This window comes from Hymenobacter edaphi, assembly GCF_003258365.1.
Taxonomy (GTDB): domain Bacteria; phylum Bacteroidota; class Bacteroidia; order Cytophagales; family Hymenobacteraceae; genus Solirubrum; species Solirubrum edaphi.
Map to the genome: position 1 here is coordinate 115,343 of NZ_QHKM01000009.1, position 54,080 is coordinate 169,422.

General features: G+C 65.6%; 55 protein-coding genes and 1 pseudogene (1 of these 56 cut by a window edge). 35 read left to right on the top strand and 21 right to left on the bottom strand.

Annotated features, from left to right (window positions below):
* Together egtB and egtD are read left to right on the top strand one after the other, a co-directional pair.
* On the top strand, positions 1 to 260 hold the end of the coding sequence (gene egtB, locus DLM85_RS21145) for an ergothioneine biosynthesis protein EgtB (protein WP_111480172.1). Its footprint begins 1,069 nt before the window's first position; 260 of the gene's 1,329 nt are visible here — the last part of the coding sequence; its start codon lies beyond the left edge, outside the window; it ends in the stop codon at positions 258 to 260.
* Positions 261 to 335: 75 nt separating this feature from the next.
* Positions 336 to 1,379, top strand: coding sequence for an L-histidine N(alpha)-methyltransferase (gene egtD / locus DLM85_RS21150; protein ID WP_111480173.1), 1,044 nt, complete (start codon positions 336 to 338; stop codon positions 1,377 to 1,379).
* An 84-nt stretch (positions 1,380 to 1,463) separates the two neighbouring features.
* On the opposite strand, the gene DLM85_RS21155 is transcribed toward egtD, so the two are convergent.
* Positions 1,464 to 2,063, bottom strand: coding sequence for a hypothetical protein (locus DLM85_RS21155; protein ID WP_111480174.1), 600 nt, complete (start codon positions 2,061 to 2,063; stop codon positions 1,464 to 1,466).
* Between the two features lie 454 nt (positions 2,064 to 2,517).
* Between DLM85_RS21155 and DLM85_RS21160 the strand changes: the two genes are divergently transcribed.
* The 3 genes from DLM85_RS21160 (at position 2,518) to DLM85_RS21170 (ending at position 5,201) form a co-directional block, all read left to right on the top strand.
* Complete coding sequence (locus tag DLM85_RS21160) at positions 2,518 to 3,891, top strand: MATE family efflux transporter (protein ID WP_111480175.1); 1,374 nt, start codon at positions 2,518 to 2,520, stop codon at positions 3,889 to 3,891.
* Between the two features lie 50 nt (positions 3,892 to 3,941).
* On the top strand, positions 3,942 to 4,565 hold the full coding sequence (locus tag DLM85_RS21165) for a DUF922 domain-containing protein (protein ID WP_133257185.1): 624 nt from the start codon (positions 3,942 to 3,944) through the stop codon (positions 4,563 to 4,565).
* 285 nt (positions 4,566 to 4,850) lie between these two features.
* Positions 4,851 to 5,201 (top strand): tRNA-binding protein, encoded by a 351-nt coding sequence (locus DLM85_RS21170; protein ID WP_111480177.1) that lies wholly within the window; start codon positions 4,851 to 4,853, stop codon positions 5,199 to 5,201.
* A 73-nt stretch (positions 5,202 to 5,274) separates the two neighbouring features.
* Here DLM85_RS21170 and DLM85_RS21175 read toward each other — a convergent pair whose 3' ends face one another.
* Positions 5,275 to 5,637 (bottom strand): DUF4296 domain-containing protein, encoded by a 363-nt coding sequence (locus DLM85_RS21175; protein WP_111480178.1) that lies wholly within the window; start codon positions 5,635 to 5,637, stop codon positions 5,275 to 5,277.
* Between the two features lie 50 nt (positions 5,638 to 5,687).
* Here DLM85_RS21175 and DLM85_RS21180 point away from each other — a divergent pair, with 50 nt between their 5' ends.
* Positions 5,688 to 6,608: a DUF58 domain-containing protein gene (locus DLM85_RS21180; RefSeq protein WP_111480179.1), complete on the top strand. Its 921-nt coding sequence runs from the start codon at positions 5,688 to 5,690 to the stop codon at positions 6,606 to 6,608.
* Positions 6,605 to 7,585: a hypothetical protein gene (locus DLM85_RS21185; protein ID WP_133257186.1), complete on the top strand. Its 981-nt coding sequence runs from the start codon at positions 6,605 to 6,607 to the stop codon at positions 7,583 to 7,585. Before DLM85_RS21180 ends, DLM85_RS21185 begins: the two co-directional genes overlap by 4 nt.
* A gap of 68 nt (positions 7,586 to 7,653) precedes the next feature.
* Here DLM85_RS21185 and DLM85_RS21190 read toward each other — a convergent pair whose 3' ends face one another.
* A complete protein-coding gene (locus DLM85_RS21190) occupies positions 7,654 to 8,073 on the bottom strand; it encodes an NTF2 fold immunity protein (protein WP_165822238.1) in 420 nt (139 codons plus the stop codon).
* Between the two features lie 435 nt (positions 8,074 to 8,508).
* On the opposite strand from DLM85_RS21190, the gene DLM85_RS21195 reads away from it, so the two are divergent.
* From DLM85_RS21195 to DLM85_RS21205, 3 genes are all read left to right on the top strand, one after another.
* Positions 8,509 to 9,558 carry a VWA domain-containing protein gene (locus DLM85_RS21195; RefSeq protein WP_165822239.1) on the top strand — a complete coding sequence of 350 codons (1,050 nt, stop codon included), beginning with the start codon at positions 8,509 to 8,511 and terminating at the stop codon, positions 9,556 to 9,558.
* A gap of 190 nt (positions 9,559 to 9,748) precedes the next feature.
* Complete coding sequence (locus DLM85_RS21200) at positions 9,749 to 10,447, top strand: YggS family pyridoxal phosphate-dependent enzyme (protein WP_111480182.1); 699 nt, start codon at positions 9,749 to 9,751, stop codon at positions 10,445 to 10,447.
* Positions 10,448 to 10,555: 108 nt separating this feature from the next.
* Positions 10,556 to 10,957, top strand: a complete 402-nt coding sequence (locus DLM85_RS21205; protein ID WP_111480183.1) for a DUF423 domain-containing protein — start codon at positions 10,556 to 10,558, stop codon at positions 10,955 to 10,957.
* Between the two features lie 91 nt (positions 10,958 to 11,048).
* Here the strand turns inward: DLM85_RS21205 and DLM85_RS21210 are convergent, their stop codons facing one another.
* The 5 genes from DLM85_RS21210 to DLM85_RS21225 all read right to left on the bottom strand — a co-directional run bounded on the left by DLM85_RS21210 (position 11,049) and on the right by DLM85_RS21225 (position 14,588).
* Positions 11,049 to 11,558 (bottom strand): DUF1573 domain-containing protein, encoded by a 510-nt coding sequence (locus tag DLM85_RS21210; protein ID WP_111480184.1) that lies wholly within the window; start codon positions 11,556 to 11,558, stop codon positions 11,049 to 11,051.
* Between the two features lie 97 nt (positions 11,559 to 11,655).
* Positions 11,656 to 11,928, bottom strand: coding sequence for a hypothetical protein (locus DLM85_RS25165; protein ID WP_133257187.1), 273 nt, complete (start codon positions 11,926 to 11,928; stop codon positions 11,656 to 11,658).
* A gap of 59 nt (positions 11,929 to 11,987) precedes the next feature.
* Positions 11,988 to 13,433, bottom strand: a complete 1,446-nt coding sequence (locus tag DLM85_RS21215; RefSeq protein ID WP_111480185.1) for an ATP-dependent DNA helicase — start codon at positions 13,431 to 13,433, stop codon at positions 11,988 to 11,990.
* A gap of 35 nt (positions 13,434 to 13,468) precedes the next feature.
* The gene (locus DLM85_RS21220) at positions 13,469 to 14,023 is read right to left on the bottom strand and encodes a hypothetical protein (protein ID WP_111480186.1); all 555 of its coding nucleotides are present in this window, start codon (positions 14,021 to 14,023) and stop codon (positions 13,469 to 13,471) included.
* Positions 14,024 to 14,135: 112 nt separating this feature from the next.
* Positions 14,136 to 14,588 (bottom strand): PaaI family thioesterase, encoded by a 453-nt coding sequence (locus DLM85_RS21225; protein WP_111480187.1) that lies wholly within the window; start codon positions 14,586 to 14,588, stop codon positions 14,136 to 14,138.
* A gap of 323 nt (positions 14,589 to 14,911) precedes the next feature.
* On the opposite strand from DLM85_RS21225, the gene DLM85_RS21230 reads away from it, so the two are divergent.
* From DLM85_RS21230 to coaD, 4 genes are all read left to right on the top strand, one after another.
* A complete protein-coding gene (locus DLM85_RS21230; RefSeq protein WP_111480188.1) occupies positions 14,912 to 15,529 on the top strand; it encodes a DUF4126 domain-containing protein in 618 nt (205 codons plus the stop codon).
* A gap of 45 nt (positions 15,530 to 15,574) precedes the next feature.
* On the top strand, positions 15,575 to 16,075 hold the full coding sequence (locus DLM85_RS21235; protein ID WP_111480189.1) for an NUDIX domain-containing protein: 501 nt from the start codon (positions 15,575 to 15,577) through the stop codon (positions 16,073 to 16,075).
* A gap of 88 nt (positions 16,076 to 16,163) precedes the next feature.
* Positions 16,164 to 17,051: a DUF3822 family protein gene (locus DLM85_RS21240; RefSeq protein WP_111480190.1), complete on the top strand. Its 888-nt coding sequence runs from the start codon at positions 16,164 to 16,166 to the stop codon at positions 17,049 to 17,051.
* A 113-nt stretch (positions 17,052 to 17,164) separates the two neighbouring features.
* Positions 17,165 to 17,629, top strand: coding sequence for a pantetheine-phosphate adenylyltransferase (gene coaD / locus DLM85_RS21245; protein ID WP_111480191.1), 465 nt, complete (start codon positions 17,165 to 17,167; stop codon positions 17,627 to 17,629).
* Between the two features lie 79 nt (positions 17,630 to 17,708).
* On the opposite strand, the gene DLM85_RS21250 is transcribed toward coaD, so the two are convergent.
* A complete protein-coding gene (locus tag DLM85_RS21250; protein ID WP_133257188.1) occupies positions 17,709 to 18,182 on the bottom strand; it encodes a hypothetical protein in 474 nt (157 codons plus the stop codon).
* Positions 18,183 to 18,233: 51 nt separating this feature from the next.
* Positions 18,234 to 18,932, bottom strand: a complete 699-nt coding sequence (locus DLM85_RS21255; protein WP_111480193.1) for an NUDIX hydrolase — start codon at positions 18,930 to 18,932, stop codon at positions 18,234 to 18,236.
* Between the two features lie 248 nt (positions 18,933 to 19,180).
* Here DLM85_RS21255 and DLM85_RS21260 point away from each other — a divergent pair, with 248 nt between their 5' ends.
* A complete protein-coding gene (locus DLM85_RS21260) occupies positions 19,181 to 19,675 on the top strand; it encodes a metallophosphoesterase family protein (RefSeq protein WP_111480194.1) in 495 nt (164 codons plus the stop codon).
* A 173-nt stretch (positions 19,676 to 19,848) separates the two neighbouring features.
* On the opposite strand, the gene DLM85_RS25610 is transcribed toward DLM85_RS21260, so the two are convergent.
* Positions 19,849 to 20,007, bottom strand: coding sequence for a hypothetical protein (locus DLM85_RS25610; RefSeq protein WP_162910472.1), 159 nt, complete (start codon positions 20,005 to 20,007; stop codon positions 19,849 to 19,851).
* A gap of 162 nt (positions 20,008 to 20,169) precedes the next feature.
* Between DLM85_RS25610 and DLM85_RS21265 the strand changes: the two genes are divergently transcribed.
* Genes DLM85_RS21265 through DLM85_RS21275 form a run of 3 tightly spaced genes read left to right on the top strand, consistent with a single transcriptional unit; the run spans position 20,170 to position 22,355 of the window.
* Positions 20,170 to 21,189: a threonine aldolase family protein gene (locus DLM85_RS21265; protein WP_111480195.1), complete on the top strand. Its 1,020-nt coding sequence runs from the start codon at positions 20,170 to 20,172 to the stop codon at positions 21,187 to 21,189.
* Between the two features lie 12 nt (positions 21,190 to 21,201).
* On the top strand, positions 21,202 to 21,714 hold the full coding sequence (locus DLM85_RS21270) for a GNAT family N-acetyltransferase (protein ID WP_111480196.1): 513 nt from the start codon (positions 21,202 to 21,204) through the stop codon (positions 21,712 to 21,714).
* Positions 21,711 to 22,355 (top strand): DNA-3-methyladenine glycosylase family protein, encoded by a 645-nt coding sequence (locus DLM85_RS21275; protein WP_111480197.1) that lies wholly within the window; start codon positions 21,711 to 21,713, stop codon positions 22,353 to 22,355. The genes DLM85_RS21270 and DLM85_RS21275 overlap by 4 nt, the downstream gene beginning before the upstream one ends.
* A gap of 249 nt (positions 22,356 to 22,604) precedes the next feature.
* On the opposite strand, the gene DLM85_RS21285 is transcribed toward DLM85_RS21275, so the two are convergent.
* Positions 22,605 to 22,805, bottom strand: a complete 201-nt coding sequence (locus DLM85_RS21285) for a hypothetical protein (RefSeq protein WP_111480199.1) — start codon at positions 22,803 to 22,805, stop codon at positions 22,605 to 22,607.
* 24 nt (positions 22,806 to 22,829) lie between these two features.
* Positions 22,830 to 23,756, bottom strand: coding sequence for a DUF58 domain-containing protein (locus DLM85_RS21290; protein ID WP_111480200.1), 927 nt, complete (start codon positions 23,754 to 23,756; stop codon positions 22,830 to 22,832).
* Positions 23,757 to 24,019: 263 nt separating this feature from the next.
* On the opposite strand from DLM85_RS21290, the gene DLM85_RS21295 reads away from it, so the two are divergent.
* From DLM85_RS21295 to DLM85_RS21320, 5 genes are all read left to right on the top strand, one after another.
* The gene (locus DLM85_RS21295; protein ID WP_111480201.1) at positions 24,020 to 24,400 is read left to right on the top strand and encodes a DUF3276 family protein; all 381 of its coding nucleotides are present in this window, start codon (positions 24,020 to 24,022) and stop codon (positions 24,398 to 24,400) included.
* Between the two features lie 101 nt (positions 24,401 to 24,501).
* Positions 24,502 to 25,065: a YdcF family protein gene (locus DLM85_RS21300; RefSeq protein WP_111480202.1), complete on the top strand. Its 564-nt coding sequence runs from the start codon at positions 24,502 to 24,504 to the stop codon at positions 25,063 to 25,065.
* A 426-nt stretch (positions 25,066 to 25,491) separates the two neighbouring features.
* A complete protein-coding gene (ychF, locus tag DLM85_RS21310; protein WP_111480204.1) occupies positions 25,492 to 26,592 on the top strand; it encodes a redox-regulated ATPase YchF in 1,101 nt (366 codons plus the stop codon).
* 106 nt (positions 26,593 to 26,698) lie between these two features.
* On the top strand, positions 26,699 to 26,908 hold the full coding sequence (locus DLM85_RS21315; RefSeq protein ID WP_111480205.1) for a zinc ribbon domain-containing protein YjdM: 210 nt from the start codon (positions 26,699 to 26,701) through the stop codon (positions 26,906 to 26,908).
* A gap of 80 nt (positions 26,909 to 26,988) precedes the next feature.
* Complete coding sequence (locus tag DLM85_RS21320; protein ID WP_111480206.1) at positions 26,989 to 27,537, top strand: hypothetical protein; 549 nt, start codon at positions 26,989 to 26,991, stop codon at positions 27,535 to 27,537.
* Positions 27,538 to 27,572: 35 nt separating this feature from the next.
* Here the strand turns inward: DLM85_RS21320 and DLM85_RS21325 are convergent, their stop codons facing one another.
* The 3 genes from DLM85_RS21325 to DLM85_RS21335 form a co-directional block, all read right to left on the bottom strand.
* Positions 27,573 to 28,031: a hypothetical protein gene (locus tag DLM85_RS21325; RefSeq protein WP_111480207.1), complete on the bottom strand. Its 459-nt coding sequence runs from the start codon at positions 28,029 to 28,031 to the stop codon at positions 27,573 to 27,575.
* A gap of 134 nt (positions 28,032 to 28,165) precedes the next feature.
* Positions 28,166 to 29,599, bottom strand: coding sequence for a M48 family metalloprotease (locus DLM85_RS21330; protein ID WP_111480230.1), 1,434 nt, complete (start codon positions 29,597 to 29,599; stop codon positions 28,166 to 28,168).
* Positions 29,600 to 29,757: 158 nt separating this feature from the next.
* Positions 29,758 to 31,068, bottom strand: a complete 1,311-nt coding sequence (locus DLM85_RS21335; protein WP_111480208.1) for a cation:proton antiporter — start codon at positions 31,066 to 31,068, stop codon at positions 29,758 to 29,760.
* 536 nt (positions 31,069 to 31,604) lie between these two features.
* On the opposite strand from DLM85_RS21335, the gene DLM85_RS21340 reads away from it, so the two are divergent.
* The 3 genes from DLM85_RS21340 to DLM85_RS21350 all read left to right on the top strand — a co-directional run bounded on the left by DLM85_RS21340 (position 31,605) and on the right by DLM85_RS21350 (position 38,491).
* On the top strand, positions 31,605 to 36,728 hold the full coding sequence (locus tag DLM85_RS21340) for a carbohydrate-binding protein (protein WP_111480209.1): 5,124 nt from the start codon (positions 31,605 to 31,607) through the stop codon (positions 36,726 to 36,728).
* Positions 36,729 to 37,083: 355 nt separating this feature from the next.
* On the top strand, positions 37,084 to 37,629 hold the full coding sequence (locus tag DLM85_RS21345) for a hypothetical protein (protein WP_133257189.1): 546 nt from the start codon (positions 37,084 to 37,086) through the stop codon (positions 37,627 to 37,629).
* Between the two features lie 70 nt (positions 37,630 to 37,699).
* A complete protein-coding gene (locus DLM85_RS21350) occupies positions 37,700 to 38,491 on the top strand; it encodes a hypothetical protein (protein WP_111480211.1) in 792 nt (263 codons plus the stop codon).
* 65 nt (positions 38,492 to 38,556) lie between these two features.
* Here the strand turns inward: DLM85_RS21350 and DLM85_RS21355 are convergent, their stop codons facing one another.
* Complete coding sequence (locus tag DLM85_RS21355) at positions 38,557 to 39,933, bottom strand: type IX secretion system plug protein (RefSeq protein ID WP_165822240.1); 1,377 nt, start codon at positions 39,931 to 39,933, stop codon at positions 38,557 to 38,559.
* Positions 39,934 to 40,224: 291 nt separating this feature from the next.
* On the opposite strand from DLM85_RS21355, the gene DLM85_RS21360 reads away from it, so the two are divergent.
* From DLM85_RS21360 to DLM85_RS21370, 3 genes are all read left to right on the top strand, one after another.
* Positions 40,225 to 42,411 (top strand): alkaline phosphatase PhoX, encoded by a 2,187-nt coding sequence (locus tag DLM85_RS21360; RefSeq protein ID WP_111480213.1) that lies wholly within the window; start codon positions 40,225 to 40,227, stop codon positions 42,409 to 42,411.
* A gap of 29 nt (positions 42,412 to 42,440) precedes the next feature.
* Positions 42,441 to 43,394, top strand: coding sequence for a leucine-rich repeat domain-containing protein (locus tag DLM85_RS21365; RefSeq protein WP_111480214.1), 954 nt, complete (start codon positions 42,441 to 42,443; stop codon positions 43,392 to 43,394).
* A 94-nt stretch (positions 43,395 to 43,488) separates the two neighbouring features.
* Positions 43,489 to 45,279 carry a cytochrome-c peroxidase gene (locus DLM85_RS21370; protein ID WP_111480215.1) on the top strand — a complete coding sequence of 597 codons (1,791 nt, stop codon included), beginning with the start codon at positions 43,489 to 43,491 and terminating at the stop codon, positions 45,277 to 45,279.
* Between the two features lie 90 nt (positions 45,280 to 45,369).
* On the opposite strand, the gene DLM85_RS21375 is transcribed toward DLM85_RS21370, so the two are convergent.
* Positions 45,370 to 45,627, bottom strand: coding sequence for a hypothetical protein (locus DLM85_RS21375; RefSeq protein ID WP_111480216.1), 258 nt, complete (start codon positions 45,625 to 45,627; stop codon positions 45,370 to 45,372).
* A gap of 381 nt (positions 45,628 to 46,008) precedes the next feature.
* Positions 46,009 to 47,946 (bottom strand): ABC-F family ATP-binding cassette domain-containing protein, encoded by a 1,938-nt coding sequence (locus DLM85_RS21380; RefSeq protein WP_111480217.1) that lies wholly within the window; start codon positions 47,944 to 47,946, stop codon positions 46,009 to 46,011.
* A 109-nt stretch (positions 47,947 to 48,055) separates the two neighbouring features.
* On the opposite strand from DLM85_RS21380, the gene DLM85_RS21385 reads away from it, so the two are divergent.
* From DLM85_RS21385 to DLM85_RS21400, 4 genes are all read left to right on the top strand, one after another.
* Positions 48,056 to 48,703, top strand: coding sequence for a DUF4279 domain-containing protein (locus DLM85_RS21385; protein ID WP_165822241.1), 648 nt, complete (start codon positions 48,056 to 48,058; stop codon positions 48,701 to 48,703).
* 108 nt (positions 48,704 to 48,811) lie between these two features.
* Entirely contained in the window at positions 48,812 to 49,465 is a 654-nt protein-coding gene (locus DLM85_RS25170; RefSeq protein WP_133257190.1) for a hypothetical protein, read from the top strand.
* A gap of 10 nt (positions 49,466 to 49,475) precedes the next feature.
* Positions 49,476 to 49,907, top strand: coding sequence for a hypothetical protein (locus DLM85_RS21395; protein ID WP_111480220.1), 432 nt, complete (start codon positions 49,476 to 49,478; stop codon positions 49,905 to 49,907).
* Between the two features lie 26 nt (positions 49,908 to 49,933).
* Positions 49,934 to 50,314, top strand: coding sequence for a hypothetical protein (locus tag DLM85_RS21400; protein WP_111480221.1), 381 nt, complete (start codon positions 49,934 to 49,936; stop codon positions 50,312 to 50,314).
* A gap of 329 nt (positions 50,315 to 50,643) precedes the next feature.
* Here the strand turns inward: DLM85_RS21400 and DLM85_RS21405 are convergent, their stop codons facing one another.
* Positions 50,644 to 51,669: an aldo/keto reductase gene (locus DLM85_RS21405; RefSeq protein WP_111480222.1), complete on the bottom strand. Its 1,026-nt coding sequence runs from the start codon at positions 51,667 to 51,669 to the stop codon at positions 50,644 to 50,646.
* A gap of 452 nt (positions 51,670 to 52,121) precedes the next feature.
* On the opposite strand from DLM85_RS21405, the gene DLM85_RS21410 reads away from it, so the two are divergent.
* Both DLM85_RS21410 and DLM85_RS21415 read left to right on the top strand, forming a co-directional pair.
* Positions 52,122 to 52,541, top strand: coding sequence for a hypothetical protein (locus DLM85_RS21410; protein WP_111480223.1), 420 nt, complete (start codon positions 52,122 to 52,124; stop codon positions 52,539 to 52,541).
* Positions 52,542 to 52,586: 45 nt separating this feature from the next.
* Positions 52,587 to 53,783 (top strand): serine hydrolase domain-containing protein, encoded by a 1,197-nt coding sequence (locus DLM85_RS21415; protein ID WP_111480224.1) that lies wholly within the window; start codon positions 52,587 to 52,589, stop codon positions 53,781 to 53,783.
* 169 nt (positions 53,784 to 53,952) lie between these two features.
* Here the strand turns inward: DLM85_RS21415 and araD are convergent.
* Positions 53,953 to 54,080: pseudogene (araD, locus tag DLM85_RS26110) on the bottom strand (L-ribulose-5-phosphate 4-epimerase); the annotation flags it as partial.

A 54,080-nucleotide genomic window follows, 5' to 3' on the forward strand; every position in this document is an offset into this window, starting at 1 on the left:
CCGCCGACGCCGACCCGGCCCGCTGCCACCAGCTGCTCGGCGACTGTTGGGAGTGGACGTACTCGGCCTACCACCCCTACCCCGGCTACCGCAAGGCCGCCGGCGCCCTGGGCGAGTACAACGGCAAGTTTATGATCAACCAGCTGGTGCTGCGCGGCGGCTCCTGCGCTACGCCCGAAAGCCACATTCGCCTCAGCTACCGCAACTTCTTCCACGCCGACAAGCGCTGGCAGTACACCGGCATCCGCCTGGCACGGTAACGCGTTTTTCGTTTTTTGTTGTCCGTTTTTCGGAGCCGGCCTCTCCCGCTGGCTTCGACATTCTTTTCCTGCCTTATGGCCCTTTCCCTCCCCGACCAAACCATTACCTCGCAGCCCGCATTACCTTCCGAATCCAACGATTCGGAACCGAACAACGCACAACGAACAACGAACAACGAACTAGCCGCCCACGTGCTGGCGGGCCTCACGCGGCAGCCCCGCGCCCTCTCGTCGATGTACTTCTACGACGCGGTGGGCAGCGAGCTGTTTCAGCAGATCATGGCCCTGCCGGAGTACTACCCCACCCGCACCGAGTTTGGCCTGCTCACCCGGCACCGCGCCGCCATTGCGGCGGCTCTCACCTCCGCCGACGGGCAGCCCCTGCACCTGCTGGAGCTGGGCGCCGGCGACGGGCTCAAAACCAAAATCCTGCTGCGCGAGCTGCTGGCCGCCGGCACCGATTTCACCTACGCCCCCGTCGATATTTCGCCCACGGCTTTGGAAGGCCTGGCCGCCAGCCTGCGCACCGAGCTGCCCGCCCTGCGCGTGCAGCCCTTGGTGGCCGAGTACACCGCCGCACTGGCGGGCCTGCGCGGGCAGCCCGGGCGCAAGGCCGTCCTCTTCCTGGGCTCCAACATCGGCAACTTCCCGCCCGAGGCCCGCCAGCAGTTCCTCGGGGCCCTGGCCGCCCAGCTCGGGCCCGACGACCGGCTGCTCTTCGGCTTCGACCTGCGCAAGGACCCGCGGCAGATCCGGGCGGCCTACGACGACGGGCAGGGCGTGACGGCGGCCTTCAACCTGAACCTGCTCACCCGCCTCAACCGCGAGCTGCAGGCCGACTTCGACCTCGCGGCCTGGGAGCATTTCGCCGACTACGACCCGCAGACCGGGGCCATGCGTTCCTTCCTCGTCAGCCGCCGGGCCCAGCAGGTGCATATCGGCGCCCTCGGCCGCAGCTTCGACGTTGAGGCCTGGGAAGCCATTCACACCGAAAACTCCTACAAGTTCAGCCTGCCGCAGATCGAGCAGCTGGCTGCCGCCGCCGGGCTGCGCGTGCTCACCGCCTTCGAGGACGAGCAGCAGTGGTTTGCCGACGTGCTGCTGGCGCCCCAGCCCTAAGCGCACGGGCGCCGGCCGCGTAGCTCGTACGCGGCCGGCGCCCGTGGCCGGCCGAGTCCGCCGTTTCCCACTGGCGGCTCGCTGCTAATACCGCCCGACGGTGGACGAAATCGTGTTGTAATGCTGGCACAGCAGGGCGTAGCCGGCCATGTTCAGGTCGCCCGAGCCGGGCTCCACGTATTTCAGGCTTCCGTCCGTATTCTGCTCGGTCCACAGCTGGCTGATGCTCGTCAGATACCCCCTGATCTGGTTGAATTTGCGGGTATCGGCGTTTATCACGACTTCGTAATAGGTATCCAGCACCACGGCCGCCCCGCCGCCCCGGCCCACCAGCGAGGGGTAAAACGAGAAGACATCGGGGGTATGCTGCAGCGTCCGCACGTCGAAGGTGAAGGTGGTGGCTTGCAGGAACGCGGCATCCGGCCGGCTTAGCCCGCCGCCCACCTGGTCCAGCACCGCGGTAGCCTTCAGCGTGCCGTCGATAACAAACGTATTCACCCGTAGCGTGGCCGTAAACGGCAGCGCGTTGTAGGTCCCCGCTACGCGGACCTCAATCCCACGTTCCTTGCTCACGCCGTCCTGAACAGAAGTGAGGCTCTGCTCGGGCAGCACTGTTGCCTTGTCACACCCGGTGGCAAAAAACAAACTCCCAATGACCAGCATGATGTACGATATTTTTTTCATGACTGCGAGGGGTTTAGAAGTGAATTCACCAAAACAAATTCTAATTTTTTATCAATATCATTTCAGAACAACAGCATCTATTTTATCAAATATGCCACCCAATTAAATAATTTATATTATTGATATACAGGACTTTATACGAATAAATATTTAGTATAGTATCTATATCAAAGGCAACATTCCGCGCATTATCCAGTCCCTATTCCCGGAAATAATTATTCCACCCGGTAATCCTCCTAGCTACTCATTGCTAACGCCCGCCGCACCAGGGTTTTCAGGGGCTTGCCGGCTTCCTGCTGCGTTGCTATCATCCGGGCTGGCTGCAATGCGCTGCCCTCGCAGCGCTGGCACCAGACTTTGCGGGTACGACGGGGCAGTACCGGCGTTCTGGGGAGCATCCCGAGGCGGCCGGGGCAGTTCCGTTACCTTTGCGCCCCCTTTTTTCGTTCCGCTTATGGCCCTGGCCGACCTCCGCCCGCACTTTCGTCCCACCATCCTGCTGGCCTACCCGGTGGTGCTCAGCCAGCTCGGCCACGTGATGGTCAACGTCGTGGACAGCGTGGTGGTGGGCCACACCGGCACGGTGCCGCTGGCGGCCGTGTCGCTGGGCGTGAGCGTGGTGACGGTGCTCATGGTGCTGGGCCTGGGCCTCTCGATGGGCATCACCCCGCTGGTGGCCGCCGCCGACGGGCAGCGCGACGTGCCCCGCATCGGGCAGCTGCTGGCGGGCGGGGTGCTGCAGTGCGCCGCCGCGGGCCTGCTGCTGACGGCCGCGGGCTGGGCCCTGGTGCCGCTGCTGCGCTACCTGAACCAGCCGCCGGCCGTGGTGGCCCTGGCCGCGCCCTGGATTCGGGTGATGCTGCTCTCGCTGATTCCGCTGATGGTATTTCAGGGCTTTCGGCAGTTTGCCGAGGGGCTGGGCCTCACGCGGCAGGCCATGCAGCTCTCCATTCTGGCCAACGTGGTCAACGCCGTGCTCTGCTACGCCCTCGTGTACGGCAAGCTGGGCGCCCCGCACCTGGGCATGATGGGCGCCGCCTGGGCCACCCTCACTGCCCGCACGCTGATGGCCCTGCTGATGGCGGGCTACGTGCTGCGCGCCCCGCGCCTGCAGCCCTACCGCGACACCATCGGCCGCTGGCGCTTCGATGCGCCCACCCAGCGCCGCCTGCTCGACTTGGGCCTGCCCATCGGTGCGCAGATGGTGTTCGAGGTCGGGGCCTTCAGCGTGTCGGCCATCATGGCCGGCTGGCTGGGCGCCACCGTGCAGGCCGCCCACCAGATTGCCATCAACGTGGCCTCCGTCACCTACATGGCGGCCAGCGGCATCAGCACGGCCGCCACCATCCGGGTGGGCCGGCAGCGCGGGCTCGGCGACGCGGCGGGCGCCCGGCGGGCGGGCTTTGCGGCCTACGTGCTCACGTTCGGTTTTATGGCCGGCATGGGGCTGCTGCTGGTGCTCGGCCGGCATTTCATTCCGCAGCTCTACAACACCGACCCGGCCGTGGTGGCCCAGGCGGCCACGCTGCTGCTCATTGCGGCCCTGTTTCAAGTATCCGACGGGCTGCAGGTGGTGGGGCTCGGAGCCCTGCGCGGGCTCGAAGACGTAAAAATCCCGTCCTTGGTGGCGCTGCTGGCCTACTGGGTGCTGGCCCTGCCCCTGAGCTACGCGCTGGGCTTCGGCCTGGGCTGGGGGGCGGGCGGCGTCTGGTTGGGGCTGCTGGCGGGCCTATCGGCCGTGGCGGTGGTGCTGCTGCGGCGGTTTGAGCGCGAAACCCACCGCCCGGGCCTGCCGGGGCCCGAGCAATTGAACGAAACCGCCGGGTAGCGGCGTTGCATCGGCAGGCTACGTAGTTTCGCTTTTTCTGGTTGCGCTTTATGCTCGATTTTCTGCTCCTGCCCCTGTTCCTGCACGTGTTGCCCCTGGGCGCCCCGGAGGCCCCGCGCCCGGCCGCTGCCGTCGTTCGACAAACTCCTGCCCCCGCCAAGGAGCTGCTGACCTGGTCGGCCAGCCGGCCGCTGACCTGGGCCGACTTCAAAGGGCGCCCTAATACCGGCGACCCGCTGCACGCGCTGACCACGGCCAACATCGGGGCGCAAATCGGCTGCCAGGACTACGTGTTTTCGGCCAACGTGCAGGCCACCTTCACGCCCACCGAATCGTGGGTGAAGTCGCCGCACACCGAATCGGCGGCTCTGCTGCACCACGAGCAGGTGCATTTCGACCTGACGGAGGTGCACGCCCGGCAGTTGCGCCAGAAGCTGAAGACGCTCAAGTTCGACTGCGAGCATCTGCAGCCGGCCTTCAACAACGTGATGAAGGTGGCCATTGCCAACTGGCAGCGCGAACAGCAGCGCTACGACGTGGACACCAACCACGGGCTGAACCTGATCAAGCAGAAAACCTGGGACGACCAGGTGTTGCAGCGCCTCACCGCCCTGCAGGCCTACGCCGCTCCGGCACCCGCCGCGGCCGGCACGGCTTCGTCGTCGGGGCAATAGAGTCGCCCGTCATCCTCTTCTGGCGTACGCACAGCGAAGCGCCGGGCGACGAAGTCAAGCACCTTTCTTGCCGCCCGCCCCAACCGACAAGCGCAGCTACCCACGCCCCATCGTCCGGGCTGGGGGCTGCGCTTCGGCGTTACTATTGCCCCTGTAAAACGTCCGTACTTCGTACGACGCGGCGGGTGGCGGATTGGAGGCCGGTCCTTGCCCACGCCGACCGGCGGTTCGCTGCGCCCCAGGGTAACCGATGGTACTGGAGGCGCCGGCGCGTACCTTGCGCCCATGCCTGAACCCACTGCCTCCATCACCTGGGCCGACTTTGAGCGCGTAGACCTGCGCGTGGGCACCATCGTCGACGCCCAGCCTTTTCCCGAAGCCCGCAAACCGGCTATCCGCCTCGTCATCGACCTGGGCCCCGAGCTGGGGCTGAAAAAATCCAGCGCCCAGCTGACGGCCCTCTACACGCCCGACACCCTGCTGGGCCGGCAGGTGCTGTGCGTGGTCAATTTTCCGCCCCGCCAGATCGGGCCCATGCGCTCCGAAGTGCTGGTCACGGGCGCCGCCGACGCCGAAGGCCGCATCGTGCTGGCCTCGTTTGCCGGCCCGTTGCCCAACGGCAGCCGGCTGATCTAGCGCGCACGGCCGGGGCCCGGCATCGTCGACCGCCGAGCATTCCGCCGTCGGCGCCCGACTTCGCCGCAGGGCTTTAGGGCGTGGGCGGCAGCTTGGCCTGGCGCATGCTGATGCTGTCGACCACGGTGGCGTAGATTTCCTCCAGGTCTTTGCCGTGGGTGGCGTAGTAGCGCATGCTCTCCCGGAAGGCCGCCTCATCGGTGTCGTGGCGCCAGTACACGCCTTTAACCTGCTCGCGAAACAGCGCCCGGGCCGAATCGTGGGGCAGGCGCGAGGCCTCCACGCGGGCTTCGGTCACGTGCATATCCACCAGCAGGCTCACCAGCTGCGCACGGGGCAGCAGCTTGGCGGGCGGCACTTGTTCTTCGGGCCGCTCGCACTGACTCAGCAGCACGGGCGCCAGGGCCAGCAGGGCGATACGCAGCAGGTTCTTCACCCCGCAAAAATAGCACTTGCCGGCCGTACCGTTATTTTAGCCGCCCCGCCATGTCCACTTCCGCCCCCGATACCTCCCTGCAGGCCATTCTGCGCCGTCTGCGCCAGCTCGAAATCCGCATCCGCAAGGTGGTGGACGCCCAGCTGCAGGGCGACTTCCACTCCGTGTTCAAGGGCACCGGGCTGGAATTCGACGACGTGCGCCAGTACCAGTACGGCGACGAAGTGCGGGCCATCGACTGGGCCGTATCGGCCAAGGGCCACGGCACTTTCGTCAAGACCTACAAGGAGGAGCGGGAGCAGTCGGTGGTGCTGCTGCTCGACGTGAGCCGCTCCCAGCAGGTGGGCGCCGCGGGCCGCCGCAAGCTCGACGTAGCCCGCGAAATCTGCGGCATCCTAGCCCTGTCGGCCGCCCGGCAGGACGCGCAGCTCGGCGTGCTGGCTTTTTCCGATCAGAAGGAGCTGTTCCTGCCCGCCGGCAAGGGCATCCGCCACGCTTACGCGCTCATCAAGGCCATTTTCGGCCTGCAGCCGCAGAGCCCGGGCACCAACGTGGCCGCCGGCATCCGGCAGGCGCTGGGGTTGCTCAAGCGGCGCAGCCTGGTGCTGCTGCTCTCCGACTTCATCGACACCGACTACGAGCGGGAGCTGACCATGCTGGCCCGCAAGCACGACCTGATCGTGGTGCAGCTGCTCGACCGGCGCGAGCAGGAGTTTCCGCCCCTGGGCATCGTGCCGCTGCGCGACCAGGAAACCGGCCGCACCGTGTGGGTGAACACGTCCTCCAAGGCCTGGCGCGACCGGTACCGCGCCACCTACGAGCTGAACCGGGAGCAAATCGGCCAGATCTGCCGCCGCCACCGCACCTCCTTTCTCAGCATTGCCACCGACGTGGATTACCTGCCGCAGCTGGTGAGTTTGTTCCGCCTGCGCCAGCGCCGCGGCCCCACCCCCCAAGCCCCCGCCGCGTGAGCCAGCTGCCCCTTCGTTTGCGGTGGCTGGGGCTGCTGGCCGCGCTCTGGCTGCGCAGCCCGGCCCAGGCCGGCACGGAGCAAGCCCCCGCGCCGACTGCTCAGGGAACTGCCACGCCCGATTCGGTACCGGTGGGCCGCTTCGTGACGCCCACCGTGCGCGTGGGTGAGCTGGTGGAGTACGAGCTGACCTTCCGCCACGCGCCGGGCCTGAACGTCATCTTCCCCGATTCCACGGCCGCGTTCAAGCCCTTCGAGTACGTGCGCCGCCGCTACTGGCCCACCCGCACCCGCCAGGGCCTCAGCCTCGACCGCTGCCGCTACGTGCTGCGCACCTTCGCCCTCGATTCGGTGCAGCAGTTGCGCCTGCCCGTCACGGTGCTGCGCGGCCGCGACTCGGTGCTGGTGTACGGCACCCCGGCCAGCGTGCGGCTGGTGCGCACTGCCCCCGCACTGCCGGCCGAGGCCGAGCTGCCCCCGCTGCGCCAGGATACCGCCCTGCTGCCGCTGGAAGCGCGCTTCAACTACCCCTACTGGCTGGCCGCCGCCGCCGCCGTGCTCGTGCTGGCCGCCGTGGTCTGGTGGACGTTCGGGCGCAACCTGCGCCAGCGCTACCGCCGCTACCGCACTGCCCGCAACCACGTCTACTTCCTCGCCCAGTACGCCCGCCACCTGGAGCGCTTCCAGCTCAGCCGCTCCCTGGCCAACATGGAGCGCGCCATCACGCTCTGGAAAAACTACCTGGCCCGCCTCGAAGACAATTCCCTGAACACGCTCACCACCAAGGAAATCGTGGCCCTCTACGGCGGCGACGCCGACGTGGCCACCGCCCTTCGCCTGGCCGACCGCGTCATCTACGGCAACCAGCTGCCCGACGAAGCCGCCGAGCAAACCGACCACGCCCTCGACGCCCTGCGCCGCTTCGCCGACCGCCGCTACGCCCTGATGCGCACTGCCCAACGCCGCCCGGTGAGCTAGTGCTGGGAATACGGGTATTTCTTTGGGCAGGAACGGCTACGCGGTTCGTCTCGGCGAAGGCGCAGCACCTATTCATAGTGCGTAAGATGTACTATTCGGCCGCTTTTGGCGGTAAAAGCTATTTCGAAAGTTCCGCCCACTACGTCACCTCCGGCTGGTAACGTTCCCTGAATAAACCAGAACCCATCCAGTAGATACCCTTCGTAGGGGCGCTGCGAAAGGATATTCTCCCTGCCGTATTGCTCGAATAGCACCGGCTCGGCAGCAGCAATAGCTTCGTCCGCCGTTGCTATCTGTCTCGCAGCACTTGCAGGATAGATCTTTTCAATGCGCAAGCCCTGCTGCAGCCGTTTCCGGGCCTCTTGCTCGCCGATTCCCAGGCCTACCGTCGGCACATTTTTTTGCCTTACCATGATGGCTCCGTAAGCCGGCTCGGCAGCCTGCGTGCTAGCTGGCGCTGCTTGACAGGCCGTCAGCAAAACAACCATCAAAAAATAGTGTATTCGGTAAGACGTCATTGCTTAGTCATTCAGCTTCGCTGAGGCTATTCCCGGCTGGTCTAATCACTCACTCGCCCGCAAAAATCCTATTATCAGCAAGCCGCGTTTTACTTTGTTTAGCCACCAAATATACCTTGGCTGCCTCAGCAGCGCCTGTACCCTCATCTACCAATCTTATTGATGCCTACTTATCCTCTTCAGCCGATTACCAGGCCGCTCTTTCCCTTTTCCGAGCCTGTTCTGACGCAACCTAAAAGCTTCTCGCCCTTTTCGCAGCCCTTTCTGCCGCGCCCGAAATCGTTCCTACCGCGCCCGAAACGGTTCCTAAACGCTACCTGATTCGTCCATTTCCGCGGCTCATAACCAGCAGCAGCGGCGCTACCTATTCAAGCTGCCGCGATGTTGCCGTACCTTTCAGGCCGCATGAACCAATTCTGGCAGCAGTTCCTGGCCCCACTCTTCGATGGGCTCCGCTACAGCACGCTGGCGGGCTACACCTGGGCCCATCCGCGGCTGCTGTTGCTGCTGCCGGCCGTGGTGCTGCTGTTTTTGCTGCGCGAGGGCCTGGCCCAGCGCCGCCGCGCCAAGCTGGGCGTGGCCTTCGTGCGGGGGCAGGCCCGCGCCCACTGGAGCGCCCTGCTGCGCTTCGTGCCCGATGTGGTGCTGGCCCTGAGCCTGATGCTGGGCGTACTGGCCCTGGCCCGCCCCCAGCGCACCGACGAGCGGGTGGAGCAGTCGGGCCGCGGCATCGACATCGTGCTGGCCGTCGACGTGTCGGCCTCCATGGAACTGCAGGACCTGCAGCCCAACCGCCTCGAAGCCGCCAAGCGCGTGGCTCAGGCCTTCGTGCAGGGCCGCCGCGGCGACCGGATCGGCCTCGTCGCCTTTGCCGGCGACGCGTACTCCGTGCTGCCCCTCACCACCGACTACGAGCTGCTGCTGGAGGAGCTGAAGAACCTGCGCCTGGGCCTGATTCCGACCGACGGCACGGCCATCGGCACGGCGCTGGGCGTGGCCACCAACCGCCTGCGCACCGCTCCGGGCCGCTCCCGCGTGTGCATTCTGCTCTCCGACGGCGAAAACACCGCCGGCGCCCTCGACCCGCTTACCGCCGCCCAGCTGGCCCACAGCTTCGGCCTGAAGCTCTACACCATCGGCCTGGGCCGCGACGGGCGCGTGCCCTACGGCCAGGACGAGCTGGGCCGCCCGCGCTACGTGGAAACCCGCCTCGACGAGACGACCATGCGCCAGATTGCCAGCGCCGGCGAAGGCCAGTTTTTCCGCGCCACCGACAACTCCGCCCTGCGCAGCATCTTTGCCCGCATCAACCGCCTGGAGCAGTCCGAAATCAAGCTGACGCGCTACCGCAACACCCACGACTACTACCGCTACTACCTCTACTGGTGTGTCGGCCTCTGGCTGCTCTGGCTGGCGCTGAAAAACACCTTCCTGACGAATGCGCTGGAGGACTGACCACGGATTCTCGCAGATTATGGGCGGATTGTACGGCTTTCGGGGACGATTTAAAAAGTAGTGGCGCCCTGATTTCAGGGGCTGCCCCCCGCTACTTTTAAGCCGCTTTTGCCCCGGCGCCGTAGTTTTGCCGACGCGCTGCCCGGACAAACCGAGCCGCCGGCACTTTCCTCCATCGTTCCCGAAATCCGTGCAATCCGAACAATCCGTCGAATCCGTGGTCCGTCACTTCCAGCAGGAGCTGAGCGGTACCAGCTGCCGGCTGGTGGCCGTATCGAAAACTCACCCTGTGGAACTGATCCGGGAGGCCTACGACGCGGGGCAGCGCCTGTTCGGCGAAAACCGCGTGCAGGAGCTGACCGCCAAGCAGCCCGCCCTGCCGGCCGACATCGAGTGGCACCTCATCGGGCACCTGCAAACCAACAAGGTGAAGTACGTGGCCCCCTTCGTGCACACCATTCAGAGCATCGACAGCCTGAAGCTGCTGCTGGAAATCGAGCGGCAGGCGGCCCGCGCCGGGCGCGTCATTCAGGGCCTGCTGCAGTTTCACATTGCCGACGAGGAAACCAAGTTTGGCCTCTCCCTGCCCGAAGCCGAGGCCCTGCTGCAGGACGCGGCCGTGCAGCAACTGCAGCACGTGCGCCTGGCCGGCGTGATGGGCATTGCCACCAACACCGACGAGGAGCCGCAGCTGCGGCAGGAGTTCAGCACGCTGCGCGGCTACTTTGAGCAGCTCAAGGCCCGCTACTTCGCCGACGACGCGGGCTTCCGCGAAATTTCCATGGGCATGAGCAGCGACTACCGCCTGGCCATCGAGGAGGGCAGCACGCTTATCCGCGTGGGCAGCGCCATCTTCGGCCGCCGCGCCTATCCCGCTCCGACGACCTGACGTCCACTCGATGGCTTGAGCCCGCAGCAGCCGCTGAGATTTGCGCAGAAGGCGCTGAGCCAGGGATTGGCCAATTCACCATTTCACAATCTCACCATTTCACCGCACATGACCGCCCGACTCATTTTGCTGGCCGCCAGCCTGTTTGGCACCCTGGGCGTGGCCCTCGGCGCCTTCGGGGCCCACGGCTACAAGCGCTACCTCGAAGCTGCCATGAGCGCGGCTGATGCCGCCACCCGCCTCGGCACCTACGAAACGGCCGTGCGCTACCAGTTTTATCACGCGCTGGCCCTGCTGGCCGTGGCGGTATTGCGGCTGCTGCGCCCCGAGCTGCCCTGGCTGGGCACGGTGGCCTGGCTGTTCGTGGGCGGCATCGTGCTCTTCAGCGGCTCGCTCTACCTGCTCAGCTTCACTGGCATCCGCTGGTTCGGGCCCATCACGCCCATCGGCGGAGTACTCTTCCTGGCCGGCTGGGGCCTGCTGTTTGTGGCCGCCCTGCGCCTGCCCTAAGGACGCCGCCCGGCCGCCAGCGCAAAACGGGCCCGGCCAGCTGCTGCTGACCGGGCCCGTTTTGCGTTGTTATCAGCGCCGCAGCGCCTGCTTAGGACTTCTTGCCTTTGGCTTTCACCTTCACGTCGCTGTCCTTGGCTTTCACCTTCACGTCGGCAGCGGCGTCAGCGGCCGGGGCGGCAGCCGGGTCGAGCACCTCGCCCACCAGCGACACCATGCTGCTGCCAGCAGCGGCGTTCGACTCGATGGTCAGCACCTTGTTCTGCATGCCCAGCTTGCCGGCCGAGTTGAATTTGGCCGTTACCGTCCCCGATTTGCCGGGGGCAATGGGGTCCTTGCTCCAGTCCGGGGTGGTGCAGCCGCAGCTCACGCCGATGTTGGAAATGACCAGCGGGGCAGTGCCGGTGTTCTTGAACTTGAACACGTGCTCCACTACGTCACCCTGCTTGATCTTGCCGAAGTCGTACTTCGACTCGGCGAAGGTGATGGCCGGGCCGTTCGCTTTTTCTTTGGCGTTGGCGGGCTGCACGGCGGCAGATTGGGCCTGAGCGGCAAAACCGGCCAGCGTGAGCGACAGCGCCAGTACAAGTGCTTTTTTCATGATTGCGGATGAAGTGTGAGAGGTGGTTAGCAAATTTAAGCGTTTCGCGCCGCCGGCCAAGAATCGGGCCAAGTGCGTGAAGACCGGATGAACCAAGCTACCAAATTCGCACGAGTTTTCGGGTGCGGGCCTTGGGGCCGTAGCGCCGCGGGTCGGGGCAATTTTCGTAGGCCTGCCGATCCTGCCGGGAAAGCGGCAGGGGCGTAACCGCCGCGGGCGCGGGTTGGTTTCGCCACACCGAGGGCTGCGTGGCCCGCGCCGGGGCCCCGGGCACGCTCGGGCGGAGCGCCCGCGCAGGCCGGGCCTGAGCCCGCAGGGCGGCTGGCAGCGTCAGCAACAGGCTCAGCAGAACAAGGTGCGGCAGGGGCATCAGCAGGACGATTAGGCAGGGTACGGGGGTTCAGCGCCTCAACAGCGCGGCGGGCGGAATCATTCCGCCTCGCCGTCGACCAGCTTGGCGTTGAAATTCAGCAGGAACAGCTTCTCGGAGGCGCGGGTGACGGCCGTGTACAGCCAGCGGGTGAATTCGGCGTTGATCATGTCCTCCTTCAGAAAGCCGTGGTCGACGAACACGGCCGGCCACTGGCCGCCCTGGGCCTTGTGGCAGGTAAGGGCGTAGGCGAATTTCACCTGCAGCGCGTTCAGGTAGGGGTCGGCGCGCAGGGCGGCCATCTTCTCGCGCTTGGTGGTCAGGTGCTCGTAATCGGCCGCCACGGCGTTGTAGAGGGCCTTGTTGCGGTCGGCAGGGAAGGCCGGGCTTTCGGTGTGCAGGGTATCGAGCAGCAGCCGGGCCTCCAGCTCCGGCTCGTCGGGGTAGTCCACGAGGCGCAGGCGGGCATCGGCGAAGCGGCAGCCGAACTCCTCGATGCGGCGCACGATTTTGGTGACTTCCACGAAGTCGCCATTGGCCAGGAAGCCGGCTTCCGATTCGGCGGGCAGCCAGGTGTAGTTGTTGCGCACCACCATCAGGTAGTCGCCCGCCTCGATTTCGTCCTCGGCGTCGAACAGGGTGCGCCGGATCATCTGGTTGTACTGGTTGGCGTTCTTGTTGGAGCGGCAGATGATGGTGGTATTTTCGTGGCCGAAGTGCTTGTAGGCCCAGCGCAAGCCGTCTTCGAGCTTGTCGCCGCCCATCTTGTAGAGGTCGGGGTAGCCCTTGGTCACGAAGTTGATGCGCGGGGTGGCGTCGGGCGAGCCGGGCGTGGCGTCCTGGGCGTGGCGCAGCTCCTCGCGCAGCTGGGTGGCGTTCATCAGAATACCCGAGGCCTCGGCCTGGCGCATCACCTGGCGCAGCTCGGCGTCCTGCACGTAGCAGCGGTACGAGCTGGCCAGCACGCCCGCATCCAGCGCGGGGCTCAGGCTCTGGCCCACGGGCGGCAGCTGGGCCGTGTCGCCGATGAGCAGCAGGCGGTTGGTGGTTTTCTCGAACACGTAGCCCAGCAAATCGTCGAGCAGGGCGCTTTCGCCGAACGACTTCTCGTTGGAAATCATCGAGGCCTCGTCGACGATGAAGAGCGTCTCGCCCGAGCGGTTGGGCTGGCGGGTGAAGGCCATGCTGTCGGAGCCGCCCGACTTGCGGTAGATGCGCTTGTGAATGGTGCTGGCGGGCACGCCCGCGTACTGGGCCATTACCTTGGCGGCGCGGCCGGTGGGGGCCATCAGCACGTACTTGCGGCCCATCTTGTCGAGCCACTTCACCAGGGCGCTGACGACGGTGGTTTTGCCGGTGCCGGCGTAGCCGCGCAAGAGAAACACCTTACGCCCGGGCAGCTGGTCTTTCAGAAAGCCGTCGAGCTGCCCGAAGAGGGTGGACTGGTCTTCGGTGGGGTCGAAGGGGAAGTAATGGCGGACGGAGGGTATGCGGGTGGTGAGCATTCAGCGAGGTTCCGCTTCGGGAAATGAGCAGGCTATCAATCGAACCGGGCCGGGTCGATAGCCGCCGTGATTTGTTGTAGCAACGTTTTTTCGCTCCGCGAAAGTCCCAGCCTGGCAGCTCTTTCGGTTGATTTCTGCTTGAACGCAGCAATGGCCTGCGCCCGATTTTCACTGGTAATAAACCTGCTGCTCAGCGCGTCGATCAGCGCGTTTTGCAGGCAGCTTCGCGGATGCTGCTGCAAATAACCGACAAACAGCGGCAGTTTCGCTTCCCACAACGTGTCGCAGGCAATGCCCACTTCCTCCGACTCTTCGCCGTCGCTCCGGCAGGCTACGGCATCGAGCGCGGCCAGCGAATCCAGGGCAGCCGATTCAATGATGCTCCGAGCCAGTCGGCCGGGGCGGCTCGTACGCATCAGTTCCGCTTTTATTTCCGGGTCGAGGTGAGGGTCGTTCGGATCAAGGATGTTGGCGGCCGAACCGGGTCGGGCTGCCGTCACCGGATCCGGCGCCGCCCGCTGCTCAGCCGGCTGATCGGCTGCCCCGCAGCTGCACAACACGGCCAGCAATAAGCTGATTTTGATTCGCATAGCCGAAAGCTAGTCAGAAGAAGGCACCCGGCAAGATCGGGTCATTTTCGCTGATTACCGCCCCGCGTGGGCGCCTTAAACGGGCGGCGCGCTGCTGGCTCGGCCCTGCGCCTTAGCTAACGGGCTCCACCACCGCCATGGTCGCCGACGCCTTGGCAATCAGCAGCCCTTCGGCCGGGTTCGGGCCGCCAAACGCCCGCACCTCGGCCTCGCAGAAGTGCAGGCGGCGGCCGGCTTTCAGCACCCAGCCGGTGGCTACGAGCTTGTCGCCGCGGCCGGGGTGCAGGTAGCTCACGCGCAAGTCGGCCGTGACCATGCCGTGGTCGTCGGGCAGCAGGGTGGTGCCGGCAAAACCGGCGGCCAGGTCGCAGAGGGTGGCCACGAGGCCGCCGTGGGCGAAGCCGCGCTGCTGCTGGTGCTGCTGGCCCAGGTCGAGGGTGGCTTCCACGCGGCCGGGCTCGATGCGCGTCAGGTCGGCGCCGATGAGGTGCATGAAGTGCTGGCGCTCCAGCTTGCGGCGGATGCGCGTGGTGAGGTCGGGGACGGTTTCGAGAACTTCGGACATGGGCCGCAAAGGTAACGTGCCGCTGGCGCTACGCCCTTCGCAGTTAGGCTCACGGCATGGGCCGAAGGGTATTTTTGACTGGTCGCAGGGTGCTGCACAACACGCATGAGGTGTTGTGCATTGGACGGGAGGTGTTTTCGATTGGTCGGAGGGCGGAGGGTGTTTCGCGTCAGTCGAGCGGCGTTTTCGATTGGCCAGGGGTGTTTTGCCTTGCGTGGGAGGTATTGCGGCACCGTCAGAGGGTGGGGTGGCGCGGCGGGGCGGCCGTTGCGCCGTTGTTGGCCGTATCGTGTAGCTTGGCCCTGGTTCTACTGCTCTTGCCGATGACTCCCACCGACTACCTCCTTTCCGGCGCCCTGGGCCTGGCGCTGGCCGCGTGCAGCGGCTTTCGGGTGTTTGTGCCGCTGCTGGCGGCCAGCGTTGCCTACCGCACCGGCTACCTGGCCCCGTCGCCGGGCTTTGCGTGGCTGGGCAGCTGGGCGGCGCTGGGCGTGCTGGGCGTGGCCACGGTGGTCGAAATGCTCGGCTACTACTTCCCCGTGGTCGACAACTTTCTCGACACGCTCACCACGCCCGCGTCGTTTATTGCCGGTACTCTGCTGATGACCTCGGCCCTGCCCGAGCTGAACCCGGTGCTGCGCTGGGGCCTGGGCGTGCTGGTGGGCGGCGGGGCGGCGGGCGTAGTGCAGTCGGGCACGGCGCTGCTGCGGGCGGGCAGCACGGCGGCCACCGGCGGGCTGGCCAATCCGCTTTTCGCCACCCTCGAAAACGTGCTGGCCGTGGTGGGCGCAGTGCTGGGCCTGCTGCTGCCGCTGCTGATGGCGGCCCTGGCCGTGGGGCTTATCGTATTCGTGCTGAGCCGGCTGCGGCGCTGGCGGCAGCGGCGGCGGCAGGCCGCGGCCGGACTTTCAAGCGGCCCGGCACGACCAAATCGGGCGTAGCGGCGTACACTTGCACCCTCGACCGCTCCCCTCCTACCCACACCTATGCCTGCTACTTCTCCCCCCGATTCCCTGCTGCACGCTTACGCCGAGCGCGCCCGCGTGCGCGTCTGCGGCCTGCTCGTGCACCAGGGCGCGCTGCTGCTCACCGCCCACCGCGGCCTGCTGCCCGACGAGCAGCCGTTCTGGTCGCCGCCCGGCGGGGGCTGGCACTTCGGCGAGACGCTGCGCGAGGGCGTGGCCCGCGAGTTCCGGGAAGAAACCGCGCTGGAAGTGAAAGTAGGTCGCTTTCTGCACCTGCACGAATACCACGGCAACCAGCTGCAAGCCGTGGAGCTGTTCTTCGAAGTCACCGCGCTGGACCCCGCGGCCCTGCCCCGCCTCGGCCACGACCCGGAGCATGCCCCCGACCGGCAGCTGCTCACCGAGGTGGCCTGGCGCACGCCCCAGGAGCTGGTGCGCCTGCCGCCGCAGCAGGTGCACCCCATCCTGCGCGACCTGATCAGCACCGACGACGCCTACATTCCGCAGCTGCGCCTGCGCTGAGCGGGCCGGCCCGCGGTGCCGCACTTGCGCCCGGCCCTGCGTACCTTTAAGCTCCGAATCTGCCTCTCCCCCGACCGACGTACCGCCCGTGCCCCTCTCCGCCGAATCTGCCCTGGCTGCCCCGCCCACGGCGCTGCAGCGCCTGCGCGACGACACTTTCGACCCGGCCGAGCTGGCCGGCTACAACCTCTACCTCAGCGCCGGCCCCCACGGCCTGCGCGTGGGCGTGGCCGATGTGCGCCGCAACCGCTTCATTGCCCTCGAAGACTACGCCGCCCAGCCCGCCACCTCCCTGGCCGGGCAGCTGCAGGCCCTGGCCGCCCAGCACGACCTAGTGGGCCAGACCGGCTGGAACCGCGTGCGCCTGGCCGTGCAGAACCGCCATTTCACCCTGCTGCCCGCGCCCCTGTTTCGCGCGGGCGACGAGGACCGGTACCTGCAGCTCCACCACCCGCTCGACGCCCAGCACGAAGTGGTGCGCCACTACCGTCACCCCAACCAGGAGGTGGTCAGCATCTTCGCCGCCGAAAAGGCCCTGGCCGAGTGGTTTGAGCGCCTCTACCCCCAGCAGAAGCTGCTGCACCAGACCAGCGCCCTGCTCGAAGGCGTGGTGCACCAGAGCGAGCGGCAGGGCCCGCCCCGCCTGTTTTTGAGCGTGGGCCCGCTGGAGCTGACCATCGTGGTGGTGCGCGACAAGCGGCCGGAGTTCTGCAACGTCTTCACCTTCAGCACCGCCGAGGATTTTATTTACTACGTCATCCTGGTGATGCAGGAGCTGACGCTCAACCCCGACGAGGACCCGGTGGTCGTCTACGGCGACCTGACCCACGACTCGGAGCTGTTCAGCATCCTGCGCAAGTACATCCGCCACGTGCGCTTCGGCAACCGCCCCTACGACCTGGGCTACAGCTACCGCCTCAACGACGTATTCGAGTACCGCTACTTCGAGCTTTACAGCCTCCATTTGTGCGAATAGGTGAACTAGTGAGCTGGTGAACTGGTGAGTGTCGTTCTGGCTGCGCCAACTGCGCAGCCCCGGCCTCCCAAACATCAACTCACCACCTCACCACTTCACCATTTCACCACTCCATGAGAGTTGCCCTCTTCCCCGGCTCCTTCGACCCGTTCACCAACGGCCACCTCGACGTGGTGCGGCGCGGCACGGCCCTGTTCGACCACATCATCATTGCCCTGGGCAACAACAGCTCGAAGCAGCGCTACCTGCCCGTGGAGCAGATGATAGGCATGATCGAGGAGGTATTTCGCGACGAGCCGCGGGTGTCGGTGGAGGCCTACAAGGGGCTGACGGCCGACTTCGCCCGGGAGCGAAACGCGCGCTTTCTGCTGCGCGGGCTGCGCAACACCACCGATTTCGAGTACGAAAACACCATTGCCCAGGCCAACCGCCACGTCAACCCCGAGCTGGAAACGGTGTTCCTGATTACCTCTCCGCCCCTGGCGGCCATCAGCAGCACCATCATCCGCGAAATCCACCGCTTCGGCGGCAACGTGGACGACTTTGTGCCTTTTAAGCTAGCCGCCCCGCAGGGCTAGCGGCCGCTCAAAAGCCAGCAACCGGGGCTTCTAACGGGTCGAAAGACCTATTAGAAGCCCCGGTTGCTTGTCTGCGGGCTCACCGTGCTACCACCCGCACGCCCATGATTCGGGACGGTGCGCTGGGGTCGGTGACGGGCAGCACCAAGTAGTTGTCGGCGACGAAGTCCAGGTTGCCGCGGCGCAGCAGTTCGTCTTCGTTGCTGCCCACCAGCACCAGGTCCTGCACTTCGCGGGTACGGGCATTGAAGGTCACCACGATGGTAGTGCCGTCCTTTTCAAAGGTATTGATCCAGCCTTCACCCTTGGTGGCGCGCAGCTGCTCGGCCGTGGGCTCCAGGCCCACGGGCTGCTGCCGGGTTTCGCGCGGTGGCCCGAGGCGCTGCCGCACCTGGTCGATGTTGCGGCCCACCAGTGCAGCCACGTTCAGGCGCCGGGAATTGCCTTGCCCAGTGCGGCCCGGGGCCGGACTTTCCACTACGGGAGTGCTGCGGGTACAGGCGGCCCCGCTGCACAGCAGCACCAGCATCAGTAGCAGACAGGCTCGACTCACGCGCATATTCTGGTGAACTGCGGCGCCCGGACGGCGCCCCGGCGGGCGGAGTTAGGAACGGACGGACTCGGGAGCGGCCTGCCCGGCCACTTCGCTCAGGTAGTGACGCACTACCAGCGCAATGGAGGCGTAGGACTCTTCGAGGGCCTTGAGGGCCTCCTGGGGCTGCATCCAGCGCACTTCCTCGATGTACTCCTCGGCCTGGGGCTTCATCAGGGAGTCGTCGAGGCACTGCATGATGTACCAGTTGGTTTTCTTCAGGATTTTGTTGCCGTTGTAGGCGTAGGAGTGCCAGGTGCTGGGCAGCTTGTCGCCGAGGGCCAGCTTCACGTTGGTTTCCTCTTCCACCTCGCGCAGGGCGCCCTCCATCGGGTCTTCGTCCTTTTTCAGCTTGCCTTTGGGCAAATCCCACTTACCGAGGCGGTAAATCATCAGGATCATGCCGTCCTTCACCACCAGGCCGCCGGCGGCTTTGGCAATGCGGAACTGGTCCTTCAGGTGCAGAATCAGGGCCTTTTTCTTTTTGGCCATCAGGGTCAGTGAGGTCAGCTTCTTCAGCTTTTTCACTTCCATCAGGCGCAACATGCGGTCGATGAAGGCGGGCGTCACGTCGCGCACCAGCACGTCGCCGATCAGGTCCTTGGAGATGAATTCATCTTCCGGGCCCAGAATCAGGTCGTAGCGGTGCTTGTAGACCTTGTCAGAGGTCTTTTTGATGATAATCGGGATGTCGTTGATGAAAACGTTCATCGCGGCAAGTCAGATGGGGAGAGGATGCAGGAAATCGTCCGGCAAGCTGCAAAACACAGCATTAATTTCGGCATACGAAAGACGTGGGCCCCAGCACTACCGACCGGGCGGCCCGGGTGCAGCGGGCCGTCTGAGCCGCATACGGCTGCGGGCTGGAAAGGTAACATGCTGCCGGAAATTAGCCCAACAAGTCGGCGGCAGCCCGCCCCGGGGCCGTACCTTGCGGCCCCACCAGCCCCGCCCTGCTCATGCTCATCGGCCTGCTTTCCGATACCCACAGCCACTACGATGCCCGCATCGGTCATCACCTGCAGGGCTGCGACGAAATCTGGCACGCCGGCGACGTAGGCGACGAAAAAGTACTGGACGAGCTGCTGGCCCTGGCGCCGCTGCGGGCCGTGTCGGGCAACATCGACGACCGCACCGTGCGCCTGCGCTGCCCCGAAACGCTGGTCTTCGAGGTGGAAGGGCTGAAGGTGCTCATCCACCACATCGGCGGCTACCCCGGGCGCTACGCCCCCGGCGCCCGCCCCCTGCTGCAGCGCGAGCGGCCGGGGCTCTTCATCTGCGGCCACTCGCACATTCTGCGCGTGATGCCCGACCGGCAGCTGGGCCTGCTGCACCTGAACCCCGGCGCCGCCGGCCGCCACGGCTTCCACAAGGTGCGCACCCTGCTCAAGTTCCGCATCGAGGCCGGCCGGGTGCAGGATTTGCAGGCCGTGGAGCTGGGGCCGCGGGTATAAAGCCAGGCGTTCAGGGCAAAAGGCCGTCATTCTTCGGCGACGGGTCAGGCTGACGGCCTTGTTCATTAGACAAAAAAGCGCCTTGCGTGGCCACGCAAGGCGCTTTTCGGTATCTACCAGCCGACCGGCCGGGAAGTCACGCGGGCTTCCGGCAGGAAGCCGCGGCGAAAAAACTAGGCGGCAGCCTCGTTCTTTTTGAAGCTGGCTTTCAGCTCTTCGATGTCCACGTTCTTCAGAACGGGGGTGCGGAGCAGGTCCTTAATTTCTTGCACCTTGTTGTTGGCGCGGGCAATGTTCTTGCGGTGCTTACGCTTGAGACGGGTAGCGGTCATGACGCGGTCGGTTTGAGTCTATTCTGCAGAATGAGGGGGCAAAGGTAAGTAAAATTCCGACAGATTGGATAATGCCGGGTGAATCCCTTGGCTAGTCCTGCGCTGGCTCTGCTATTTTTGCCCGCTGCCGCCTCACCCTGCTTATTTGCTTCTGCCCTCCCGATGATTGATCTGCGCTCCGACACCGTAACCCGGCCCACCGCCGCCATGCTCGACGCCATGTTTCGCGCCCCCGTCGGCGACGACGTGTACGAGGAAGACCCCACCGTGCGGGAGCTGGAGCACGAGGCCGCCCGCCGCTTTGGGCTGGAAGCCGGGCTGTTCTGCCCCTCCGGCACCATGACCAACCAGATTGCCATCAAGGGCCACACCGAGCCGCTGTCGGAGGTGGTGTGCGAGCACACGTCGCACATCTACCTCTGGGAGGTCGGCGGCATTGCCTTTCACTCGGGCGCCTCGGTGGCCCTGCTGCCCGGCGAGCGGGGCCGGCTGACGGCCGCGCAGGTGGCCGGGGCCATCCGGGCCGAAAACGTGCACTACCCCACTACCAGCCTCATCAGCCTCGAAAACACCCACAACCGCGGCGGCGGCAGCTGCTACGAGTGGGCGGCGCTGACCGACATTGCCGAGCTGGCCCGGCGCCAGGGCATTCCGCTGCACCTCGACGGGGCCCGCATCTTCAACGCCCTGGTGGCCACCGGCCAGCAAAGCCAGGAGTACGGCCGCCTGTTCGACACCATTTCGGTGTGCCTGAGCAAGGGCCTGGGCACGCCCGTGGGCTCGGTGCTGCTGGGCTCGGCGGCGTTTATCCGCAAGTGCAAGCGCATCCGCAAGGTGATGGGCGGAGGGTGGCGGCAGGCCGGCTACCTGGCTGCCGCGGGCCTCTACGCGCTAGAGCACCACGTGGAGCGCCTGGCCGACGACCACCGCCGCGCCCGGCAGCTGGCCGAGGCCCTGCAGGCCGCGCCCTACGTCGACTTTGTGCTACCCGCCGAGACGAACCTGGTCATTTTCCGGCTGCGCGACGGGCTGACGGAGGATGCCTTCCTGGCCCACCTGGCCACCCACGGCATCAAGGCCTCGGCCTTCGGCCCGCAGATGGTACGTTTCGTAACCCACCTCGACGTGGACGACGCGGCCATCGGCCAGGTGCTGGCGGCGCTGCAGACGGTGTCCCAGTAGACATTCCGGCCCATGACTTCGCTCGCCCTGCGCATCCGCCCGTACGCCGCCGCCGACGAGGAAGCCGTCGTGCAGCTGTTTCGCAGCAACCTCGCGCCCTACTTCGTGCCCGCCGAGGAAGCCGACCTGCGGGCTTTTCTGCGCGGGGAAGTTGGTACCGACGGCCTTCCCTACTTCGTGGCCGAGCTGCCCGGCGGGCCGGGGCTGGTGGCGGCCGGCGGCTACGCACTGAACGACCCGCACGCGGTGCTGACCTGGGGCATGGTGGAGCGCCGACTGCACGGCCAAGGGCTAGGACGAACATTTACCGAATTCCGCATTCGGGCGTGTCAGCTTGCTTATCCCGGCCGCGGCATCGAAATCAGGACCTCGCAGCACACCGAAGGCTTTTACGCCCGCCTGGGCTTCGGCACCCTGACCACCGAGCCGGACAAGTGGGCGCCCGGCCTGCACGAGGTGCACATGCTGCTGCCGGCGGCCGCTGGTGCCGCGGAATCGGCGGCGGCCGGTAAGTTTGCGCCATGACCGCCCCCGCCGACTACACCTACGACCACGACGAAGCCCGCCGCCACCTCAGCCAGGCCGACCCCGTGCTGGCCCGCATCATTGCCGGGAGCCGCCCGGTGCGCGCTTCCGCCCACGAGGATTTGTACCTGGCGCTGCTGAAGGCCGTGGTCAGCCAGCAGATTTCGACCAGGGCCGCCGCGGCCATCTGGCGTAAGCTGGAGGGCCTCTTCAAGCCCGACGGCTACCCCGAGCCCAACGTGCTGGTGCTCCTCACCGACGAGGAGCTGCGCGCCGCGGGCATCTCGAAGCAGAAAGCCGGCTACCTGCGCGCCATTGCCGAGTTCAACCTGGCTGGGCAGCTCGACCACGCCCACCTTGCGCAGCTGCCCGAGGACGCCTTCACCCAGCACCTGACCCAGATCAAGGGCGTGGGCCGCTGGACGGCCCAGATGCTGCAGATGTTTGCCCTCGACCAGCCCGACGTGTTTGCCGAGGGCGACCTGGGCGTGCAGAACGCCATGCGCCGCCACTACGGCCTGCAGGAAACCGGCCGCGCCCTGCTCCGGCGCATGACCGAGCTGGCCGAGCCCTGGCGCCCCTACCGCTCCCTGGCCTGCAAGTACCTCTGGCAGTCGTTGGATAACACGCCGGAATCCTAGCGGTACGCGGGAGATACCTGCGCTAATTGCGTGGCTAGCTCCCAGGCAACGGGACGCTGCTTCGGCTGCAACCAGCTGGCACCTGCCGCCAGCCATTGTTGCCGGTACGTGCGGGTTGATTCAGGGGTAAAATCCTCGTAGCCAAACTCCACGCCGCAACATTCACAGATGCCGTAGTCGGGTGTGCGCTCATCCTCACCCCACGGCGAATAATCATACGCCAGTCCGCACACCCGGCAATACCACATATTAGCTACGCCTGGCCCGCTCCTCTTCTTTCTTGGTGTCGCGGTACACCACCACCATGGCTACGAAAATCGACACGAAGGGCAGCACCATGCCGATGAGGAACCAGCGCCAGAACGAGCGTTCCTGGGCAATGTAGGTGGTGAGCAGGGCGCTCAGAACCGTCAGCACGGAGCAGACGATGAGCAGAACGAGGTTTTCCATAAGCAACGAGGCGCCAAAGGTAACTTAGCGCACCTTGCCGCGCTTCACCAAGTAGGCGTGCAGCACCTTGTCGAAGGGTTCCTGGATGTCGACGGGCACGAAATCAATCCTGTACTGCCCGCAGCGCAGGGCCAGGTCCTGGGTGTACTGCTGCATGGCGGCGCGGTACTGCTCGCGCACCTGCGAAGGGTTGAGCTTGATGCGCTGCCCGGTTTCCACGTCCTCGAACACGTAGGGCCGCTCGGCGAAGTCAAAGTCCGTCTCGGTGGCGCGGTCCATCACGTGGAACAGCAGCACCTCGTGGTGCTGGTGCTTCAGGTGCTGCAGGGCGGCCAGGGTGTCGGTCTGGTCCTGCTGGCTGCGGCCGAGCATGTCGGAGAAGATGATGACCAGGCTGCGTTTGGGAATCTGCTGGGCAATCTGGTGAATGACGCCGGCCACGTCGGTGCCGCCGTGCTCGGTGGTGGGCGCGGTGCGCTCCATCAGCTGCTGCATCTGCAAGAGCAGGGTGTGGCGGTGGGTGCTGGTGGAGCGCACCGGCGTCTGCGCCTCAATCTTATCCGAAAACGTGACCAGGCCCACGGCGTCGCGCTGCTTCTGCAACAGGGTGGTAATGGCGGCGGCGCACAGGATGGAAAAGTGCAGCTTGTCGTGGCTGGGGCGCGGGTAGTACATGCTCGGACTCACGTCGAGCAGCAGGTGGCAGCGCAGGTTGGTTTCCTCCTCGTAGCGCTTCACGAAGAGCTTGTCGGTGCGGGCCAGCACCTTCCAGTCGAGGTGGCGCGTGCTTTCGCCGGGGTTGTAGAGGCGGTGCTCCGAGAATTCCACCGAGAAGCCGTGGTAGGGCGACTGGTGCAGGCCGGTGATGAAGCCGTCGACCAGCTGCCGGGCCAGAAATTCCAGGTTTTCGAAGGAGCGGACGGCGGCCAGATCGAGCGGTTGGGGAGGCATAAGCGGCAAAGGGAAAGCCCGGACGGGCAAGGACTGCGAAGGTAACGCGCGGGTTGCGCCGCTGGTGCCCGCCCCGCGCCCCGCAGCCGGCCGGCGGCCCCGGCGGCGGGGCGCCGAATGCGTTCCTAAGTTGAACAAAGCCAATTTATTGCCGCCAATATTTTTATATCCATCAGTAAAAGACTAGTTTTAGCCGGGGATTTTTCAATCATCCCGAAATCTTTCAACCTCCCTCCCTTTTCTTCATCTTACAGCTGGACCCCGTGGAAGACCGCTACGAACAGGACGAGATTTATTCCCAGCGCATCAAAGCCGGCAAACGCACGTACTTCTTCGACGTGAAGGCCACGCGCGGACAGGATTACTACCTGACCATCACCGAAAGCAAGCGCCGCCTCCGCGACGACGACACCTTCTCCTACGAGAAGCACAAGATTTTCCTGTACAAGGAGGACTTCCTGAAGTTCGCCGACGCCCTGCAGGACGCCATCGACTACGTGCGCCAGGAGCTGCTCTCGCCCGAGGAAGTGGCCGATCTGGACCGTCCCCGCCCCGAGTTCAACGAGGTAGACCGCACCCCGCGCCCCGACTTCAACGACCCCAACCGCTACGAAGGCCCCGACTATACGCCCGAAGCTTACTAAACCCGTTTCGCTTACTGGTTTTGCCCGACGCGCTACCGCAGCGGCCTTTCGGCCGCGGCAGTAGCGCGTTGTTGCATACCCATTGCCGAGCTACCTTCCCCATGAAGCTGCTGTTTCGCCTCGTACTGGCCGCGTTGCTGCTCTGGGCCGCGTGGCATTGCGCCTGGACGGCGCGCCGTGGCCTGCGCGACACCGCCCGGCCCGCCGACGCCCTGCTGATCCTGGGCAACACCGTCGAGCCCGACGGGCAGCCCTCCGACCGCCTGCGCGCCCGCCTCGACAAGGGCCTGGCCTTGTACCGCCGCGGCCTCGCGCCCAAAATCGTGGTGAGCGGGGGGCTGGGCCGCGAAGGCCACTACGAGGGCCTGGCCATGGGCTGCTACCTCGTGGCGCAGGGCGTGCCCCGGCCCGCCGTCATCATCGATGATCTGGGCACCACCACGCGGGCTTCGGCGCAGAATTTTGCCGCCATTGCCCGGCGGCGGCATTTCCGGTCGGTCATTGCCGTGTCGCAGGCGTACCACCTGCCCCGCACCGTGCTGCTGCTCCACCAGGCCGGCAGCTTCCAGGTGTACCAGGCACCCGCCGACTATTACGAGCTGCGCGACGTGTACAGCCTGCTGCGCGAGTTTCCGGCGTATTACGTGGCCTGGGCGCGGCAATGATTTTCGAACTCAATCTGAGTTAGATGACAGACTGCGAATTATCAACCCTGGCTAACTCTTCGGCTGAACTGGCGGCGGAGGAGCTACTGCTCATCTTTCAGCAAGTAGGGGCTCGTGGCGACGTGATGCTATACAAGCACGATGGGGCACGGTCCGAAAACCGTTTCACTATCATGGCTCTTATTTCCGGCTACGAAGGTGTCTGTCGCCGCGACGGTGACTCCCTCAGCGTTTGCGTGCAGGATTGTCTGCGGCAGTATCTGGCGGCCAAAGCTCGTTTGGGGAATTGATGCGGCAGCAGCTGCCGCGACCTGGATTCAACAGATAGCCAGCTACTGGTGTTTCCCGCCCGAAGGCTTCGTACCTTTGCGCCCGAATTGGCCCGCGCGGTCAGTTCACCATTTCACTCTATCACCATTTCACTGCATGGGTCTTCGCTGCGGTATCGTCGGGCTGCCTAACGTGGGCAAGTCCACCCTGTTCAACGCGTTGTCGAACGCCAAGGCCGAATCGGCCAACTACCCCTTCTGCACCATCGAGCCGAACGTGGGCGTGGTGACCGTGCCCGACCCGCGCCTGAAGGTGCTGGAGGAAATCGTGAAGCCCCAGCGCGTGGTGCCCACCATCGTGGAGTTCGTGGACATTGCCGGCTTGGTAAAGGGCGCGTCGAAGGGCGAAGGCCTGGGCAACAAGTTTCTGGCCAACATCCGCGAGGTGGACGCCATCATCCACGTGGTGCGCTGCTTCGACGACCCCAACATCGTGCACGTGGCCGGCGGCGTCGACCCGGCGTTCGATAAGGACGTGATTGACACGGAATTGCAGCTCAAGGACCTGGAAAGCATCGACAAGAAGCTGGCCAAGTCGGAGCGCTCGGCCAAGAGCGGCGACGCGGCGGCCAAGAAGGAAGTGACGGCCCTGACGCGCTTTAAGGCTCACCTGGAAGCCGGCCACAACGCCCGTTCGCTCGACGCCAACGAGGAGGAGTTGGCGGCGGTGGAAGACCTGCAGCTGCTCACCATCAAGCCCGTGATTTACGCGGCTAACGTAGACGAGGCCAGCATTCCGCAGGGCGGCAACGCCTTCGTGGAGGCCCTGCGCCAGCACGTCGCCAGCGAAAACGCCCAGATTGTAGTGATTTCGGCCGCCATCGAGTCGCAGATTGCCGAGATGGACGACCCCGAGGAAAAGGAAATGTTCCTGGGCGAGTACGGCCTCACCGAGTCGGGCCTCGACAAGCTGATCCGCGCCTCCTACGACATTCTGAACCTGATTACCTACTTCACCGCCGGCGTGCAGGAAGTCCGCGCCTGGACGGTGCACCGCGGCGACAAAGCGCCCGCGGCGGCCGGCGTTATCCACTCCGACTTCGAGAAGGGCTTTATCCGGGCCGAGGTCATCAAGCTGCCCGACTACGAGCAGTACCGCTCGGAAGCCAAGATCAAGGAAGCCGGCAAGATGGCCGTGGAAGGCAAGGAATACGTGGTGCAGGACGGCGACATCATGCACTTCCGCTTCAACGTCTAGACCACGGATTCTCGCGGATTAAGAACGGATTTGGCTACGCCTTCCTTCGGTTCACGGATTTTGTGGACGGTTCGTCTGCGCTGAATTATCCCTTTGCCCCTGACTTATGGACGTAAAAGACAGCAACGGCACCCTGCTCGCGGAAGGCGACGCGGTGACGCTCATCAAGGACCTGAAGGTGAAAGGCTCCTCGCAGGTACTCAAGCGCGGCACCGTGGTGAAGAACATTCGCCTGACCAACAGCCCGGCCGAAATAGAAGGCCGCGCAGGCGGCACCACGATGGTGCTTAAGACGGAATTTTTGAAGAAGGCGTAACGCCGTCTTCTACAGCCGCCCAGTAATTTCAACGCCCCGGTCAAGAGCTTGGCCGGGGCGTTTTTCTATTCTAGCAACCTATGCCCGACGCCTACTACGACAGCTGGCTGGCTCCTCGGTTGGTCAACAACAACTTTCCCTGGAACCAGGCCACTTCGACAACTTTCCCGGAGCTGCTGCGCCGCGTCACGTTCCACGACGGCTACTGGCACGGCTGGTTTCCGGTACTGGACGACAACTCCTGCCTGCTGGTTTTGCAGCCCGACACCGTCTGGAATCCGGAGTTTTGCCACCAGCGGGAGTCTTGGCCGTACTTGGTTATCGAAATCGGCCGCGTACTGCAAATGAGTCGCGACGTCGTGCCGGATGCCATCATGCCCGGTATCAGCAATGCTGAATCGGCGCCGGTGAATGCGGCGCGGTTCACGGAGTGGCTGGAGTTTGCCAAGGTGTACGACCTGCTGCCCGCCGACTTTTTCGACTACCAGAAGCCTCAGCCGCCGTTGTACCGTACCGACATTCACCTGCTCGTCAATGGTACGCTATCCATGATCCACGAAGCTCCGATTCGGCTGCTGCTGTACTCGGAGACCGGGGAGCGGCTGCCCGTGCGGCTGCCTGATGTGTAAGCCAATACGCTGGGGCGCGAGGCAGCAATCGGGCGTTACGCCAACAGCAGCTCGTAGTCGATTTTAACCAATTTCTGATGTTCGAACGTGAACGTATAGCGGCGGCAAGGAATGTAGGTAGCCTCCGTAACCATGGCGGCATCACCGGGTACTTTGTGGTGAAAAGCCACTTCAAACGCGTGCTTGCTCATCCCGATTCGTACGTTGCGGGGCAGGGCTACTTGGCTGGTGACCAGAGTAAAATGCATCAGTCTGATTAGACTGCTCCCCCTAGCTTCCCGGGCGTACACGATCTTGTCGTCGCCCAAGCGGTACGTGCGGTACTCAAACATCGTCAGGCCGGCGCCTTCGTGCTTGCGCTGACTTTCCAGCACCGGCTGGTACCTGGCCACAAAAGCCTGGAATTCCAGCCGCGGAGCCGCCGCGTTCAGAAAAGCCGCATTGTTGATGACTACCATCGACTGCGGCGGCACCTCCTGGTGGAGTAGGGGCATGGCTAACACTAAAGGAAGAGAGACAATCCAGCGCATTGCTTTTTGGCTTGGTCATCGGAAGATTTCTGCTCCCAAGACAACGAAAGCCAAAAAATCCTCAGTGGCCCAATATAGGCATGGCAGCCTGCCGACTCCTACTTCCCGACGACCTTAAACAGCATGCCCGCCGTCATTTTGTCGGTGGTTTTCATGCCGTTCAGAATGGCCAGCTCCTCGTGCCGCTTGCTCGGCACGCCGTTGGCCGCCAGGGCCTGGCCGAGCGTCTGGCCGGCTTTGGCGGTTTTGATGCGCACGCGCTCGGGCTGGCGGTTGAGCTTGTCGGCGGCGGTGAGGCGCTGGAAGCCCTGGGCCGTGCGCTGAAATTGCGGGGCGTAGGTTTGGAAGGCCGCGGGCGAGGTCAGGCCGACGAGGGCGTAAATGGTCTGGCCGTCCTGGATGAGGTAGCTCAGGGTGCGGGCCGTGACGCCCTGCTGGCCGGTTTGCTGGTCCTGGCCCACCTGGTCGCCCTGGATGGCCACGGCCGGGAAGTTATTGATGGTGGTTTTCTGGGCCTGGGCGTTCTGCAGGTTCAGCTGCTGGGCCAGGGCCTGGGCGGTTTCGTCGAGGCCCTTGTTGCCGGCGGGCAGCAGCACGATGATGGCTTTGCCGTTGGGCTCGGCCATCTGAAACTGCGAGGGCGAGTTCTGGCTTTGCCAGCCCGAGGGAATCGGGAACTGGAACTTCAGGTCGGGGTGGTAGAACACGCTGTTTTCCACGAATCCTTCGCGCGGGTTGTCGCCGTAGGCCAGGCCTTCGAGCAGGCGCAGGTACTGGTCGCGGTTGACGGCCAGCTGCCGGCCGGCCTGCTGCTCGGCCTGCACGGCCAGCTTTTTCACGTTCTGGTAGCGGTCGGCGGAGTTGGGGTGGGTGCTCAGGAAGGAGGGCACGCCGGCGGCCCCGCTCTGCTGCTCGGTGCGCTGCAGGGTGAGGAAGAAGTCGGCCATCGAAGCCGGGTCGTAGCCGATTTTGCTGGAGTATTTCACGCCCAGCTTATCCGACTCGTTTTCGGCGTCGCGGCCGTACTTGAGCAGACCGAGGCCGGCCACCTGCGAGAGGGGCTGCGCGATGGAGGCCACCCGCTTCGAGAAGATGGAGCCAAGCAGAATGGCTCCGGTGGTGACGGCGGAGCGCGTCTGCTGCTTCTGGCTGTGGCGGGCGGTGATGTGGCCGATTTCGTGGCCGAGCACCCCGCTGAACTGGGCTTCGTTGTTGAAGTGCGCCAGGATGCCGCGGGTGAAGTACACGTGGCCGTCGGGGGTGGCAAAGGCGTTGATAACGGGCGAATCGACCACCGTGAAGCCTTTCACGTCGGCGGGGCGGTCGGAAATACGGCCCATCTGCATGCCTTTCTGGTCGATATAGCTTTGCAGCTTGGCGTTGTCGAGCAGGCCGAACTGGGCAATGACCTGCGGGTCGGGCTCGGCACCCTGCACGGGCGCTGCGGCAGTGGCGGTGGGCTTGATGACTTCGGCCGCTGGCAGCAGGGCCAGCAGGGCGGCGGAAAGAGCGGAAGCAAGGGTTGGGAGCATGGGCATGGGGAGGGAAAGAAGGCTGGAGAGTACCCGCGTCTGCAACGAACGTACCAAGCCAGGGTTACGCGAGCAATGAGCAATGAGCAATGAGCAATGAGCAATGAGCAATGAGCAATGAGGCTACGCCCGCCCACCAGTGCGGTTGCGCCAATTGTTCATTGCTCGTTGTTCATTGCCTTACCGCGGTCGGCGGCTTCCATGTCGTGCAGGTGCCGCTGCTCGCGCTCGGCCGCGGTGGGCCGCCCCGCGCGCCGGTCCAGCCAGTCCATGGCCGGGGTGGCCAGGGCGCCGTGCAGCACGATGGAGGTCAGGACTGTGAAGCCGGTGGTGGCCCACAGTTCGCGCGCATCGGGGAAGAAATGCTCGTTCAGGGCGTAGGCCAGGTAGAAAAACGAGCCGATGCCGCGGATGCCGAAAAAGGAAATGACCAGCCGCTCGGGCCAGTTGAGGCGGCTGCGCCCCAGCGTGAGAATGCCCCCGACGGGCCGCAGCACCAGCAGCAGAAACAGCCCCAGCGCCGCCCCGCCGAGCGTGAGCGGGGCCAGCAGCCCGCGCACCAGCGCCCCGCCGAACAGAATCAGGATGATGACGATGAGCAGGCGCTCGAGCTGGTCGGTAAACTCGTGCATCTCGGTGTGGTACTCGTGGCTGCGCTCGTGGGCGCGCAGCGTGACGGCGGCCACGAACACGGCCAGAAACCCGTAGCCGTGCAGCAGCTCGGTAGCGCCGTAGGCCGTGAGCGTGACGGCCAGGGCCACAAAGCCGTACGCTTCGGGGTTGATGCGGACGCGGTGCGGCAGATCGAAAATCAGGAAGGACAGCACCCGGCCGGCCAGCCAGCCGGCCAGCACGCCCATGGCGGTGCGGTAGAGCACATCCTGCAGGGCCCACTGCGTGAGCCGGGCCGTGAGCGAGGCGGCCAGGGGCAGCAGGGCTACCGCCAGGTGCACGAAGGGAAAGGCCAGCCCGTCGTTGAGGCCGGCCTCGCCGGTGAGGGCGAAGCGCACGTTGTCTTCGCCGCCTTCGCCGGGGTTGCCCACTTGCACGTCGCCGGCCAGCACGGGGTCGGTGGGGGCCAGGGTGCCGGCCAGCAGCACGGCCGAGGCCAGGGTGAGGCCCGCCAGGTAGTGCGCCGCGGCCACGAAGCCGGCAATGGTGACGACCATGAGCAGGAGCACCAGCCGCAACGGCACCCGCCAGCGGTGCAGGGAAAACTTCCGGTCGATTTTCAGGCCGGTGCCGGTGAGGGCCACCGTGACGCACAACTCGGTGAGGTGGGTGGCAAAAGCGGAATGGCGGACCGGGTCGGGGTCGGGCAGGCCGAGGGGCAGCGAAAACACCGCCGCGCCCAGCACCACGAACAGCACGGGGTAGGAAAGCGGGTATTTGCGCAGCAACGACGGCAGCCAGGCCACGGCCAGAATGGCCACGCCCAGCACCACCAAGAGCAGATTGTAGAACGGCATGGAGCAGGGGCGGCAGTGTAGCTCAGGCTTACGCAGTTAGGGACTCCGGGATGTGGCGCGGTTGGGCCGAACCAGGAGTGCGGAGCCGCAAACTTGTTTTTGTACTAAATCCCTGCCCACCACTGCCCGCCCTGGGGCCCGCTTTTAGATATACCCACAACGAACCTACTCTGAACGCAGGCTTTACGCAGCGCAGCGGAATAATTCAATAGTCGCAGCCCGACATTGCGCTCGGCGTTGGTTGTAGCGGGCAGGGTGAAAGGGCGCTTCCACCAGCGGGCAGGCCGGGGTTGGTATGCAGATGCCGCAAACGTTTCCGTAGATAAAGCCGCCGCCCTGCGGCGCTATTGCCCGGGTGCGGGGGCATATTTGACTATCTGCTTTGGAGCCCGCAGCGCTTTTGGCCGGGCTGCCTCCCTGTTTCTGCTACTTGGCCGCCGTCGGTACGCGCTGCGCACCGCTGGCGGGGCTGTGCGCACTCCAGTCGTCAGCAGCACTTCGCTTCCGCTCCAACCAACCCAACCACTTCCCACCCAATGAGGAAACTCCTACCGCTTCTCGCGCTGGGCTGCCTGGCCGCTACGTCGGCCGCGCAGGCGCAGCGCATTTCACCCTACCTGGCCGGCCAGAACGCGTGGATGGCCCAGAGCTACGGCGGCCGCGTGTACAACGGGCAGCTCGACCAGCTCTGGCCCCTGGTCCGAAAATCGAAAGTGCGGATGGTGCGCATCGGCGGCAACGGCGTGGAGTTCAACATGCCCTCGCCGGCCGAGTACCTGCGCCTGATTGACTCCATCCGCCACATCGGGGCCGAGCCCATGGTGCAGGTGTGCGAAGGCCGGGGCCGCTACACCGCCCAGCAGGCCGCCGCCGTGGTCGACTACGTGAACAACCAGATGCACCGGGGCGTCAAGTACTGGATTATCGGCAACGAGCCCAACCTGGCCGGCTCGCACACCACCGTGAGCGTGGCGGGCGTGGAGGCCTACATCAAGGGCTGGGCCACGGCCATGAAGCAGGCCGACCCGAGCATTCTGACGGTGGGCCCCGAAACCTCGTTTTACGACACCAACTACCTGCGCCCGCTTATCGGCGGGGCCAACGACGTGACGGGCAAGGATGCCCACGGCCGCTACTACCTCGACGTGGTGACCTTCCACTCCTACCCCTTCAGCGGCACCCAGACGCGCGCCCAGGTGCTGAACGCGGCCAACACCCTGGCCGGCAACGTGAACGGGCTGCTCACGATGATGGACGCGGCCAACGCCCTGCACCAGCGCACCGGCGCCGAGGCCCTGAAGTGGGCCGTAACGGAATTCAACATCGACTACAAAAACCCGGTGGCCAACGGCGTGGACGGGCTGGGCGTGCACGGCTTCCTGAACGGGCAATACTGGGCCGAGGTGTTCGGCGTGGGCATGCAGAAGGGCGCCCTCTCGATGCAGCCGTGGTCGATTCACGAAAGCAACGGCGCCCGCACCGAGGGCGACCTGGGCTACCTCGACGGCTCGGGCCCGAACGTGAAGCCCCGCTCGGCCTACTACCACGAAATGCTGGTGGCCGAGAACCTGTACGGCAGCTACCTGGCCGCCACCGACAACCAGAGCGAGGTAGCGGTGCTGGGCAGCCAGCACGGCGACACCACGGCCGTAATGGTGCTGAATAAGAGCAATACCACCGATTTCGACTTCACGGTGCAGCTGTCGGGCGCGGCGGTGCCGGGCGCGGCCCCGCTGAAAATCAACGTACCGGCCGGCCTCGGCGCCAGCTATTCGGATAAGATTTACGGGCAGTCGACGCTGGTGCTGCTGTTCGACGCGCAGGGCCAGCTGACGCGCAAAATCGTGTACTCCTTGCAGCACGCGGCCGGCAACCTGGCGCCGACCTACCTGCGCCCCGGCCAGCAGGTGACGCTGGCTTCGTTTTCGGCCGACAAAACCTTTGCCTGCGTGGCGCCCGAAACGGTGAGCTACGCGGCCACGGTGCTGGGCACGTACGCGGCGCTGAATTGGAATTTCGGGGCCGACGCCACGCCGGCTACGGCCTCGGGCCCCGGCCCCTTCGCCGTGCGCTACGCCAGCACGGGCGCCAAGACGGTGACGATGACGCTGCAGAACGCCGATACGGCCATCGTGGTGCGCAAACCGGACTACGTGCAGGTCAGCGCCTGCGTGCGCACGCCCTACGCCGGTACGGCCGTGGCGGTGCCGGGCAGCATCAAGGCCGTGGAATTCGACAACGGCGGGCAGAACGTGGCCTACTACGACTCGGACCCGACCAACCGCGGCGCCGCGCTGAACCCCAACGCGCCCCGGCCCACCGAGGCGGTGGATACGGAGCTGGGCGACGGGGGCACCGGCAACATCGGCTATTCGGCCGGGGGTGAGTGGCTGAAGTACACCGTGAACGTGCAGCGCACCGGCCTCTACAAGCTCACGGTGCGGGTGGCGGCCAGCGCGGCCGGCGGCTCCCTGCGCCTTTCGGCCGACGGCATCGACAAAACCGGCGTCATTCCGGTGCCCCCCACGGGCGGCTTCGGGGTCTACCAGGATTTGGTTATCAACAACGTGTACCTGGAGGCCAACGCGGCCACGACGCTGAAGATTGACCTGGTTACGCCTTCGTTCAACTTCTCCAGGCTCACCTTCGAGGAGCAGGCCCCGGCCGGCATCGTGGTGAACCGCCTCTACAACGCCACGTCGACGCCCGACGGCATGGCGGACGCGGTGGAGCTGCTCGTCACCAAGGACCACCAGGATTTGCGCGGGCTCATCGTGAAGGACTTCGAAACGAACCTGACCGCCGACGCGGGCGGCAAGTACCAGCTCAAGGATCAGGCGCTGTGGCAGGACGTGCGCATCGGCACCACCATCGTGCTGCGGCGGCTGGCCTCGGGCATCAGCGGCTACGCCGAGGACCTGGACCCGACCGACTACAAGCTGGATCTGCTCATGGAAAACGCCACCTACCTGACCAACCTGGCGCCCAATAACAGCTTCAACCTGACCAATACCGACATGGTGCTGCTGAAAACCGGCGCGGCCGCCGGTACGGCCGGGGCGGTCCACGCCTTTGCCACGGGCAGCTCGAATACCACCTTTTTCAACGCGGTGACTGCGCCCAAGCTCGTGTCGGCCGCCATTACCAACACCGGCGCCTTTCAGTACCCGCTCAGCGCCACGCAGTCGGTGGCCGACTACGACGGGGTGAAGGCCCAGGCCTCCACCGACGCCAACCGCAACTGGGGCGGCGGCTACGGGGCCAGTAACATTGCCTACATCCAGACGCTGCGCAACGCGGCCTTCGCGCCCCCGGCCATTGTGGTGAACCGCGTGTACAACGGCTCGAACGACGCCAACGGCCAGACCGACGCGGTGGAGCTGCTGGTGACGCAGGACCACTTCGACGCCCGCAATCTGGTGGTAAAGGACTTTGAAGCCAACAACACCACCGACAACGGCGGCAAGTTCCGCTTCAACAACACCGGCTTCTGGCAGGATCTGCGCCAGGGCACCACCATCGTGCTGCGCCGCCTGGCCGGCCCCGTGGGCTACCAGCAGGACCTGGACGCCTCGGATTTTACGCTGGATCTGCTGCTGGAAAACGGCGCGTACCTGACCAACCTGGCTACCGGCAACTCGTTCAACATCACCCAATACGACATGGTGCTGCTCAAAACCGGTACGGCCGCCGGGGTGAGCGGGGCCATTCACGCCTTGGCCACCAAGGGCGGCGGCGCCAGCGGCGTGCCCTCGGCGCTGTTCAACTCGGTGGTGGCGCCCAAGCTGACCTCGCCCGACGGCACCGACGCGGGCGGCGGCACCTTCCACTACCCGCTCAACCCCGACCAGCAGCTGACCGACTACGCCGGGGCGAAGGGCGCGCTGTCGAAGAGCACGGCCTTCAACTGGGGCTACGGCTTCGGGGTCAATAACAGTGCCTACATCCAAAGCCTGCGCGACGCCGTGCTGCCCGCGCCCACGGCCCTGACGGCCACTGCCACCGGCAACCGCGTGACGCTGAGCTGGACCGACAACGCCACCGACGAAACCGGCTACGAGGTGCAGCGTTCCGCCGACGGGCTGCGCTACCTCACCCTGACCAGCGTGGGCACCGACGCCGGCAGCTACGTGGACAGCTGCCGCAGCTACGCCACCCGCTACTACTACCGCGTACGCACCACCGGCCAGGATTTGACCTCCGGCTTCACTGCGGCCGTCAGCGCCCAGACCGACGCCCGCCCGGCCATCGTGCTGGCCGAGCTGCGCGGGGAATGCAGCGTGACGGCCCCGGCCCCGACCACCGCGGATATCTGCGGCGGGCTGGTCACGGCCACCGCCGCCGACCCGACCAGCTACGACACGCAGGGCAGCCACAGCATCCGGTGGAGCTTCGCCTTCAGTGACGGCAGCACGGCCACGGCCACCCAGCCGGTGCGGGTGCAGGATCAGACCGCGCCCACCGTGCGCCTGCGCAACCTCACCGTGCCGCTTGATGCCAGCGGCCAGGCCAGCATCACGGCCGCCGACGTGAACGATGGCAGCTCCGACGCCTGCGGCGTGCAGTCGATGACGCTGAGCCAGACCGCGTTTGACTGCGCCCACGTCGGGCCGAACACGGTGACGCTGACCGTGACGGACGCCAACGGCAACGCTGCCACGGCCGCCGCGGTGGTGACCGTGGAAGACCGCACAGCCCCGACCGTCTTGACCCGCAACCTCACGGTGACGCTGCGCGGCGGCACGGCCCGCATCACGGCCGCCGACGTGGACAACGGCTCGGCCGATGCCTGCGGTATTTACGCGCTGACGCTGGACCGCCGCAGCTTCGACTGCAGCAACCTGGGCCCGAACGTGGTGACGCTCACGGCCACCGACGCGCACGGCAACGCGGCGTCGGCCCCGGCCACGGTGACGGTTATCGGTGCCGTGCCCACGCCGGCCATTGCCCGGAGCCGCGCCGATAACACTTTCACCGGTCTGCCTGCCACGACCCTGGCCCTGGGCTACGGCGCCCAGAGCCTCACGCTCACGGCCTCGAACCCGACCTCGGCCGCCGGGGCTACGAGCTACGCCTGGAGCCCGGCGGCCAGCCTGAGCAGTCCGACAGCTGCCAGTACGGTCTTCGCACCCACGGCCGCCGGCAGCTACACGTTCACCGTCACGGCTACCAACGAGTTTGGCTGCGCGGCTACGGCTTCGGTGACCGTGGAGGTCATCGACGTGCGCTGCGGCCCCAAGAACGACAAGGTACTGGTCTGCCACAACGGCAACCCGCTCTGCCTTTCGGCAAATGCCGTAGCCGCCCACCTCAGCCAGCACGGCGACCAGCTGGGCGGCTGCGCCACGGCGGCCCGGGGCACGGCGGCCAGCCAGTCGGCCCCGGCCGCTGCCGTACCGGCCAGCAGCTTCGACGCCTTCCCGAACCCCTTCACGGCCGGCACCACGCTGCGCTTCCGCCCGGCCGCCGCGGGCGCCACGCAGCTGCGCGTGTACAACACCCTGGGGCAGCTGGTGGCCACGCTCTACGACGCCCCGGCCGAGGCCGGCCGCACCTACGAAGTGACGCTCGATGGCGGCCCGCTGAAGGCCGGTGTGTACACCTGCCGCCTGCTCAACGGCGGCCAGGTGGAAACCCGGCGCGTGGTGCTGGTGAAGTAAGTACCGGGGCGCCTGGTCAGACACCTAACCACCACGGCGGAGCAGTAGGCACCAACCTACGCTCCGCATGAAGCAGCCCAAGAAACGCTGGGCCGGGAAAGCCCAACACAAGCGCCCATTCTGCACAAACCACTGGCATCGTCCCGCTGACGCTGGCCGATTTCACCGCGACGCGGAAAGCCGCCACCGCAACCTGCTCTGTACCGCATCCGGCAGGGCGAAGACCAAGGCCACGTGGTCTTTCCTTACTACCCATCACCACTCTATTATCTGGTGGTAATCCCCAAAGCTCCGGCCTCAAGCCGGGGCTTTTTTTTGTGGCGGCCGTTGGCTTTTGCTGACCTTTGCCTTTCGCATGGATATTCAGCCCTTACTCGACCACTTCAATCAGCTCAGCGCAGAGGAGCAAACCAAGGAAGTGTACGCCCATTTCGGCCTGGCCGTGTACTTCGGGCAGGCCCTGGAGCAGCAGCTCGCCAACATGCTCATCTTCGACCAGCTGTTCCAGGTGAAGCCCGAAACGCCGGCCGCGTATACGGCTATTTTCGAGGAGCACGCCGCGGCCGGCCAGCCCGCCGACATCCTGGCCGTGGCCGCCCAGCTGGCCTACCAGCTCAGCGACGAGGACCGCGACGAGCTGCAGCGCCTGCTCGTGTCGCGCCGCTTTCTGACGGATTCCTACTTCAAGGTGCACGCCCAGCGCCTGCTGCAGCCCGAGCTGAAAAGCCAGATTGTGGCCGATTTCGTGGGCTTTCAGAACCGCTGCCGCCAGCTGCACGCCCGGCTGCAGCACTACCAGCAGCAGTACGTGCAGCGCACCGGGGTGGCCCCCGAGCTGATGCAGCAAACCTGGGCCACCGTGGTGCGCGACGCCCGCCGCGCGCTGGGCGGCGCAGACTGACGCCCGGGCTTCTTCGGCTCCGGCTGGCCGCGCCTTTTCCCTCTTGCTTTACCGTTTCTTTTCACCTCGCATGGTGTTTTCTTCGCGTACCGGCCTGGCTTTGGCCGTATGGGCCCTGGCCGCCTGCCACCGGCAGCCGGCGCTGCAAAGCCGCTTCGTTCCCGCCGCCGTCGTCACCGACGGGCAGGCCACCGAATGGGACAACGAGCTGCAGACCGATGAGCCCAGCCGGCTGCAGTACCAGGTAGCCAACGACGCGCGCACGGTGTACCTGCGCCTGAAAACCGGCGACGCGGCCACCCAGCGCCGCCTGATTTTTCAGGGCCTCACCGTGTGGCTCGATACCACCGGCCGCCAGCAGCAGCAGTTTGGGGTGCATTTCCCGCTGGGCGGCAGCATGGGCGCGGCCGTGCGCCGGCACGTCGAAGCCCCCGGCGCGGCGCCGGGCACCCCGGCCGACTATCAGGCCCGGCTGGCCCAGGCCCTGGCCGGCATGCACGAAATGCAGCTGCTCAAGTTCAAGGGCAACCCGGAGCCCACCATGGCCGAAAACCACACCCAGCTGGGCCTGCACGCCGCGGCGGCCTTCGACGCGGGCGGCAACCTGATCTACGAGCTGGCCGTGCCCCTGCGCCTGCTCTACAAGCGCGGCTCGTCCTTCGCCCCCGACCGCCAGCCCGTGGTGGGCTTCACCTTGGTGGGCGGGCAGCGGCCGGCCAGCCCCGGCGGCAGCCCGGCCGCTGCCGGCGGCGCGGGCCAGCGCGACGGCCGCCGGGGCGGCAACCGGGACGGCGCGTCGTCGGGGCGGCCGCTCAGGCTGAACATCAGCGCGCAGCTCGCCGCGCCGTCGGCCCCGCGCTAACGCCGCGGCCCCGACTACCTGCGGGGCAACCGGGGCCGGCGTGCTCCGGGGGGCGGGGCCCGGCTTTAGCGGAAGATGCCCGACTGGGTGTTGGTGCGCACCTGCTGGCCGTTGACCACGAGGGGCCGGTAGCCGATGATGAGGTCGGTACGGGTGCCGGGCGGGCGGTAGTAGACGAGGATGTCGTACTGGTTTTCGGTGAGCTGGTAGCTGCCCTCGAAGTAGCCCGCGTCGGGTGCGGCGCCGCCGGCTTGGCCCACCACGTAGTAATAGTTGTAGTAGCCCTGCTTGAGCAGGGCGCGGCCGGTGTAGAGCTGCTGCTCGGCGTTGTAGCTGAGCTTGAAGTCGGGCAGCAGCTTCCAGTCGGTGAGGGCGCCGAAGACGTAGACCGGGCCGGGCGCGGGGCTTTCGGCCCGCAGCTGGAAGGTGGTCCACACGTAGTCGGCGTTGGTGGCGCCGTTGCCGTACTCGCGGTTTTCGAACACGCGCTGGCCGTCGGCGTCCTCATACTGAGTGTAGCTGCGGCCGCCGCGGGTGGTTTCGGGCAGCAGGCGCACCTCGCGGGGCGAGGCCTGCATGTCGAGGCGCTCCACGCCCACGCCGTTGGTGCGCAGGGAGCGGATGTCGGCGAAGCGGAACTCGTTGAGGGCCGGGAAGGCGTTTTCGAAGTTGAAGTACTGGTAGTCGAGCCGCTGCTCGGCGTCGCGCACGAAGGTGGGGCGCAGGTTGTAGTGGGCGTTGTCCCAGCGGAAGTTCTGGCGCAGCACCACCCGCGTTTCCACCGCCGGATTCACCAGCGGGTAGGCCCCGTAGCGGATGGCAAAATCAATCTGCTGCATGGTGTAGCGGGCCGAGCCGCCGGGCGCCAGGCCTAGCTGAGCCTGCACCTCCACCAGATTCTGATACACCAGCAGGCGCCGCGAAATAAGCGGCTGGCGGGTGTTGGCGTCCTGCACCACCAGCAGGAAGTTGCCCGATATCTTCGGACCGGGCACCGGCAGGCGGTAGTGGTAGTAGGGCACCTGCGTGCCCACCGAGGTGCGGTAATTGGTGAGGTTGAACTCGTTGATTTCGTTGAGAAACTGCAGGTCCGTGAGCACCGAGGGCGACCAGTCGGCGTTGCAGTGCACGAGGCGGGCGGTGAGGCGGCGGCTTTGGTCGCCGAGCAGGTCGAACTCCAGCAGGATGCCGCCGGCCTGCTCCAGCGGCACCACCGGCGCCGTGAAAACCTCCGTGGCCTGCCCCGTGCTCACGTAGCACTGCACGCTCTGAATGTCGGGGTCGTAGGTGGCGTCCTCGAAGCGCAGCTGCTGGTTGGCGCGCGGGGCCTGCACCGGGCTGGCCTGGCCCACGCGGCCGGCGTTGGGGTCGGTGATGGGCGTGCCCAGCGGCACGCAGGCCGGGGCGGCCAGGATAAGCAAGGATAGAAGTCGGCGGAGCATAAGCGAAGGTAAGACGGTTGGCCGCATACGGAACGAAAGCGCCCGGTAGCGCGAACTTTCAGCTCGCGCATGGTGGAGCAACGAGCAACCGGGGCACATGACCAGCCAGGTGTCGGCAACGATACGCGAACGGAAAGGTCGCGCTACGGCCGACGTAACGCAGCCTTCACAGCGTAACGCTGGCGTCATCAATTCTTCACGCGCGGCTAACGCCGTCGTCATTTCCAGAAAACAGCCCAATCCGAGCTTGCGGCGCCATTCAACAAGGCTTTTCTGTTCCCGCAGCTTGGTATGAAACACACAGCTACTCCCCTCTTCCTACTGGCCCTGGGCCTACTCTGGGCCGCCCCGGCGCTGGCCCAGACCACCACCGCGCTGCTGCCCGCCGGCAGCGCCTGGAAGTACCTCGACAACGGTACGGACCAGGGCACGGCCTGGCAGGCCGCCGGCTTCAACGACGCCGCCTGGGCCTCGGGCAACGCCGAGCTGGGCTACGGCGACGGCAACGAAGCCACCGTGGTGTCGTTCGGCCCAAGCTCCAGCAGCAAGTACATCACCACCTACTTCCGCCGGCAGTTCACGGTGAGCAGCCTCGCGGGCTTCAGCGGCGTGAAGCTGCGCCTGAAGCGCGACGATGGCGCGGTCATTTACATCAACGGCGCGGAGGTGCACCGCTCCAACATGCCCACCGGCGCCATTGCCTACAACACCTTCGCTTCGGCCACCGTCGACGGCTCGAACGAAAGCGCCTTCTTCGAGGCCGTGCTGCCGAAATCAGTGCTGCTCCAAGGGCAGAACACCATTGCCGTCGAAATTCACCAGGACCGGCTGAGCAGCTCCGACATCAGCTTCGACCTGGAGCTGCTGCCCGACAACCCGGTGACGCCCGCTACCTGCGCCACCCTGCCGGCCAATCACCTGAGCAACTTCGTGTCGGTGATGCCGACCACGCAGCAGCAGGGCATCAGCATTCCGAGCACGCACACCTTTCAGCTGCTGATGCAGAGCGGGCAGCCCTACACCAACGCCACCGACGGCAACACCAAGGAAAGCAACGACTTCACCGGCTACGTGCCCATAGCCAGCAGCAGCACCAACGGGTATTTGTCGGTCAACCACGAGGGCTCCTCGGCCGCGGCTTCGGGCGTGAGCATGCTGAGTTTGAACTACAGCACCACCAGCAAGCTGTGGAACGTGACGGCCAAGCACCCGGTGAATTTCGCGCCGGTGGTGGGCACCTACAACAACTGCTCGGGCGGCATCACGCCCTGGAACACGGTGGTGACCTGCGAGGAAAACTCGCCCACCGCCCCCACCGACAGCAACAACGACGGCTACCTCGACTACGGCTGGAACGTGGAAATCGACCCGGCCACCCACGCCGTGCGCGACCTGAACAACGACGGCACGCCCGACAAGCTCTGGAAGCTGGGCCGCTTCAAGCACGAAAACGTGGTGGTGGCCGCCGACCGCCGCACCGTGTACGAGGGCGCCGACGAGGGCAGCCTGAGCTTCGTCTACAAGTTTGTGGCCGCCACCGCCGGCAACCTGGGCGCGGGCACGCTCTACGTGCTCAAGCTCGACGGCGCGCTGGGCTCCTCGACGACCGGCACCTGGATTCCGGTGCCCAACGCCACGCCCACCGAGTGCAGCAATACCACCGCGCTGGCCCAGGCCCTGGGCGCCACCAACTTCAGCGGGGTGGAAGACGTGGAAATCGGCCCGCACGACGGCAAAATCTACTTCACCTCGAAGTCGAACAGCCGGGTGTACCGCTTCCTCGACGCGGCCACGGGCAGCACCATCAGCGCCTTTGAGGAGTTTATCGGCGGGCAGAACTACCCCATCAACTACGGCACCGGCACGGCCTCCGAAGCCTGGAGCAGCGGCAACGACAACCTGACCTTCGACTCCTACGGCAACCTCTACGTGCTGCAGGACGGCGGCCGCAACCACATCTGGCTGGTGAAGCCCTGCCACACCCAGGCCAACCCCGCGGTGGAGCTGTTCATGGTGACGCCGGCCGGCTCGGAGCCCACCGGCATGACCCTCTCGCCCGACGAGCGGTTTATGTTCGTCTCCATCCAGGCCCCCGACAACACCAACACCCTGGCCCTGACCGACGCCGCCGGTCAGCCGGTGGTGTTCAACAAGTCGACCACGCTGGTCATTGCCCGCAAATCGGAGCTGGGCCTGCCGACCTCGGCCGCTGCCAAGGCCGATAAGACCGTTCAACTGGCCCTGTACCCCAACCCGGCCAGCCAGCAGCTGACCGTGGAGCTGAGCCACGAACGGGCCGAAACCGCCCAGTTGCGCGTGCTCAACAACCTCGGCCAGGTGCTCTGGCAGCAGGAAGCCGCGCTGAGCAAGGGTGCCAACCGCCTGCAGGTGCCCGTCAGCCAGCTGCCCGCCGGCCCCTACCAATTGCTGGTGCGCACTGCCACCACCGCCACCACCCGCGCCTTTATCAAGCAGTAGTGAGGCTTCGCGTCGTTACCCTATCCGTAGTGCTCCTGATTGCCCGGCAGTTGCTGCCGGGCAATCAGTGCATAGGGCAGGCCGTGGCTGCTGCGGGCCCAACCAGCCCCGCCACATCCGCCCCTGCCGCGGCGGCCGCGCCCTGCGGCCAGCCCACGGCCTTCAGCATGGCCGAGGCCCTGCGCTGCCCGGCCGGCACCCGCGAGCTGTACCTGCGCCTGCAGGATCTGGAGCAGCTGCCCGCGGGCCTGCCCCGGCTGCCGGCCCTGCGCCGCCTGCACGTGGAGACAAACCGCCTGCGCCACCTGCCCGCCGAAGTGACGCGGCTCGACAGCCTGCGCGAGCTGTTTGCCCACGAAAACCGCCTGCTCGACCTGCCCGCCGACCTCGGCCGCCTGCGCTGCCTGCGCCAGCTGCAGCTCGACAAAAACGAGCTGGCCGAGCTGCCGCCCACTCTGGGCCGGCTCGACAGTCTGCGCTTCCTGGTGGTGGCCTGGAACCGCTTCACCTCCCTGCCCGCGCAGCTGGGCCAGCTCGACCAGCTGGAGTACTTCGACGCCAGCCACAACCAGCTGCTGTACCTGCCGCCCACGTTCAACGGCCTGAAGCGCCTGCGCTACGCCGTGCTCAGCGACAACCAGCTGCAGCAGCTGCCCGCCGGCTTCGGTGACCTGCCGCGCCTGCAGGAGCTTAACCTGGCCGGCAACCAGCTCACCGAGCTGCCCGCCAGCCTTGGCCGCTGCCGGGCGCTCAAGTCCCTGGTGCTGACCGGCAACCAGCTCCGCACGCTGCCCCGCAGCATCGGCCGGCTGCGCAACCTGGAAGTGCTGGTACTCAGCGACAATCAGCTGACCGCGCTGCCGCGCTCCATCGGCCGGCTGCGCAAGCTCACCACGCTCATCGTGCGCAATAATAGCCTCACGCCCGCGGCCCGGCAGCAGCTCACGGCCGCGCTGCCCCGCACCACCATCTATTTCGATTAGCCTTTTACCCCGCTTCCGTTCGGGAGCCGGCACGGGCCGCGGTCTGAGCAGACGCCGGTTCGCGCCGGCTTCCGCCAGGTTCGCCCCCCTGCCGATGCGCTTCGTCCCGACCACCCTGCGCCCCCTGCTGCTCGTGCTGGCCGCGGCACTGTTTTCCTTCACGGTGCTGCAGCCCACGCCCGCCGAGCGCACCAAAGCCTACTACCATCAGCACCTGCAGGCCCTGCACGCCGCGCTGACGCAGCTGCGCGCCGCCGTGTACGAAGCCGAGCTGCCCGTCCTGCAAAGCCGCTACGCCGCCTGCCGCCGCGAGTACAAGCCGCTGGAGTTTGCCGTGGAGTACTACTACCCCTTCGTGGCCCAGCGCCTGAACGGGGCCGCCCTGCCCGAATCGGAGCCGAGCGAGCCGGAGGAGCCACTATTGCCCACCGGCTTCCAGGTGCTCGAAGAATACGTGTACGGCGCCGGAGCCGACCGCGCCACCCGCGACCTGATGCGCCAGCAGGCCGACAACCTGCTGTTCCAGGTGCGCTACCTGCAGCAGCGCGAGCCAAGCCTCACCTTTACCGACGCCGAGGTATTCGACGCGCTGCGCCTGAACCTCTACCGCCTGGCCGCCAAAGGCCTTTCCGGGTTCGACTCGCCCGCCGCTCAGCAGGCCGTGCCCGAAGCCGCCGTCACGCTCGACGCCACCGCCGACGTCACTGCGCTATTTGATGCGCCGCCGGCCCTGGCCCGGGAGTTGCGGCGCGGCGCGGCTTACCTGCGCCGGCCCGGCGTGAGCTTCACCGCGTTTGACCGCGCCGCCTTCCTGACGCGCCACTACAACCCCATTCTGGCCGAATTGCACCGCGGGCAGCAACAGCGCGGCATAGGCTTCGTGGCGGCCCGACGCGCCGTGCGGCCCGCGGCCGTCAGCTTCCTAGCCGCCGATGCCTTCGACGCCACCTTCTTCGCCCCGGCCGATGCGCTGCCGTCCACGCCGCAGGTGCTGGCCCTGGGCCGGGCCTTGTTCGCCGAGCCGGCTTTGTCGGGTGCCGCGGGGCGCTCCTGCGCCAGCTGCCACCGCCCCGACCAGGCCTACGCCGACGGGTTGCGCGTCAACCGCTCCCTGCAGCCCGGCGCCGACCTGGCCCGCAACACGCCCTCCCTGCTGGGCGCGGCCCTGCAGCCCGAGCAGTTCTACGACGGCCGGGTGCGCTTCCTCGAAGACCAGGTGCACGCCGTCATTACCAACCCGGCCGAAATGGGCGGCCGCCTCGACGCCGTATCGGCCGCGCTGCGCCGCCAGAAGCCCTACGCCCGCCTGTTTGCCCAGGCCTTCCCAGCCGAAGCCACGCCGCTGACCGAGCCCAACATCCGCCGGGCCCTGGCCGCCTACGTCCGCTCCCTGACGGGCCTGAACACCCGCGTCGACCAGTTTTTGCGCGGCGACACGGCGGTGCTTTCGGCCCAGGAAGTGCGGGGCTTCAACCTGTTCATGGGCCAGGCCCAGTGCGGCACCTGCCACTACCTGCCCCTGTTCAGCGGCGTGGTGCCCCCGCTCTACGACAAGGTGGAAAGCGAAGTGCTGGGCGTGCCCGCCACCGCCGACACGCTGCACCCGGCGTTGGATACCGACCCCGGCCGCTACCGCCTGCACCGCATTCCGCACCAGCAATTCGCCTTCAAAACGCCCACCGTGCGCAACGCCGCCCGCACCGCGCCCTACATGCACAACGGCGCGTTTCAGACCCTGGAGGAAGTGGTAGATTTCTACAACCGCGGCGGTGGGCAGGGCCTGGGCTTAGCGGTGCCCACGCAGACGCTGGCCCCAGACCGGCTGGGCCTGAGCAAAGCGGAAAAGCAGGCGCTGCTGGCGTTTTTGCAGGCGCTGAACGACTGATGAGCGCCCGGAACGGTGGCTAACGCCGGCGGCCGGCCTTGCGGCAGTGGCTCGGCAGCGCCTTGCGTTTAGCACCCGTGCCCGCCGGGCTCAGCGGCGCAGCGCCGCCGTCAGGCAACGTTGCGCCTGATGCCACAGCCCGCTATGCACGGCCCGTTCCCGCAGCAGGGTATCGTAGCAGCCGTGGAGCAGGTGCGCCTGCTGTTCGTCCGTCAGCTCCGGCGCAGCTTGGGCCTGCACCCATTGCGCCAGCAGGTCCGCCGCGTCGACGGTGCGGCCTTCGTGTAGGGCGTCTTGCACGAGCCCGGCGGGCGGGTGCTGTTTTAGTAATGCGTCGGCAGTAAGCATGCGTGTTGGGTTGGTTGTGGAAAAGAGGCAGGCCGGTGCACCGTAGCGGGCAACTGGCCTAGAGCAGTACGCCAAAGGTGCGCACCGGCTGGCCCGCGCAAAAGTCGGAACAGCCTGGTTTTGTGACCCGGGTTTTCGCCCAGCTCTTTCTCAAGTAAATCGTTCTAAGCAAGCTAGCCACGAATCTGGCGCTTCAGCACTTTCGTTTCTACCCTCCCTTTGTGACATTCAATGAGCGAGATTAACCAATGGACTGGCACGCCGCGGACGCGTCCGCCGACAACAGCGCAGCCTGCAAAACGAGCAACGCCCGGACGGTTTCGTCCGGGCGTTGCTCGTTTTGCAGGCTGCGGGCGGCACCGCTGCCACGGCCAGCTGGCGTTACAGCTTGCCTTCCAGCGTTTCCACCTTCTCGGCCAGTTCGCTCCACTGGTCGTTCACCTTGGCCAGCTCCTTTTTCACCTGCTCAAACTTCACCGTCACGTCCTTGAGTTGGGCGGCGTTGTTGTAGATGTTCGCGTCGCCGAGCTGCTTTTCGTAGGCGGCCAGCTCCTGCTCCAGCTTGGCCACGCGGGCTTCCACTTCCTGCAGCTGCTTGCTGGCCTGCTTCAGTTCGCGCTGGGTGGTTTCGCGCTCCTGCTGGCTTAGCTCCTTTTTCACCTCCACCGGCTTGGGCTTCGGGGCAGCCGGGGCGGTCAGGCCGAGCTTCTTGGCTTCCTTGGCGCGGTCTTCCTGCCACTGCTCGTACTCGTGGTAGGTGCCGGGGTACTCCTTCAGCTGGAAGTCCTCGATGTACCAGATTTTGGTGGCCACGTTTTCCACGAAGTACCGGTCGTGGCTGATGACCAGGAACGTGCCCTCGAACTGCTCCAGCGCCTGAATCAGGATGTTCACCGACTGCATGTCCAAGTGGTTGGTCGGTTCGTCGAGCAGCAGGAAGTTGGCCTCCGAAATCAGCGTCTTGGCCAGGGCCACGCGGCTTTTCTCGCCCCCGCTGAGCACCTTGATTTTCTTGAACACCGAGTCGCCGGTGAACAGAAACGAGCCCAGCACCGTGCGCAGCTCCATTTCCGTCCGCTTCGAGCCGGCCTGCACCATCTCCTGCAGCACCTCGTTGTCCACGTTCAACGACTCCAACTGGTGCTGGGCGTAGAAGGCCATAATCACGTTGTGGCCCAGCTGGTGGGTGCCCGAGGTGGGTGCCTCCGAGCCCGACACCATCCGCATCAGGGTGGATTTACCCTTGCCGTTGGCCCCGATCAAGGCAATCTTGTCGCCCCGCTCAATGTGCACGTTGGTGTCGCGGAAGATGATTTTGTCGCCGTACTTCTTGGTGACGTGCTCCATGCGCAGGATGTGGCGGCCGGGCTGCACCGAGAAGCGGAACGAGAAGTTCACCTTGGCCGCCTCGGGCGCCACCGAGTCGATGCGGTCCATCTTGTCGAGCATCTTCTGCCGGCTCTGGGCCTGCTTGGCCTTCGAGGCTTTGGCCTTGAACCGCTCGATAAACCGCTCGGCCTGCCGGATGGCGGCCTGCTGGTTCTCGAACGCGCCCTGGTGAATCTCGTCGCGCAGCACTTTTTCCTCCATGTAGAAGGAGTAGTTGCCGGCGTAGGGCACCAGCTTGCCGCCGGTCACCTCCACCGTCATGTTGGTGGTCTGGTCCAGGAATTCCCGGTCGTGGCTCACGATAATCACCGCGCCTTCGTAGCCGGCCAGGTAGTTCTCAATCCACTTGATCGAGGGCAGGTCCAGGTGGTTGGTCGGTTCGTCGAGCAGCAGCAGGGAGGGCTCCTGCAACAGGATTTTGGCCAGCATCACGCGCATGCGCCAGCCGCCCGAAAACAGCTTCAGCGGCCGTTGCAGCTCCTCGGTGGTGAAGCCCAGGCCTTCGAGGATTTCCTCGGTGCGGGCCTGCATGGTGTAGCCGCCCAGGGCCTCAAACCGCTCCTGCAGGGTGGCCAGCTTGTCGACCAGGTCGTCGGTGTAGTTCTGCTCGAACTCCAGCAGCACCTCGTCGATTTTCTTCTGCAGGTCCAGCGCCTCGGCAAAGGCCTGCATGGCCACGATAAGGATGGGCTCGTGCGAGTCGTAGCTGAGCAAATCCTGGTTGAGGAAGCCCAGCGTGACGTCCTTGCTCATCGAGATGGAGCCGCCGTCGGGCTTGTACTCGCCCACCAGCAGGCGCAGCAGGGTGGATTTGCCCTGGCCGTTCAGCCCGATGAGGCCAATCTTATCCTTGGGCTTGATGTGCAGCGAGGCGCCGTCGTAGAGCGTACGGGCACCGAAGTGAAAGTCGAGGTCGGAGATGGAAATCATGCAGTATACCTTGCAGCGCAGGAAGGGCAAAGGTACGGCGTTTGGGCGGAGGGTCCTTGCACCACGAGATAACGCTTTGTGTGCCCCATAAAAATCGGCCAGCATGAGTATGATTGAAACTATTACCAAACTCATCCACCAAGAGCTGCTCTACCCTGAATGGGAGATGACCAAGCAATTGCTGGCCGTAATGAATGTGGAGCTTGACAACGGCTTGCCCAAAATAGAAGCGGTTGTTGTCAACAAGGAAGCAGGCTCAGCCATCGGCTACGTGCCCGTTACAGAAGGCTTCTACATCGGCGTCCACTTGGTCATTAAGGAGGGCGCAGTAGAAATTAATGCCATTGACAGTGAGCCAAGCATCCACTTGAGCTATTCGCCCATTTCGGAGGATCTGTCCGTAGAGGATTTGTTGTGCCTGACCTCCCTCCAGCCCCAGCAAGTCCAGCACGCCGACGGCGCTACCGGCAGCGGCTACAACAGCCTGTGGTTCGAATCGTCTGCCCGGCCCGGCCGCATCGAAGAGAAACTGGATGAGTTTCTCGCCTACCTTGAGCAGGATGTAGCGGGCATCCACCGGCTCATTGCCCACACTGGCAAAGCGGACATCTGGGTGAGTATCGGCTTCCACATAGCCAATAGAAACTTCACCCAGCTCTTTCTACCCCAGGAGTTGATAGCGCGCCTGCATCAGTTAGGACTGGCGCTTACGTTCGACCTCCGTATGCTGGGCCGGGAAATAACCAGCAACTATTAAACAGCTGCCCCATAATGACCGAACTCCACGCTTGGCTCACCCTGCGCTACAGCGACTACGACGCCGAAGACGCCCCGCAACTCCATCTATAATGCCAACATCTACTACATGCAACGCTTCATTATCCTATCGTTTGTAGCCTTGTCCCTCACCAGCTGCCATGACCAGGCGCCCCCTGATTCAAAAGCCACTTCAGCTCCACTGACTACCGCTTCGCCCAAAGCTCCTGCGTCCGACACGGCCGCCGTCAACCAGACCGTACGGGCCTTCTTTGCGTGGTACGGACAGGCTATTGCCGCTGACCAGACCACTGAGTTTCAGCCCCGCTTCGTAGCCGACGCCCAGGGCCGGATGACGCTGGATATGAGTCGTTATTTCGCCAACCTGCGGCGGCTGCACTTCTCCGAGGCATTGTTGCAGCAGGAAGCCAAATCTTATCAGCCCTGCATCGACAACCTGCTCCGCATCCCGTACGCCCGGCGCGACTCGTTGCTGGACGACGTTTCCGATTATGAGGATATGGATTGCGCCTTCTTCGATTCCTACCGCTGGACGCGCACGATGGACGCCTATCAGGGCATCCGCCTCGAACGCACCAAGCTCACGAGCGACTCCGCCCGCGTGTGGGCCCGACCGTTTGAATACTACCCAGACAACGAGCCGGCCGAGCGGTACTACTTCTGGGAAGGTTACCTGAACGTGCGGCTGACCCGCCGCGCCGGCACTTGGGAAATTGATGCCATCCAAACCAAACGCCTATAACCCCCGGTCCATGTTGCGCGCCATTCTGCTTTGCACCGCCAGCCTCTGCCTGGCCTCCCACCCCGCCCCGCGGCAAAGCCCCGACCGCCTGCCCCAATCCGAGCGGCAACAGGTGCTGCAACTTCTACTGGACCTGCCCGACTTGCAACACTTCTACCACGCCGACCTGCCCGGACGGCTCCCGGTGAAGCTCCAAACGGATGCCTTCGTCACCCCCGGCCTGCCACTGCGGAAGTTCCACCAGCCCGTCCTGCTGCTGTCGGCCCGGCAGCTGCGGCAGCGCGGCAGCCGCGACTACCTGCACCTCGGGCAGCTGCGGCGGCGGCAGGACACCCTGGACTTTCGCCTGAGCTACGCCGTCGAGGGGGTGCTGGCTGAGGGCAAGCTCATCCGGTACGCGAACGGCTGGCGGGTCGGTAGGTATTCCGTGGTTGAACAATAAGACCCGGCCCGCCCACATCCTGCCAGATGCACCCCTCCCTCACCCCCGCCTTCTACGAGCAGCTCGAATGGCAGCTTTCCGCCGTCCTCAGCCGCTCCCCCGACCGCAGCCGGCGCCGCTACTGGTGCGACGGAATCCTGGACCCGGAATGGGCCGAGGACTACCAGCCCGAGTACGTGCGCCGGACGCGGCAAATCCGGCTGCGGGCCTGGATAGCCCAGGGGCCGACTAAGGGCGGTGGTTCCAGCGTGCAGGAGCTCTGGCCGCTCACGGTGAAGCTGGGTCCGCAATCTTATGAAGCGTATACGCAGGGGCAGGAACTGACACCCTACGTACCCAGCTCCGGGCACGACGATTGGCTGCTGCTGGCGCTGGAGAATCAGGCGTTGGAAGTGCAGCTACGCTAACCCTGCTCTAAACAAGCGCAGACGGCAGTCCGGCCGACCTGAACGGTCCTACTTCTCTTTACTTTATCCAACAAAAAAACTTCGGGTGGCCTCCGAAAGCTTTCGGAGGCCACCCGAAGTTTCTCGGTCGACCATTGCAAGCTTTCGGCGGTCGACCTAACTTTCTCGGATGCCCGTCGAAAGCTTTCGGAGCTACCTCGAAGTTTCTCGGTCGACCATCGAAAGCTTGCGGAGGCCATCCGAAGTTTCTTGGTCGACCTCCGAAAGCTTTCGAAGCCACACCGAAGTTTCTCGGATGGCCTCCAAAAGTTTGTGGGAGCCCGCCGCTTTTACATCCCCGCGTGCCCCAGCATCGGGAAGCGCTGCTGGTGCCAGTACGGGTAAATCGGCGTGGTGGCGCTGACGGCATCCAGCCGGGCCACCTGCTCGGCAGAGAGGTTCCAGCCGGCGGCCCCGAGGTTCTGGCGCAGCTGCTCCTCGTTGCGGGCCCCGATGACCAGGTTCACCACCGTGGGGCGCTGCAGCAGCCAGTTCAGGGCCACCTGGGGCACGGTTTTCTCCGTTTCCCGGGCTATTTCATCCAGCACGTCCACGATGGCGAACAGCCGCTCGTCGGGCACCTGCGGGCCCTGGCCACCGCCCTGGGCCAGGCGGCTGCTTTCCGGAATCGGCTGGCCCCGGCGAATCTTGCCGCTCAGCAGCCCCGCCGACAACGGGCTCCACACAATGGTGCCCACGCCCTCTTCCAGGCCCAGTGGCAGCAGCTCCCACTCAAACTCCCGGTGCGCCAGCGAGTAATAGGCCTGGTGTCCCACGTAGCGCGCCCAGCCCCGCCGCTCCGAGATGGAGAGGCTTTTCATCAGGTGCCAGCCCGAGAAGTTGGAGCAGGCGATGTAGCGCACCTTGCCGCTCTGCACCAGCGTGTCGAGGGTGCGCAGGGTCTCGTCGATGGGCGTGTGCGCGTCGAAGCCGTGCATGTGGTAAATGTCGATGTAGTCGGTGCCGAGGCGGCGCAGCGAGTCGTCGCAGGCCCGCAGCAAATGCTGGCGCGAGGAGCCGTAGTCGTTCGGGCCCGTGCCGGTGGGGAAGGTGGCCTTGGTGGAAATCAGCACCTCCGGGCGCCGGCCTGCCAGGGCTTTGCCCAGGATGGTTTCGGCCTGCCCGTCGGAGTAGCCGTTGGCCGTGTCGAAGAGGTTCACGCCCGCCTCCAGGCAGATGTCGATGAGGTGGCGCGCTTCGTCGACCTGGGTGCTGCCCCAGGCCTTGAAAAACTCGTTGCTGCCCCCGAAGGTGGCGGTGCCGAAGCTCAAAACCGGAATGCGCAGGCCCGAAGCGCCTAGCTGGCGGTATTCCATGGCAGATATCGAAAAAGTAGCGGCGGAGCCCGGCTCCGCGGAGAATGGGACGGTGCCCGCCCGGGCACCCTGGCTGCTACAACCGCGCCTCGCCCCGGAAGTTCGGCCCGTCGCCGGCACCGGCTCCTGCCCGGCGGCAATTCGTTACGCCGAACGTCGTGCCGGGCCGCTGCCTTGGCAGCCGGCCTTGAACCGTCGACCGGCCGTAGAGATGCAGCCTTGCGTCTCGGGGCTGCCCGCCTCGCATCGACCAGCCGGAACCACACAGCCGGAAGCAACCCGGCATCAGCAACGATTGAGACGCGAGGTTGTGCCTCTACACCGTTCTGCCGCTTGCCTGCTGACGCGACCAGAACCTTCAGCAGGCCGCCGTTTTAGCGCTGCTGCCGCCCCGCGTCTTGCCAAAAAACTTAGCCAGCCGTACTTTAGCTAAAAATTTAGCTAAAGCTGTCATGGCAACACCCCGCAAGGCCCCGCGCTACACCGCCGCTGAGCAGCAAGTCGAAGCGCCGGCAGCCGCCCTCCCCGCCGCCCCTGTCGAAGCCCCCGCCGACACCACCGAGGCCGCCCTCTGCCCCTGCTGCGGCGAGCTGCTGGCCTGGCACGAGCAGCCCTGCCCCCTGCCCGGGGCGGCCGCCGAGGCTGCCCCCGCGGCCGGCACCGTGATTATGCGCGCCGCCGCCGTCACCTACGCCTACGACCTGGGCCAGCCGGTGCAGCCTGAAACCCAGAACCGGGCCTACGCCGTCATCTGGCGCGGGCAGCTCAAGGAGCGCCACCCCGACACCGGCTGGATTCACCGCGTGAACGTGTACCGGCTGAACGACGGGTACTGGGACTGCTACCGCGAGGAGGAGTTGCAGGTGGCGTAACGTCGCCAATTGCCTTACCTTGGGCGGCCCCTCAACCACTGCCCGATGAACCGCTTACGCCTCGCCGCCGCCGCGCCCCTGCTGCTGCTTGCCGGCTGCGCCACCGTGCCCCCGGTAGCCCGCCTCGATGGCCTGCGCATCCGGCAAGTCGACCTGACCCGCCGCATCCAGCAGATTGTCGACTCGGCGCACGTCACCGGGCTGGCCGTGACGGTGTTCAACCGCAACCGGCCGGTGTACCAGCATGCCTTCGGGGTGAAAAGCACGGCCACCGGGGCGCCGCTGCAGCTTGATACCGAGTTTTACGGCGCCTCGCTCAGCAAGGCCGTGTTTGCGGTGCTGGTGCTCAAGCTGGTGGAAGAGGGCCAGCTGACCCTGGATGAGCCCCTGCAGAACTACCTGCCCCGGCCCATCTACGAGTACAAGCCCCAAACGCGCTGGCACGACGACTACTCCAGCCTGCGCCAGGATTCGCTGTACCGCCGCATCACGGCCCGCATGTGCCTGAGCCACACCACCGGCCTGGCCAACTGGCGCTGGGACGAGCCCGACGAGAAGCTGCACGTGCGCCGCCCGCCCGGGGCCCGCTACGGCTACTCCGGCGAGGGCCTGGTGTACCTGCAGGTGGTGCTGGAGCGCAAGCTCGGCCGCCCGCTGGAGCAGCTCATGCAGGAAAAAATCTTCGGGCCGCTGGGCATGACCACCTCCAGCTACCAGTGGCAGCCGCGCTTCGAGGCTGATTATGCCCTGGGCCACGACGCCACGGGCAAGCCGCTGGAAAAGGACAAGGACAACGAGCCCCGCAGCGCCAGCACCCTCGAAACCACGCCCGCCGACTACACCCGCTTTCTGACGGCCGTGCTCCAGCGCCGGATTCTCAAGCCCGAGTCCTGGCAGGAGCTGTTTCGCCCGCAGATCAGCCTGCACTCGGTGCAGCAGATGGGCCCGCTGGCCCGCCGCGACACCACCCGCTACGACCACCTGCGGCTGGCCTACGGCCTGGGCTGGGGCCTGCTGCACTCGCCCTACGGCGTGGGCGCGTTCAAGGAAGGCCACGGCGACGGGTTTCAGCACTACTCCATCGTGTTTCCGGAGCGCGGCATCGGGGTGCTGCTGATGAGCAACAGCGACAACGCCGAAAGCGCCTTCCAGAGCCTGCTGCGCGTCACCATTGCCGATACCTTCACCCCCGTCGACTGGCAGAACTACGTGCCCTACTACCGCGCCCGGGCCGCCCGCTAGGCGGCGTGGTCAGTAGCGACGAGCGGTTATGAAAACGTCTGGAACGTCCTGCCTCATCTGGCGTCCGCGCAGCTGAACCGAAAGAAGGCGTAGCCAAGCTCCGCATGACGTGCTATTGGTTTTTCACCACGTCGGTACCGCGGTGTCTCGACGAGCCGTTCTGCTATGCTTAGCTCTGCCCGTAGTAAGAGCCGGCGCCGTGCTTGCGTTCGTAGTGCTTGCGGATGAGCGCGTCCTTGAGGCGGGGCACGCCGGGGCGCAGGGTGCAGCTGAGGTAGGCCATGCGGGCAATTTCCT

Excerpts from the sequence above, each read along its gene's own strand:
- DLM85_RS21210 (WP_111480184.1), bottom strand. The coding sequence starts at position 11,558 with ATGAAAAAAGCACTTGTACTGGCGCTGTCGCTCACGCTGGCCGGTTTT.
- DLM85_RS21320 (WP_111480206.1), top strand. The coding sequence starts at position 26,989 with ATGCCCGACGCCTACTACGACAGCTGGCTGGCTCCTCGGTTGGTCAAC.
- DLM85_RS21190 (WP_165822238.1), bottom strand. The coding sequence starts at position 8,073 with ATGGTTGTTTTGCTGACGGCCTGTCAAGCAGCGCCAGCTAGCACGCAG.
- DLM85_RS21165 (WP_133257185.1), top strand. The coding sequence starts at position 3,942 with ATGCTCGATTTTCTGCTCCTGCCCCTGTTCCTGCACGTGTTGCCCCTG.
- DLM85_RS21400 (WP_111480221.1), top strand. The coding sequence starts at position 49,934 with ATGCACCCCTCCCTCACCCCCGCCTTCTACGAGCAGCTCGAATGGCAG.
- DLM85_RS21300 (WP_111480202.1), top strand. The coding sequence starts at position 24,502 with ATGAAGCTGCTGTTTCGCCTCGTACTGGCCGCGTTGCTGCTCTGGGCC.
- DLM85_RS25170 (WP_133257190.1), top strand. The coding sequence starts at position 48,812 with ATGCAACGCTTCATTATCCTATCGTTTGTAGCCTTGTCCCTCACCAGC.
- DLM85_RS21230 (WP_111480188.1), top strand. The coding sequence starts at position 14,912 with ATGACTCCCACCGACTACCTCCTTTCCGGCGCCCTGGGCCTGGCGCTG.
- DLM85_RS21180 (WP_111480179.1), top strand. The coding sequence starts at position 5,688 with ATGTCCACTTCCGCCCCCGATACCTCCCTGCAGGCCATTCTGCGCCGT.
- DLM85_RS21315 (WP_111480205.1), top strand. The coding sequence starts at position 26,699 with ATGGACGTAAAAGACAGCAACGGCACCCTGCTCGCGGAAGGCGACGCG.
- DLM85_RS21395 (WP_111480220.1), top strand. The coding sequence starts at position 49,476 with ATGTTGCGCGCCATTCTGCTTTGCACCGCCAGCCTCTGCCTGGCCTCC.
- DLM85_RS21285 (WP_111480199.1), bottom strand. The coding sequence starts at position 22,805 with ATGGAAAACCTCGTTCTGCTCATCGTCTGCTCCGTGCTGACGGTTCTG.
- DLM85_RS21405 (WP_111480222.1), bottom strand. The coding sequence starts at position 51,669 with ATGGAATACCGCCAGCTAGGCGCTTCGGGCCTGCGCATTCCGGTTTTG.
- DLM85_RS21370 (WP_111480215.1), top strand. The coding sequence starts at position 43,489 with ATGCGCTTCGTCCCGACCACCCTGCGCCCCCTGCTGCTCGTGCTGGCC.
- DLM85_RS21290 (WP_111480200.1), bottom strand. The coding sequence starts at position 23,756 with ATGCCTCCCCAACCGCTCGATCTGGCCGCCGTCCGCTCCTTCGAAAAC.
- DLM85_RS21355 (WP_165822240.1), bottom strand. The coding sequence starts at position 39,933 with ATGCTCCGCCGACTTCTATCCTTGCTTATCCTGGCCGCCCCGGCCTGC.
- DLM85_RS21155 (WP_111480174.1), bottom strand. The coding sequence starts at position 2,063 with ATGAAAAAAATATCGTACATCATGCTGGTCATTGGGAGTTTGTTTTTT.
- DLM85_RS21225 (WP_111480187.1), bottom strand. The coding sequence starts at position 14,588 with ATGTCCGAAGTTCTCGAAACCGTCCCCGACCTCACCACGCGCATCCGC.
- DLM85_RS21375 (WP_111480216.1), bottom strand. The coding sequence starts at position 45,627 with ATGCTTACTGCCGACGCATTACTAAAACAGCACCCGCCCGCCGGGCTC.
- coaD (WP_111480191.1), top strand. The coding sequence starts at position 17,165 with ATGAGAGTTGCCCTCTTCCCCGGCTCCTTCGACCCGTTCACCAACGGC.
- egtD (WP_111480173.1), top strand. The coding sequence starts at position 336 with ATGGCCCTTTCCCTCCCCGACCAAACCATTACCTCGCAGCCCGCATTA.
- DLM85_RS21205 (WP_111480183.1), top strand. The coding sequence starts at position 10,556 with ATGACCGCCCGACTCATTTTGCTGGCCGCCAGCCTGTTTGGCACCCTG.
- DLM85_RS21325 (WP_111480207.1), bottom strand. The coding sequence starts at position 28,031 with ATGCCCCTACTCCACCAGGAGGTGCCGCCGCAGTCGATGGTAGTCATC.
- DLM85_RS21170 (WP_111480177.1), top strand. The coding sequence starts at position 4,851 with ATGCCTGAACCCACTGCCTCCATCACCTGGGCCGACTTTGAGCGCGTA.
- DLM85_RS25165 (WP_133257187.1), bottom strand. The coding sequence starts at position 11,928 with ATGCCCCTGCCGCACCTTGTTCTGCTGAGCCTGTTGCTGACGCTGCCA.
- DLM85_RS21340 (WP_111480209.1), top strand. The coding sequence starts at position 31,605 with ATGAGGAAACTCCTACCGCTTCTCGCGCTGGGCTGCCTGGCCGCTACG.
- DLM85_RS21260 (WP_111480194.1), top strand. The coding sequence starts at position 19,181 with ATGCTCATCGGCCTGCTTTCCGATACCCACAGCCACTACGATGCCCGC.
- ychF (WP_111480204.1), top strand. The coding sequence starts at position 25,492 with ATGGGTCTTCGCTGCGGTATCGTCGGGCTGCCTAACGTGGGCAAGTCC.
- DLM85_RS21215 (WP_111480185.1), bottom strand. The coding sequence starts at position 13,433 with ATGCTCACCACCCGCATACCCTCCGTCCGCCATTACTTCCCCTTCGAC.
- DLM85_RS21360 (WP_111480213.1), top strand. The coding sequence starts at position 40,225 with ATGAAACACACAGCTACTCCCCTCTTCCTACTGGCCCTGGGCCTACTC.
- DLM85_RS21160 (WP_111480175.1), top strand. The coding sequence starts at position 2,518 with ATGGCCCTGGCCGACCTCCGCCCGCACTTTCGTCCCACCATCCTGCTG.
- DLM85_RS21275 (WP_111480197.1), top strand. The coding sequence starts at position 21,711 with ATGACCGCCCCCGCCGACTACACCTACGACCACGACGAAGCCCGCCGC.
- DLM85_RS21415 (WP_111480224.1), top strand. The coding sequence starts at position 52,587 with ATGAACCGCTTACGCCTCGCCGCCGCCGCGCCCCTGCTGCTGCTTGCC.
- DLM85_RS21195 (WP_165822239.1), top strand. The coding sequence starts at position 8,509 with ATGAACCAATTCTGGCAGCAGTTCCTGGCCCCACTCTTCGATGGGCTC.
- DLM85_RS21255 (WP_111480193.1), bottom strand. The coding sequence starts at position 18,932 with ATGAACGTTTTCATCAACGACATCCCGATTATCATCAAAAAGACCTCT.
- DLM85_RS21235 (WP_111480189.1), top strand. The coding sequence starts at position 15,575 with ATGCCTGCTACTTCTCCCCCCGATTCCCTGCTGCACGCTTACGCCGAG.
- DLM85_RS21270 (WP_111480196.1), top strand. The coding sequence starts at position 21,202 with ATGACTTCGCTCGCCCTGCGCATCCGCCCGTACGCCGCCGCCGACGAG.
- DLM85_RS21265 (WP_111480195.1), top strand. The coding sequence starts at position 20,170 with ATGATTGATCTGCGCTCCGACACCGTAACCCGGCCCACCGCCGCCATG.
- DLM85_RS21220 (WP_111480186.1), bottom strand. The coding sequence starts at position 14,023 with ATGCGAATCAAAATCAGCTTATTGCTGGCCGTGTTGTGCAGCTGCGGG.
- DLM85_RS21330 (WP_111480230.1), bottom strand. The coding sequence starts at position 29,599 with ATGCTCCCAACCCTTGCTTCCGCTCTTTCCGCCGCCCTGCTGGCCCTG.
- DLM85_RS21345 (WP_133257189.1), top strand. The coding sequence starts at position 37,084 with ATGGATATTCAGCCCTTACTCGACCACTTCAATCAGCTCAGCGCAGAG.
- DLM85_RS21350 (WP_111480211.1), top strand. The coding sequence starts at position 37,700 with ATGGTGTTTTCTTCGCGTACCGGCCTGGCTTTGGCCGTATGGGCCCTG.
- DLM85_RS21410 (WP_111480223.1), top strand. The coding sequence starts at position 52,122 with ATGGCAACACCCCGCAAGGCCCCGCGCTACACCGCCGCTGAGCAGCAA.
- DLM85_RS21335 (WP_111480208.1), bottom strand. The coding sequence starts at position 31,068 with ATGCCGTTCTACAATCTGCTCTTGGTGGTGCTGGGCGTGGCCATTCTG.
- DLM85_RS25610 (WP_162910472.1), bottom strand. The coding sequence starts at position 20,007 with ATGACCGCTACCCGTCTCAAGCGTAAGCACCGCAAGAACATTGCCCGC.
- DLM85_RS21380 (WP_111480217.1), bottom strand. The coding sequence starts at position 47,946 with ATGATTTCCATCTCCGACCTCGACTTTCACTTCGGTGCCCGTACGCTC.
- DLM85_RS21385 (WP_165822241.1), top strand. The coding sequence starts at position 48,056 with ATGATTGAAACTATTACCAAACTCATCCACCAAGAGCTGCTCTACCCT.